The sequence below is a fragment of the Chryseobacterium hagamense genome (assembly GCF_007991455.1).
Taxonomy (GTDB): Bacteria; Bacteroidota; Bacteroidia; order Flavobacteriales; family Weeksellaceae; genus Chryseobacterium; species Chryseobacterium hagamense.
In genome coordinates this window covers 286,922-344,592 of record NZ_BJYJ01000002.1, presented here as the reverse complement: position 1 = coordinate 344,592, position 57,671 = coordinate 286,922, and the positions used below count along the sequence as shown (strand labels likewise).

The following is a 57,671-nucleotide window of genomic DNA, read 5'->3' as shown; positions in this document are numbered from 1 at the left end:
TTGTCACAATGATTTTCAATCAGGATGAAACGGCAAAGGCCTACTGCAGGAGAATGTACCGCTATTTTGTGGGAAGGCAGATTACCTCCGATATAGAAAATGACATCGTTACCCCTCTGGCCGCTTCGCTGAAGGCCGATAACTACAACATCCTTCCCGCACTGATGACCCTTCTCAAAAGCAGGCATTTTTATGATGAAGAAGACAGCATTACCGGAGACCAGACCATTGGCAATATCGTAAGAAATCCTGTAGAACTTTATCTCCATTTATTTTCCCTGCTTAACCTGCCACTACCTTCTTATACCACCAATCCGTCGGCCATCCACAGCCTGATGGGGGTTGTAGCCAATTATTCTTCCAATATGGGAATGCCGGTATTCAGCCCGCAGTCGGTGAACGGATATGCCGCCTATTCCAGCAGCCCGAATTATGATAAAAACTGGATCACGACGTCCTCGCTCAGAATCCGGTACAACAACACCATTGATTTCTTTATCAACGGACTTACCTATAACGGATTTACTTTTAAGCTGAACAATGCCGCATTCGTAAAAGACAGCGGTTATTTTTCAAACCCGGGAAATGCGGACACCTTAGTAACGGAATTTCTCCAGATGATGTTTGTAGAAGTTCCGGACGGCACCCGTTATGATGAATTCAAAACCATTTTCCTTAATAATTTAAGCCCGGTTAACTGGCTGAATGAATGGAACACCTATGTCAGTTCCGGAAATGCGACCAGTGTAAAAATCCCGATCGACCGGCTGGTAAAAGCCATCATTAAATCTCCTGAATTCCAAATACTCTAAGATCATGAACAGAAAAGACTTTTTAAAATTAGTTTCTATGGCAGGGGTGGGCGCTCCTTTCTACCTCAATGGAATGCCGTCCCGGTTTATGAATCAGTTTTTGGATTTTCAGCTCAGCTGCGATGCGGTGAATGACCGTGCCTTGGTGATCCTCAGGCTGGCCGGTGCCAACGACGGGCTTAATACGGTAATCCCCGTAAGCCAATACAGCACTTATGCTGCGCTGCGCCCGAACATCAGGATCAACAGTTCGGGAACCGGAAGCTATATCCCGCTGGACAGTACCGTCGCCTCCGGAAAGCTTGTCGGCCTGAATCCTGCAATGACCGGATTTAAGAACCTGTATGATTCCGGGAAGCTGCTGCTGATGAACGGTGTGGGTTATCCGAATCCGAACTACTCGCATTTCCGTTCGGAAAATTTAATGTTTTCAGGAAAAGACGGCTCTACAAGCGCAGATTTACTGGACGGTATTTTCGGACGCTACCTGGGAGCTTTGCATCCGGGATTGGCCGGAAACCCGACTACCCTTAACCCGGATCCTCTGGCCATACAAATGGGAAACCTCAATCCGTGCCTGTTTTACGAGCATACGACGGAAAAAAATATCGAGTATAACATGACGGGATTCCAATCCAGTGTTTTCAGCAATTTAAACCTGATGAATTCCGAGTATAATGATCTTTTAAGCTATATCAAAGGGGTCGCTTCAAGTATGGATGCTTATTACAACCGCGTCATGCAGGTTTTTAATGCGGGAAACAACTCTGCCACTACCTATCCCAATTCTTCGCTGGGCAAGCAGCTGAAGACTGTAGCCCGGATGATCAAAGGAGGCAGCAAGACGAAGATCTTCCAGGTTAACCTGAGCGGATTCGATACGCACGTGAACCAGGTACAGGCCGGAAGCACCCATCTGGGAGCCCATGCCAATCTTCTGGGGGATATTGCCAATTCGGTAGCCGCATTCCAGGCAGATATCCAGCAACTGGGCATTGCCAATAAGATCATGACCGTTACCTTCAGCGAATTCGGACGGCAGGTCCGTGAAAACGGAAGCACAGGAACCGACCATGGTGACCTAGCACCGTTCTTTGTGATCGGAAATGCAGCGGCGGCGGGAATCTTAGGGGATCATCCGGTATTTACGAACCAGACCAGCTTTTATTACAACCAGAACCAGCGGCGATACGATTACCGCCAGATTTTTGCGTCCCTGCTGCAGGACTGGCTGGGTGCAGGTACGAGCCTGATGGTGACTTCCGAGCTGGATTATTACGTAACCGGAAACCAGAAAGTAGACGTGATCTCCAATGCGCAAAAGGCCGGAACGGTCTGTGCATCCACTTTAGGCACTTCCAATATAGTTTCGGAAAAGGGAATTAAAGTCTATCCGGTACCTGCAAGCCAGTATATTTATGCAGATGTGGAAAACAGGAAAAATACGGAAATAAAATACCAGCTGCTGGATATGAGCGGAAGAATGATCCTTCAGCATACGGAAAAACCGGTTTCCGGCCGTATTGAAATCAACGTTTCATCCGTACCGCAGGGAACTTATATTCTGAAACTGACGATAGATGCGGAGGAAATCAGTAAAAAAGTGGTGGTTTCGCATTACTGATTCAAATTAAATCCTATAATTAACGTAAACTCGAAGTAGAATTCAGACAAAAGGCTGGAAGAGAGATGCCGGATGCGGGAAGTTTCTTTTGCCAAAAATACGTCAGAGGTCTTAATGATCAGACGAAACATTTATCATTCAATTAAAGAGAATTACATCTAAAATCCCGAATAAAATCGCTTTAATTTTGCTTTTGAATTAAACATTTGAATATAAGTTGAATTCACGTTATCATTAAAATAAAAACAGCCTGACCGAAATGGTCAGGCTGTTTTTATAACAAGATTAAAATTAATTAAGAAGCTACTACCGTTCCTTTAAAAGAAAGGGTTTTAGGGGTTTTGCTGTCACTTGTGGTAACGTTTACCGTTTTCATGAACGGTCCTGCATTGGCCGCATTATAGCTTGCTTCCACAAATCCTACTTTTCCGGGAAGGATCGGTGTTTTTGTATAGTTGGCCGTTGTACATCCGCATGAAGGAGCAACGTTTTCAATGATGATCGGCTTATTTGAAGTGTTGGTAAATTCAAATTTGATCAGTTTCGGTTTTCCCTGCGGGATATTTCCTACTTCAATAGATTCTGATTTCCATTTGATGGCATCTGCCAATACTTTTACAACAGGCGTGCCTTCTGCAGGGAATACGTTAGCATAGAAAGGAGCACATGCCAAAACCGCAAGAAGCGCCGTAACTTTTAAATTTTTCATGATATACAATTTTTAATGATTAACCGATATTTTTATTTAACAGAACAAATGTAAGCGGAAATAATGAATAGAACCTGTTAATCGTTCTCAAACATTTGTTAATAAGTTGTTAACGATAAAAAATTAATAAATATTTTTGGATAATATTGTCCGGTAAATGGAAATCAAGAAACTCAATATTATCATCACCCTCGGCTTTGTGGCCATTATCGGCATTCTGATTGCCCAGCTGCTATGGACACGCCAGGCCTATAATCTTGAGGACGAAAAATTCAACCAGAAGGTAAATGTCGCTTTACTGGAAGTCGTGGAAAAACTGTCCGGCGGAAAAACCTCCTTTACCGAAAGCCCGGTACAGAATATGTCCAACGATTATTATGTGGTGAATATCAATAATGAATTTCATCCCGACGTTCTGGAACATTACCTGAAAACGGAATTTACAAGATTCCAGATCAATACCGATTATGTATACGCCGTTTATAATTGCCACAGCGATAAAATGCTTTACGGAAAATACATTTCAAAAGACCAGGATGAGTCCAATAACAAAGTGATTAAATTTCCGAAGCATAAAAACCTGGTGTATTATTTTTCCATCCGTTTTCCGGATAAAACGGCTTACCTCATCAGTTCATTGAGATTCTGGTACGTGCTTACTTTCGCCCTGATCATTATCCTTCTGGTATACGTATACTCCATTTACACCATCATTCAGCAAAAAAAATTCTCGGAACTGCAGCGGGACTTCATCAACAATATGACCCATGAGTTCAAGACTCCCCTTTCTTCCATCCTTCTCGCTTCTGAGGCACTGACCAAGCAGGATGCAGTAAAGGAAAATCCTAAGCTAAAGACCTACACCTCCATTATTACGGACCAAGGCAACAAGCTCAATCATCATATCGAAAAAATACTGAATATTGCCAAAAACGATGCTTCGGGATTATCGCTGAAACCGCAGCGGATTGTTCTGCTGCCATTCATCCGGGAGATTGCAGAAACGGTCAGGTATAAAAACGAACATATTTCCCTGGAACTCCACATCGGCGAAAACCTTTCGGTGATTGCCGACGAATTCCATTTTGCCAATATCATTTACAATATCCTGGACAATTCCATCAAGTATTGCGAAAAAGAGCCGGTAATCATTATTTCTTCCCATACCGGACAAAAAGGCTTATCTTTAACGTTTAAAGACAACGGAATGGGAATCCCTGTTAAAGACATGCCTCATATTTTTGATAAATTTTACCGGGTACATACTCCAAAAAGTGAGGAAGTTACCGGTTTCGGACTGGGTTTGTTTTATGTGAAAAAAGTCGTCGGGCAGCATGGCTGGAAAATTACGGTGGCAAACAATACCGGCAAAGGTATTACCACCACCCTGTTTATTCCCTTTTAGAGTCCTGAAATATCATGGAAAAATTTAAAATTCTATATGCCGAAGATGATCAGACGATCGCTTTCCTGATTCAGGACAGCCTGGAAAGCCATTACGATATTTCCTGCTTCTCCGATGGGAAATCTGCCCTGGAAGCTTTCCGACAACAGGACTTCGACATCTGCCTGCTGGACATCATGATGCCTGAGATGAACGGCTTTGAACTGGCGGAACAGATCCGCAGCAGGAATTCTGAAATCCCCATCATTTTCATTTCCGCAAAAGCTTTAAAGGAAGACCGGATCAGGGGCCTGAAAATCGGTGCGGACGATTACCTGGTGAAGCCTTTCAGCATTGAAGAACTGATCCTGAAGATTGAAGTGTTCCTTCGGCGGTCTAAAAAAACAAATACTTCCCCACAAAAATACAAGGTCGGAAAATTTGATTTCGATCCTAAAAATTATACACTGCAGGATTCACATGGCACCATAACCCTTACCCAAAGGGAATCCGAGCTGCTTTTTTATTTTATCCGGAACAAAAATACGGTCCTGAAAAGACAGGATATCCTGAAAGCCATCTGGGGTGATGATGATTATTTCATGGGCCGTAGCCTGGATGTCTTCATTTCAAGACTGCGCAAAGTGCTTGCCCGCGAAGAAAACATCGTGATTGAAAACCTCCACGGGATCGGCTTCCGCTTTTCTGAGAAACAGTTGCTTTAACGAATGTAAACCTGAAGAAAAACCGGATTAACGGGCTGGAAAGGAAACCGGATGCCTGGAAGTTTCTCTGGTCGACATTAATTCCAAAGGGATTAATTGTCAAATCAAATCGATGGTAACTATATCGATGGAAAATCTATTTAAATATACTTTGTCAGCAAACCGAATTCCAATCTTTCATTTCGTTAATCATCTAAAAATAAATCAAATACAACCGAATTCATGTTAATTTAATTTGAATTCGAGGTACAGACTTTAAATAAAGGCTGGAAGAGGGAAGCCGGATGCCGGAAGTTTCTCTTGTCAGAAATAGGATCAAAGATCCTGATTATCAAACTGAATAGGTTACGCTTTATAAGAAAAATTCTTATTTTAAAGTCCTGAAAGGACGGCTTAGTATAGGATAGGATAAAATCCTGTCAGAAGCATAAACCGTCTATTTATTCCGGCAAGATGAGTGATATTTAAAATCCCAGCTGAATCAGTCTCATTTTTATTTTTGAATTAAATAAAATTAAGACTCATCAAAAATCCTGTTGCCAGCCGAATGAATAAGCGATTCGTCCTTCTCATAGGATTCAAAGCTATTTGAGCAACGATATAAACAAGAACGCGCTTTCAAATGGAATAAAAAAAGATTCAGTTTAATTATATTTTGGCAACAGAAAATATCATTTGACAGCCAGTCCTATCGGCTCAGATACGGACCGGCAAAACTTCCGGCATCCCTCTTCCAGCCAATTCTTCTTAAATTTTAAATAACAAAACAATAAACCATTATCTTTTAATTTTTATAAATTTACCCTTCACAAAATTGTTGTTTTATGAAAAGGTCAGGGACTGCTGTTTTTATCCTTCTTTTATTTTCCGGTTTTTATCTGAAAGCCCAGGATTTTGAAAAACTTTACCGGTATGTTAACCCGCTTATCGGAACAGAAAAAATGGGCCACACCTATCCCGGAGCCACCGCACCGTTCGGAGCCGTACAGCTGAGTCCCGAAACCGATACCATTGCCTATGAACTGAATGGCAAATACAATGGCGAAGTGTATAAATACTGCGCCGGATACCGGTATGAAGATCCAACCATTGTGGGTTTCAGTTCTACGCATTTCAGCGGGACCGGCCATTCCGACCTCGGGGATTTCCTGATCATGCCGACTGTAGGAAAGCTGCAGCTGAATCCAGGCACGGTTTCCCATCCTGAAACCGGCTACCGGAGCCGGTTTTCACATCAGAACGAAACCGCAGAGGCCGGGTATTATAAAGTGAGATTAGACGATCACGATATTCTCGCAGAACTTACCGCCACAACAAGGGTCGGCGTACACCGGTATACATTTCCGAAATCCGACCAGGCCCATCTTATTCTGGACCTGATGGCCGGAATTTACAATTACGACGGCAAAAATGTATGGACTTATGTGCGCGTGGAAAACGGAACAACCGTTACCGGCTACCGGCAGACCAATGGCTGGGCCAGGACAAGAACCGTTTATTTCGCCATGAAATTCTCAAAGCCTTTTGAATCATACGGCCAGAAGAATTACGATGGAAAGCAGGTGTACAACGGATTCTGGAGAAAATTCGACCAGACCCGGAATTTCCCGGAAATCGCTGGAAAAAACCTGAAAATGTATTTTGATTTCAATACGGATGAAAACGAAGCCATCGAAGTAAAGCTTGCCATCTCACCGGTGAGCCAGGCCAATGCCCTGGAAAATCTTGAAGCGGAAACCGGAAACCTTTCGTTTGACCAGGTAAAAGCGCAAACCCAGGACCGCTGGAACCGGGAACTGAATAAAATCGTCATTAAAGGTTCAGAGGCGGAAAAAACAAATTTTTATACGGCTATGTACCATACGTTCATTAATCCTACCGTTTATACTGATGTGAACGGAGCGTATAAAGGTTTGGACCAAAACATCCATCAGGCGGAAGGTTTTACCAACTATACCACGTTTTCCATCTGGGATACTTACCGGGCGCTTCACCCTTTTTTTAACATCATTCAGCCCAAACGGAATGGCGATATGGTGAAATCGATGATGATGCACTACAGCCAGTTCTCCATGAAAATGCTGCCGATCTGGTCGCATTACGCCAATGATAACTGGTGCATGAGCGGTTATCACAGCGTCAGTGTAGTGGCCGATGCGATTATTAAAGGAAATTATAAAGGCGACGCCAAAGAAGCTTTGAAAGCCTGCGTGGAAACCGCCAATAAGAGAAACTACGAAGGCATCGGGCAATATATTGACCTCGGCTATATCCCTGCCGAGAAAAACGGAACTTCCGTTTCCAACACACTGGAATATGCCTATGACGACTGGGCCATTGCCCAACTGGCCAGACATCTGGGAGAAACAGAGATTTACAATACATTTATCAAACGCTCCGAAAACTGGAAAAACAATTTCGACAATACCACCGGATTTATGCGTCCCCGGCTGGCAGACGGGAGCTTTAAAAAAGACTTTAATGCCCTGAGTACACACGGGCAAGGGTTTATTGAAGGGAATTCCTGGAATTACAGTTTCTTTGTCCCTCAGAATCCCGATGAGCTGATCCGCATGATGGGCGGAAAGAAAAAGTTCGCTTCCAAACTGGATGAACTGTTTACCATGCACCTGCCGGACGAATTTTTTGCTGATACGGAGGATATTACCCGCGAGGGAATCATCGGTGGCTACGTCCACGGAAACGAGCCGGCCCACCACGTGGCCTACCTTTACAATTGGGCGGGACAACCCTGGAAAACCCAGGCGCAGGTAAGACGTATCCTGGAAATGCAGTATAAACCGACCCCGGACGGGCTGGGCGGGAACGATGATACCGGACAGATGAGTGCCTGGTACATCCTGAGCTCCTTAGGTTTTTATCCGGTGGCTCCGGGCTCTGATGAATACGCCATTGGCAGCCCGTCAGTAGACGGAGCCGTATTGCATCTGGAAAACGGAAAAACTTTTGACATTGAAGCTTTTAACCAAAGCCAGAAGAATATATATGTGCAAAAAATCCTGTTAAACGGAAAGGAGATTAAAAACTTTACCCTGAAGCATCCGGAGATTATGAATGGCGGAAAGCTGAGTTTTTATATGGGATCCAAAGCGAAAAAGTAACCGCTGCTTTATTTTTCACAGAGAGACCGATTGGAGGTCTGCGCTTATTTCATATTGCTTTAATACATGCATCAGGCCATCCTGTATATTCGTTCCGGATGAAAATAAGGAATAGCTATGTTTTGATTTAAGAAACGGTTCAGAATAGACAGAATATTCATCAGCATCCGTGATCTACAAAGTCTTTGGAAACCGGTTTATATGAACCCGAGATGTAAGACTTTTATGAATCAGGACATTTCTTCTTTTATTTTTATCTTGTGCGTCTTTCCCCATTCGGCAAGGGCACCGATTACCGGTTTCAGGGTACGGCTGTAATCCGTGGAAACATATTCTACAACAACGGGCGTTTGTTCCGCATGCACGACCCTTTTTACAAAGCCGTTCAGCTCCAGGTCTTTTAATTCGTTGGAGAGTACCCTGGCCGAAATTCCCTCAACCTTTCTCTGCAGTTCATTGAACCGGATATTCCCGCTTTCCTGTAAAACGATAATAATTTTCAGCTTCCATTTTCCACCGATTACATAGATGGCATCTTCAACGGAGGCCAGATGCCCCGAACATGCCTGCGCCGTCATACGCTCCTCAGGAACCATTCTATTTTCCATAAAATTTAATTTTAACTAACCTGAAGGTTATTGCTAACCTTTTGTTTACTACTAACTTTCGATAAGCAAATGTAACTAATTTTGCTAAAGAAATTTTAAATAAAAATTCATGAAAAATATCCTTCATATTATTTCAAGCCCAAGAGGCGAAATATCCGCAAGCAGAAAATTAGGGAAAGCCGTTATAGAAAAAATCCTGGAAAAGTATCCGGATGCCGTTGTAAAAGAACGTGATCTTACGAAAAATGCCGTTCCGGTACTGGGAGAAGTCCATATCAGTACTTTTTTCACGCCGCCACAGGATCACTCTCCGGAACAGCAGTTAATCAACCGGTATTCGGAAGAACTGATCGCCGAACTGAAAGAGGCCCACATGATCGTGATCGACTCCCCGATGTATAATTTTTCGGTGCCGACCAGTCTGAAAGCTTATTTTGATTTTACTTCCCGGGCAGGATATACTTTTAAATACAGCGAAGACGGACCGAAAGGCTTACTGGATGATGATAAAAAGTTATACATCGCTTTTACTTCCGGCAATATTTATTCAACAGGGCCTTATCAGGTATTTGATTCGAATGTTCCTTATATCAGACACATCTTTGGATTCTACGGAATTTCAGACGTCAGTGTTTTCCGCGCAGAAGGCTTAGCCATTCCGGGAATTATGGAAACTTCACTGGAAAAAGCCATCGGAACGATTACCATTGATTAACCGGTTGTAAATAACATGAACCAGAATTAGAAACCGGGAGGGGACGAAGAAAGCCGGATGCCGGAAGTTCCCTGTACCGATATCACAATTAAATTATTGATTATCAAAAGGTTATTTATCACCTGAACAGAGAAAGACTTTGTATTAATCTTATCGGGATCCTACTTTAATGTATTTTTTGGCAAATAACTAAAATCAAATATAACCTAATTCGCGTTGAATAAAAATTAAGAAAAAGCCTTCTCAAAAATGAAAAGGCTTTTTTTATTTCTAAGCTTCAAAAAGCAACCGCTCCCCGGATTTGTCTTCGCTGACCGTTCCGTTTTCGTACGCCAGGTGTCCGTTAACAAAAGTATGGGTGATCTTAGAATGGAAATCCATCCCTTCCAGCGGGCTCCAGCCGCATTTGTACAGAATGTTTTCCTTTGCTACCGTCCAGCTTTCATTAAGATCCACCAGCACCAGATCCGCTTTATAACCTTCCCTGACGAAGCCTCTTTTTTCAATCCTGAATAAGATCGCCGGGTTATGGGCCATTTTCTCAACGATTTTCTCCAGTGAAATTTTACCGTTTTTATAATTTTCCAGCATCACCGTTAAAGAATGCTGTACCAGGGGCGCTCCGGAAGGGCATTTGGTATAAACGTTCTGTTTTTCCTCCCAGGTGTGGGGTGCGTGGTCGGTGGCAATAACGTCGATCCGGTCGTCGAGCAATGCTTCCCAAAGCCCGTCCTTATCCTTTTGGGTTTTTACGGCAGGATTCCATTTGATCAGTCCGCCTTTGGTTTCATAGTCTTCGTTGGTAAACGTCAGGTGATGGACGCAGACTTCCGCTGTTATTTTTTTATCTTTTAAAGGGATATCATTGCTGAAAAGTTCCATTTCCTTTGCCGTGGACAAATGGAAAACATGCAGCCTGGCACCGGTTTTTTTTGCCAGCTCGACCGCTTTTGAGGAAGACTTGTAACAGGCTTCCTCGCTCCGGATCAGATGATGGAATTTCATGGGAATGTCTTCTCCGTATTCCTCGGTAAATTTCCGGGTATTGGCCTTGATGGTGGCTTCATCTTCACAGTGAACAGCGATCAGCATCTTAGTATTGCTGAAAATATTTTCCAGGGTTTCCGGATTGTCGACCAGCATATTCCCGGTAGAAGAACCTAAGAACAGTTTGATTCCCGGAACGGTTCTCGGATCCGTTTTCAGCACTTCTTCCAGATTGTCGTTGGTGCCGCCCATCATAAAACCGTAGTTGGCATAAGCTTTTTGTGAGGCCGTTCCGTATTTATCGGCCAGCAGTTCCTGCGTTACGGCATTCGGAACGGTATTGGGCTGATCGATAAAGCTGGTTGTTCCGCCGGCAACGGCTGCTCTGGATTCGGATTCGATATCGCCTTTGTGGGTAAGTCCGGGTTCCCGGAAATGCACCTGATCGTCAATCACACCCGGCAAAAGGTATTTTCCGCTGCCGTCAATGATCCGGTCTGCATCTTCATCAATCCGGGTTCCGATTCTGGAAATCAAATCATTTTCAATTAAAATATCGCTTTCAACGATTTTTCCTTCGTTAACGATCTTTACGTTTTTAATTAGGGTCTTCATTTTTACTTTTTTACTATTCAACTTTGCCAGAATTGTGAATCTTGACAAAGTTTTACGTTTTCCAAAATTAAGTCAAATGAATGAATTTTAACCCTACGGATAAAAAATCAATTTCTAAATATTTACATTTGCATAAAATTTCAGATTTTGAAGAAACTTCTCAACGAGACAATTATTTATGGAATCGGGGCGATTATGCCGAGGATTATTGTCGTGCTGCTGAATTATTTATTTATTAAAAATATTGACAACAGTGCATTTGCTATTTTCACCAATCTCTATGCCCTGATCTCATTTGTTAACATTGTCCTTTCTTTTGGTTTTGAAACCGCGTATTTCAGATTTTCATCCGATAAAGACAATGAACAGAAAGTTTTCAATACTTCTTTCTGGTTTTTAACAGGATTATCCTCTGTTTTTCTGATCACAGTTTTGCTGTTCAGTCAGCCTATTGCTGATGTTTTCGGATATTCGGCAACGCCGGAATATATTAAATGGTTTGCCTGGATTGCATTTTTTGATAATCTTCTGGTTATTCCGCTGGCCTGGTTCAGATTTCATAACAAGCCCGTTAAATATACAGCAATACGGGTGATACAGGCAGTTTTCCAGAGCGCCTTTGCCATTGCATTATTTCTTTACATCCCTCAGGAATTCAGTTTGAAATTAGGTTTAAAAGAAAAAGTATCCTATCCGTTTTACAGTAATTTAGCTGCCAGCTTTTTGGGAATACTGCTCGTTTTACCGGTAATTTTAAAGGTAAAACTTCAGTTTTCGAAAAACCTTTTTCTTCAGATGATCAAATATTCGTGGCCGATTATGATTGCCGGACTTGCATTCATGGTTAATGAAAACTTCGATAAATTTGTTCAAAAATTCATGATCGACAATGGAGATGCCGGTGCGTATGGGGGCTGCTATAAAATGGCCGTGTTGATGACGCTTTTTGTAACTGCCTACCGGATGGGAATCGAACCGTTTTTCTTTAAACAGATGAACAATGACAGTGCTAAAAACACTTATGCAAAAGTAACGGAATATTTTTCGTTCTTCGCATCGGTAGTTGCTTTGGGCATTATTGCCAATGTTTCCTGGCTTAAACTCCTGCTGGTTCCGAACAGTTCTTATTGGACCGCCCTCAACATTATTCCGATTATCGTCATTGCGAATTTGTTTTTCGGAATTTATTATAACCTTTCCACCTGGTATAAAGTGACGGACCGCACCAGAGTAGGAACCTACATCTCCTGGACCGGGGCTGTCATTACAATTATTTTGAATCTTACACTTCTGAGAAAATATGGATTTATGGTGTCGGCCTGGGTAACCTTGGGCGCTTATTTTACCATGATGGTTCTGTCTTATTTTTTAGGTCAGAAATATTATCCGATTCCGTACAGAATGAAAAAAATCTCTTTTTTCGTCATTCTCCTGGCATTTTTCAGCTACATCATTGTTCAGCTTTTCGATTATAATCTATGGATCGGGAATCTCTTATTTATGATATACACCGGAATCCTGCTTTATTCCGAACGAAATATGCTGCGGTCTAAAATTAGGAAGTAAACTTTGATCCGCATTTGCTGCTTTCCGGTTCTCGATCAAATTAAACAAATATTTAAAAGACCGGGCAATAAATCCGCACACAGCGCTTTTATTGCTATCTTTATCAAAAATTAAACGTACTAACAAAAAAACATACTTATATCATTCTATGAAAATTATTGTTCCTATGGCCGGACGCGGATCAAGACTGCGTCCGCATACCCTGACCGTTCCGAAACCGCTTATCCCGATTGCCGGAAAGCCGATTGTACAGCGGTTGGTGGAAGATATTGCTAAAGTGGCAGGAGAAGAAATTGACGAAGTTGCCTTTATTATCGGGGATTTCGGTCAGGAAATTGAAAAATCGCTTATTCAGATTGCTGAAAAACTGGGAGCAAAAGGAAGCATTTATTACCAGCACGACCCGCTGGGGACTGCTCACGCCATCAAATGTGCAGAACAATCCATGAGCGGAGACGTCGTTATTGCTTTTGCAGACACGCTTTTCCGTGCGGACTTTGTACTGGACAAGAACTCAGATGGGGTGATCTGGGTAAAAAGCGTGGAAGACCCTTCCGCATTCGGAGTGGTGAAACTGGACAATTATGGATTCATTACGGATTTTGTTGAGAAGCCGGAGACTTTCGTTTCCGATCTTGCCATTATCGGGATCTACTATTTCAACAGTGCCGAAAAACTGATGGAAGAGATCAATTACATTATGGACAACAACATCAAGAACGGCGGCGAATACCAGCTGACCACGGCATTGGAAAACCTCCGGGCCAAAGGGGCCAAATTTACACTGGGCAAAGTAAACGACTGGATGGACTGCGGAAATAAGAATGCGACCGTGGAAACCAACAGCAAAATCCTCGAATACGAAAGAGAAGCGATGAACATCCATCCGGCCTCTGCGCAGATCGAAAATTCCCTGATCATTCCGCCTTGCTTTATCGGTGAAAACGTAAAGATCTCCAATTCCAAAGTAGGTCCCGGCGTTTCTCTGGGCAACAATACCACTGTTGTGAATTCAAACATCGAAAACTCATTGATTCAGGAGAATACAAAAATCAACCACGGGAACCTTTCCAACTCCATGATCGGAAATTCAGCCCAGTATTTCGGGGTAGCGAGAGAAATCTCTTTAGGGGATTATTCTGTTTTGGATTTTTTATCCAAATAATTTCCCCAACCGGAAAATATTTAATTTAAATAAAGTATATTCAGACCACACAAAATGTTTTGTGTGGTTTGGCGTTAATATTGCAACAATTTATCAAATTTCTTTCATGAAAAAGTGGATCCCGTTACTTATCCTTACCCTGCTGATTTATAGCTGTAAAGCCCGCAAGACGGCTGTAGAGACCGGTCAGCGTCCAGACAGCACCGCTGTAGCCGGCACTGATGCCGACCCTATATCCACCGACGGGAAAAATGTGGCCGACCGCCTTGACTTTTATCAGAAGATCTATCTGCATCCTCAGTTTGACCATCTGAAAATCACCAGTAAGATTACGGCGGATAATATTAAAGTAAGTCCTCTGGATGCCATCATCTATATCGAAACCGATAAAAAAATATGGGCCCGTATCGATTTTCTTTTCTTCAATGCCGCACGTGCGCTGATTACTCCGGAAGGCATAAAGGCCATGGACAAATACAATAAAAATTACATCGATTCCGATTTTGATTACTTAAACAATCTTCTGAACGTAAATTTTATCGATTATAAAAATCTTGAAAAACTGCTTTTAGGGAGAACATTTTTTACCCTCAGCAACAGAAATGCCAGGATTGTGAAAAACAATGACGGCTATCTGGTAGAATCGCTTTCGAATATTAAAATTGAAACGAAAGAAGGTGAGCGGGAATATAAAATCATGATGCAGTATTCGGATGATTTCGATCTTGCTACGGTTAACCTAAGGGATGCTGGTTCTAATGATGCCATGCAAATTGATTACAGCAACTGGGAATTACAGCCCAATAATGTGAAGCTCCCTAAAAATGTTAAAATAATTATAAAAGGAAGCAAAAACAGCCAGATTTTAATAGAAAATACGAAATTTGATTTTTCTAGGATGGATACACCCTATTCTGTACCGTCCAGTTATAAGAAAATCGAGATTCAATGATTAAAAAATTTAGCTTTTTAATAGGTATTTTACTGTTCGGATTCCATAATGGGCAGAATCAGAAAAAAGAACAGTTGCAGAAACAAAATGCTGAACTTAAAAAACAAATTGCACAGATAAACACCGATTTGGCAAAGACGAGAACAGAATCGAAGCTATCCGTAGCTTATCTCGAAAATGTTAATAAAAAGCTGATACTCAGGGAAAAGGTTTTTACCAATACCCAGAAAGAGAAGAGGTTTATTGAAGACGACATTTATCTTCGTCAATTGGAAATCAACCGCCAGAACAGGGATCTTAAGGTATTGCGTGACAATTATGCTAAAGTTCTCGTAAATGCTTATAAGAATAAGGGTGTACAGAATAAAGTTACTTTCATTCTCTCAGCAAAGAATATGGGAGAAGCGATAAGAAGGGTTCAGTACCTTAAACAGTATTCCGATTATCAGGATAAAAAAGCGGCGGAAATTACCAATGCTGCCGAAAAAATAAAACGGACCATTGCCCAGAAACAGAATTCGGTAAAAGAAAAAGCCAATCTTCTTGTAAACCAACAGAAAGATTTAACCACAATTAATGCTGAAAGAGCACAAAAAGAGCAGCTGGTTTCAGAATTTAAGAAAAACGAATCCAAGCTTACGGCTGAGCTGAGACAAAAACAGACCCAGTCTAAAGCATTGGAAGGACAGATCCGAAGCATTATTGCAGAGGAAATAAGAATAGCCAAAGCAGAAGAAGAAGCAAGAAAAAAAGCAGAGGCGGAAAAGATCAGACTGGCAAAAATTGCTGCTGAAAGAGAGAAGGCAAGAATTGAAGCAGAAGCAAAAGCCCGTGCGGAAGCTCTTGAAAAAGAAAGACTGGCAGCGGAGGTAGAAGCCAGAAAGGCCAGGGAACTGGCAGATAAACGTGCAGAGGAAGAGAGAAAACGTAATGAGGAGGCAGCCAGATCTGCAGCGACTGCAAGAGATGAGGCCAGGAAAGTGGCTGCAAAAAAGGCATCCGATGAAGCTGAGGTAAAAGCAAAGGAAGCTTCGGATAAATTAATTGCCGCACGAGCCGCAGAAGCAGCTTTGGCGAGGAAAAAGGAGGATGACAAGAAAGCTGCGGAAAGCAAAGCGATGACCAACTATGGAGTAACCACCGTAGCCGGAAGCAACTTCGCTGATAATAAGGGACGACTGGGCTATCCGGCAGATAAGATCGGACAGATTACCCACCGTTTCGGAAGACACCCCCATCCTGTTTTTAAAAACATCGACGAGGAGAATAACGGAATTAAGATTTCCGTACCGGCAGGGACACGGGCCAAGTCCGTTTTTCCTGGAACCGTATCTTCTGTTCTGGCAAACAGTGACGGAACGAAGACGGTAATGCTGAGACACGGCAGCTACTTTACCATTTACTCGAACCTGGGAAGCGTAAGTGTTTCCAAAGGCCAGCAGGTCTCCGCAGGGACACCGGTCGGAGTGATCGGACAGGATTTCGACGGTACTTATACCCTTGATTTCCAGGTATGGAACGGAAGCACACCAGTAGATCCATTAGGTTGGGTTTCTTATTAAAAAAAGACTAACTTTGTAAAAATTTACAGAAATGAATACATTAGCAATATTGTCATTATCTTGGCAACACATCCTGATCGTAGCGATCCTTCTTCTTTTACTTTTCGGAGGTAAAAAGATTCCTGAATTGATGAGAGGAGTAGGTTCCGGTATCAAAGAATTTAAAGACGCCGTAAAGGAAGAAGACAAGCCGGGTGCTGATAACAAAACGACTAACAATCCCCCTTCCGGAAACTAAAAGTCTTTTTACCCGATGAATTTTACCGAGACTGCATGGAAAGTCTTCAATACATCTATTGAAGATTATCATGTTTTTGATGATGTCAATGCCTTAATTAACAACCCGTTCGAAAAAGATACTTTGGAACGGATTTTGTATGCAAAGAACTGGATTGATACCGTTCAATGGCATTTGGAAGATATAATAAGAGATGAAAATATTGACCCGGCTGAAGCATTGTCCCTTAAGAGGACAATTGATGCATCCAACCAGAAAAGAACTGATCTGGTGGAATTTATAGACAGCTGGTTTCTTAAAAAATACGAAAATATAACTCCTAAACCCGATGCAAAAATCAATACTGAAACTGTCGCATGGGCAGTAGACCGATTATCTATTCTTGCATTAAAGGTTTATCACATGTCGTTGGAAGCCAACAGGGAATCTGCTTCAGAAGAACACCGGGCCAATTGCCAGGCGAAACTGGATGTTCTTCTTACCCAGCAGGAAGATCTTTCGACTTCTATTAATCAGTTGCTTGCTGATATTGAGAACGGTGACGTTAAGATGAAAGTGTACAAACAAATGAAAATGTACAACGATGAAAGTCTTAACCCAATCCTTTATCAAAAGGGGCAGCAAAAATGAAACGACTAATTTTTTTTGGAGTACTGATTATCACCACCTCTTCCTGCACAACGGAAAAGCCGAACTTCTCTCCGCTGTCAAATAGTTTTTACAGCGAGACCAAGGATCCGGATCCTGATAACGGAGCAAAAAACAGTATTGAGCTGAATATAAAGGAAAATGTAAATGCTTCCGAAATTTCAAATCTTACCGCTACCTTTCCACAATTTAAAAGCACCACTTTAAATACAGAGATTACCACTTTGAAGTACAGCCTTCAGAATTATCTGTATGCCATTGATGCCCGCAATATACCCGGAAAAAATAAAGCTCTGAAAGACTTCGAAAAATCATACAAAAAGATTCAGAAATTAAGACAAAGCCTGAACAGCGACGACAATGAAGTCCTCAACAGGTATCTGGTAAGGCTGAAAAGTAATGTTTCAGCCATTGAAGATTCTATAGACAGAAATTAAACCCAAAGGAAATCAATGATTAAAATTCAGGCGGAATCCAATGTTCCTACGGAATACGGAACTTTCCGAATGATCGCCCTCTCCGAAAATGAAAACGATTGGATGCCGCATATGGCTATTATCGCCGAAAATACGGATTTTTCAAAACCGGTGAATGTTCGTTTTCATTCAGAATGTATTACCGGAGAAGTTTTCCATTCAAAAAAATGTGAATGCGGGCAGCAGTTAGATGCTGCGATGAAGTACATCCACGAAAACGGAGGCATTATCATCTATCTTCGCCAGGAGGGAAGAAATATCGGCATCATCAATAAATTAAAGGCTTATGCCTTACAGGAGCAGGGCTTCGATACGGTAGAAGCTAACCTGAAACTTGGGCTTCCTGCAGATGACAGAAATTTTGGGGTCGCCATCGAAATTCTGACTTTGTTGAATGTGAAAGATATTAATCTTCTTACCAATAATCCGGAAAAGGTAAAATATGTAGTAGAAAGCAATATCCACCTCAATGCCAGGCTTCCTTTGCAGATCCCGGCGAATGAAATCAGCAGGGGATATCTGAAGACCAAAAAAGATTATTTCGGCCATCTTCTTGATGATAATGAAAGTTAATACCTTAAGCCATATATAGCAAAAGCTCCGGAATTAATTCCGGAGCTTTTTTTGTAATTATAAAAACTGAAAAGATATATTCTTATTTGGTAACAGTGGTTTTAATTACTTTGGATTCATCGAGATTATAATATTTCACAACTGCATTGTAATCGCTGTAATCTATCTTTGTTTTACCTGAACTTGCAGGAACCAGAACAATTCTGAAAGTTTGGTTTGTTAAGTAATTAGCTGCTTCTGTAGACGACATGGAAGAAAGATTGAAGTTTGCATTGTCAATTCTGATTTGTACGTTCTGAGAATCGAAAACAAAATTATAATCAAATTTTCTTGCTGAAGTAGAAGTTGCTGCATCCAGGTACCATGTATACGGAATCTGTTGCCATGCATTACCCGCTTTTCTGTATACCAGTACAACATCTGTACTTTGAATGTTAATCCCCTGTGTAAAAGCATAGCTGTTTCCGCTATTGAATGATCCGGTAACATCCCTCATCTGCGAATAAGTATCGTTATCCTGATACGGGGCATTATTGTCATCATTGTTATCACAACTGAATATAAACAGGCTCACAAAAGCCAGTAATAAAATCGGAAGAATTTTTTTCATTTTATAAAAGTTTAGTTGTTTATTATTTATGAAGCGTATCCAAATCATATACCAAAAAATTCAAAAATATGGTTTTCATCGTTTTTTTAATTGTATTTTTGTTCTTATTCAATCATTATGAAGAAACTGGGTTTTACATCACTCTTTATTTTCCTTTTTTTAAGCACCCCCGCTACGGCTCAGTACGTACCTGAAAACATTTCCAGACAGGAGATGAAAAAAGCAGAACAATGGGTGGACAAGACCTATAAAAAGCTTTCCCAGGATGAAAAGCTGGGCCAGCTTTTTATTGTAGCCCTTTATACCAACCGGGGTGAGGCGGAAATTGAAAAAGTGAGAAACATGGTTTCCAGCGATAAGATCGGAGGGCTGATCCTCATGCAGGATGATGCAGCCAGGGAAATCAATCTCGTCAATGAATTCCAGCAGAAATCCGGAGTTCCCCTGATGATCGGGATGGATGCCGAATGGGGCCTGTTCCAGAGAATCCCTGCTGCTCATAAATATCCATGGGCCATGACGCTGGGTGCCATTCAGGATAAAGAACTGATTAAGCAGATGGCTGCCAAAATCGCGGAAGACTGTCACCGAATGGGCATCAACTGGGATTTCGCACCGGTAGTTGACGTCAATACCAATCCGAACAATCCCATCATCGGAAATCGGAGTTTCGGATCAGAAGTAAATAATGTGGTAAATTCTGCCTTATCCTATGCCCAAGGACTTCAAAACGGTAACATATTGGCTGCCATCAAGCATTTTCCGGGGCACGGTGATACCAGTACCGATTCCCATCTGGATCTGCCGGTTGTTTCCCATAATCCGGAAAGACTGAACTCAGTAGAGCTTGCTCCTTTTAAAGCTTTAATGGACAAAGGGATCGGCGGAGTAATGGTGGCCCACCTGTACGTTCCGGCCCTTGAACCGGCCAAAGGAATTCCGGCCTCAGTCTCCAAAAATATCATTACCGGATTATTGAAAAACAAATTGGGCTATAAAGGCCTGATCATTACCGACGCATTGAACATGGGCGCTGTAGCTAACAAATACAAACCGGGAGAACTGGACGCCATGGCCTTTAAGGCAGGCAACGACATCATGCTGTTCTCACAGGGCGTTGCAGAAGGAAAAAAGCTGATCCAGAAATCAATCGATAACGGGGAGATTCCCCAATCCAGAGTGGAAGAAAGCGTGAGGAAAATCCTTCTGACCAAATATTTCCTGGGCCTTGATCGATATGAACCTAAAAATCCGGAAAACATCAGCTCCGACTTAAATAACGACACCCATGAAACGTTGGTCCGGAATTTATATTCCAACGCCGTCACTTTGCTTAAAAACGACAGAAATCTGCTTCCTTTAGGCCGCAGCACAATATATTATGTGCCTTTGGAAGAAGGCCCTTATCAGACGTTTGCCAACCGGTTGGGCAATAACATTATCATCAAAAAAGCAGGTGAAATCAATACGATCCCTGCAAATTCCACGGTGATTGCCGGTTTTCATAAAGATAATTCAACGGCTTACAAACCTTATAAAATTTCCGATGCCGCAAAAAAAACCCTCGCTGATTTAACAAAAAATCAGAATGTGATCCTTACCGTCTTCGGAAGTCCTTATGCGCTAAAGGATATCGACATTTCCAAAGTACCCACGGTATTGGTTGCTTATGAAAATAACGACGATTCGATGACCGCTACGGCAGATGCGCTGAACGGAAAAACAGTGATCCACGGCAGGCTTCCTGTTGTGGTAAATGATTCCTTAAAACCGGGAATGGGAATTGATTTAAAATAATTCACAAAACAAATGATGTTAAAAATCAGTAAACTTTTAACGGTTTTGGTGGTTACCGTTTCTTTAAATATAAAGGCGCAGGAATTTGATGCTGTCCTGTATTTTCTGGATGGGAGCAAAAAAACAGGAAAGGCGGATATGGTGTCCAACGAAGAGACCAAATTGGCATTCATAGAAAATGGCTCTAAAAAGAAAGAAAAAATTAAGATTAATTTACTGGATAAAGTTGAATATATTCATCTGAATAACAACCAGTCCGTGACTGCGGAACTTAGGGAATTCATCTATTATTTTTTATCTGACAAACCTAAATCAAATTATGGATGGATCAGAAAAATATCAACCTCAGGAGACATTTCAACGTATGTAGGATACAGTTATGATGCCGGAGTGAGAAACGCTTATCATTACACGGTAAAACCCTCTGAATTATATAACTTTTTTTTCCAGTATAAAAATGAAAAACCACATCTAATATATTTTGACAATAGTATGTGGACCCCCAATAAAAAACAGATTGTAAGACGACAGGTTAAAAATTTTTTTACAGATATCTGCCCCCAGCTGGTAAGTGATTTTAATGATGGAAAAATTGAGATCAAAAATAATGATGTTAAAGTTCTCATCGATTATTATGAAAAAAACTGCAGCACTACAAACAATTAAAAAATACCCACAAAATACATGAAAATAGGCATACTTTGCTATCCGACCTACGGAGGAAGCGGAATCGTGGCAACAGAGCTCGGAATGTCTCTCGCCAACAAAGGCTATGAGGTCCATTTCATCAGCAACGCGCTTCCCGCCAGACTCGACATTACCAACCCGAATATTTTCTTTCACCGGGTAAATGTTCAGACCTATCCGCTGTTCCAGTATCAGCCTTATGATATTGCGCTGAGCTCGATGATTTACCGCGTTGTAAATCTTTACAAGCTTGATCTTCTTCACGCGCATTACGCAATCCCTTATGCGTATGCCGCTTTTACCGCCAAGCAGATGCTGAAGGAAGACAACAACGATATTCCTCTGGTCACCACCCTTCACGGAACAGATATTACTTTAGTAGGACAGCACCCAAGCTATAAACATGCGGTGGAATTCTCCATCAACCAGTCGGATGCCATCACCTCGGTTTCCGAAAGCCTGAAACGGGATACGCTGCAGTTTTTTAAAATTAAAAAGGAAATCCAGGTCATTACCAACTTCATCGACAATTCCGAGTTTCAGGAACGCAACGAATGCCAGCGGACGCAATTTGCCAATCCGGATGAAAAAATCCTGATCCATGTTTCCAATCTGCGTCCGGTAAAAAGGGTGGATGAAGTGCTGCAGATCTTCAAAAATGTGCAGAAAAAGGTAAAATCGAAGCTGATCATCATCGGCGAGGGACCGGATATGGAAAAAGTAAACCAGTTCCTGGAAGAAAACCCGGACCTGATTTCCAAGATCCGCCTGTTGGGGAAAGTAAACGATCTCTATAAAATCCTCCAGCTTTCGGATGTATTTTTACTGCCTTCGGAGCAGGAAAGCTTTGGGCTGGCGGCGTTGGAAGCGATGGCGGCCCATACGCCGGTCATCAGTTCCAACGCAGGAGGAATTCCTGAAGTAAACATCCAGGGCGAAACCGGTTTCCTTGCCGAAATCGGAAATGTAGAAGCCATGAGCAACTATACCATCAAGCTGCTGAGCAACGAAGAACTTCTGGCCACCATGAAGGAGAACGCCAAGGAACAGGCCATCAAATTCGATCTGAAAAACATCCTTCCGATCTACGAGGAAATGTACCGGACCACGATTGAAAATTTTAAAAGTGAGCTGACGAAGGCTTAGGCTTTTTTACTCAGACTATACAAAAGCAGTATTCCTAAAGGATGCTGCTTTTTTTTATGGATGAAAATACGGTGGTTAATTATAAATATTTATTAAATTAGCCCAACACAAAGAAACACCTATGACGGAAAAATTACTCCAATACCTTTGGAACTATAAAGTATTCACCCATTTCGACTTTAAAAACACGGCGGGCGATCCTGTGGAAATCCTGGATTTCGGTAAATGGAATACTGATGCGGGACCGGACTTTTTAGCAGGGAAAATTAAAATGAATGGGGTGGTTTTCGCAGGAAACATCGAGCTTCACGTTAAATCTTCCGACTGGATTTTCCACAATCATTCCATTGACCCCAATTACCGGAACATCATTCTCCACGTCGTTTTCCAGCACGATCTTGAAATTGAGGAACTGGTGGAGCAGAATATTCCGACGCTTGAGCTGAAGGAGCATATTGATACTACCGTGCTCCGGAAATACGAAAAGCTGATCGGCGAAACCCGGTTTATTCCCTGTGAACAAATTTTCAGACCTGACCAGATTCCGGTTCATTTTCATGAATCAAACATCCTGAAAAAACTGGAAGATAAATCTGCTGAACTGGAACAAAACCTGAGCCAGTTTAAGAATAATTTTGAAGCCGTCCTGTTTCACAGCCTGGCCTACTCTTTCGGATTAAAGGTAAACGCTTTCATTTTCCGTCAGATAGCCGAAAGCATTGATTTCGTTATCATTAATAAGGTCCGGCAAAACCGGTTCCAGCTGGAAGCCTTGTTTTTCGGAATCGCAGGCTGGCTGGAGAATCCGGAAGATGAACAGATGGGAATGTGGAAACGTGAATTCGATTTCCTGAGCACCAAATTTCAAATTCCAAAACTTAAATTCCGGCCGAAATTCTCAAGGCTCCGTCCTCCGAATTTCCCGACCATCCGGCTGTCACAGCTCGCCGGTCTCTATCACCAGCACCAGAATCTATTCTCAAAAGTTATTCAGATAGAAAAACCGGAAGAATTATACGGGTTGCTGCGGGAGGTGAAAGCTTCGGAATACTGGGATCACCGTTTTAATTTCGGCAAAATATCTTCCGTTGATCAGCCGAAAAACCTCACCAGGGATTTTATGGAACTGCTTATCCTGAATACCCTGCTGCCGCTGAAGTATACTTACCATAAATACCGTCGTGAAAATATTGCGGATGAGATCATTAATTTTTACAATGCCATGACGGCAGAAAAAAATTCGGTGACGGACGGCTGGAAAATCCTTGGAATGAAGTGCAGCACTGCCTTGGAAAGCCAGAGCCTGATTTATCATTTTAATCATTTCTGTGAACAAAAAAATTGCCTAAATTGCAGCATTGGATTTAAACTTTTAAAAGAACCTTCACATGCTAGATAATATCCGCCACAAGATGGAAAGGGAATGGTTTGGAGCCCTCACCAGAACCGGTACAAAGTTGGGCATCCCTGTGTCGAAACTGCGTGTATTTTTCATTTATTCCACGTTTGCAACGGCAGGTTTTTTCTTTTTGATTTACCTGGGACTGGCCTTTACCCTTTGGGTAAAAGATATTTTCATTACCAGAAGGCCCAATGTTTTTGATTTATAACTATGGAATTTATACAGATTACTTCTGCTGAAGACTACCGGGTCCGGGAGATTTTCGATGCTTACTGCAAAACGTTTCCTGAAAATGAAAGACGGGACTGGAACAAACTGCATCCGCTTTTCTCACACCCTAAAGTAAAGATCGTTTCGGTACTGCATGATGCTAAAAATATCGGCTACCTGATAATCTGGGAGCTGAGCAGCTTTGCTTTTGTGGAACATTTTGAAGTATTCGAGGACTTCAGAAACCAAAAACTGGGATCAGCGATTACCGGATATCTTTTTGAGAATTATCCGCGGATCATTCTGGAAATCGAACATGGCCATTTAAATGAAAACACTCAGCGGCGGTATTCTTTTTACCGCAAAAACGGATTTACCCTGATTGACGAAATGTACGTTCAGCCCAGTTACGGCGAGGGCAAGGACCCTATGGAACTGTGGCTGCTGGCCAATTATATTCCTGAAAACCTGAAGGAGGTGAAAGACGAAATATACGATATCGTATACCATTAATATATAACCGGAATTTATTGTTCCGGTTTTATTTTTCTGTCTGCGATTCTTTCAGCCTTGCGAGGAAAACAGGAAACGCGTCTTCCATTCTCGACAGCACGCCCGTTAAATTTTTAGCCCTTACAAAAGTTCTGGATTGTGGACGGTTGACAAAAGCAAATTCAATAAATTCGGAAATTCTTTCAGCCGGGATGCCTTCTTTGGTAAAATATTCATCTTCCACCCGGGCTCTGATCCATGCTATATCTTCCTGGAGATCATCATACCGGTACTTCCGCTTCATCCTTCGCGCGTCTCCGCTTACAAGGTCATACATGCCCTGCACATTCAGATTTCCCAGAAGAATCGGGATCAGTACCTGCTTGACATCAGCCGGAGTTTCACGCATTTTGCCCACCGGTTGCGGAAGGCCTACCGCATCTTCCACGACCTGCGACCGGTCGATTCGGGCCACTGCTTTTGAGTCTCTGGTAAGATCTCCGGTCAGCTTAGCGACCTGCACTTCCTGAATTTCCCGGGCCACTCTTATAAGACGAATGTCCAGCACCTTATTGATCCTGTCCGAAGCTTTCATGGAGGATCTTTCAAAGCCGCTTCTCACGAATCTGATCTCGTCACCGGGAGAAGATACATCGATGGAAAAACTGCCGTCATCCGCGGTGTATACTTTTTGTTCCGTAGCCATATTCATTACGGTGACCGCCGGTAAAACAATGCCGTCTTCATCCGAAACTTTTCCCGATATTTTCTGTTGTGAAAACAGGAATATATAAGTAAAAAGCAGTATCAATGACAATCCGGGCTTCATCAGAACTTATTTTTGGGTTTGCGGTGCCCGGTATGATGAAATCCTTACCAATACGGCGCGCTGAAACCTCATGAGGTCGGCATCGCTGCAGAAACCGTATTTCAGGATATTTCTCCGCTCAAAACCACCGGCCAGAACATAGTAGATGAAATGCTGGATAAAGGTCTTATCAATTTTCAGATCGGTAAAATACTTTTCGCCCAAAGCGTAAATCAGGTAATTGGCTAAATCCAGATCGTCCCATTTGTCTTTCACTTTACCGATGGCAAAGCCCTGACCTTTCGGCTGAACAAATTCTCCCGGCCTTGCCGCCATAATCCTTGGATCGGATTTCTGAGACATGTAAACTGCCAGGTCGCTTTTCAGCTTTTCTACTTTTCTAGGAGCATTCAGGTTTTTGGAATCGATTTTAAGGTCGCCCGTCAGATTTTTCTTAATTTCCACTTCAGCGATCAGCTCTGCTGCCCTGATCAGCGTAATATTGATGGACGAACTGATATTTTCCCGGGTGACTTTCTTATTAATCCTTTCATAGCCGGTCTTTACCAGACGAAGCTCATCCCCTGCCCTGCCGGAAATCATAAAATGGCCGTCCCGGTTGCTTAAAACCCTTTCATCCGTTCTGATGTTGATCACCGTAACATCGGGCAGTTCATTGTTATCTTCAGAAGTAATTTTCCCGAAGATATACTCCTGGGCACTGAGGTTAATGAAAAAAACAGTAAATAAAATAAAGAATAGTTTAATTTTCACGGACAGTTTTTTTATTGAACAAAACTAAAGTTATTTTCAGACTAAACCATAAGTTTAACCACAGTTAACGCGTTTTGGCATTTCTTTTAGAATTTTATATTTAAAACTGTTAAATACAGATGTAAAATTGTTAAAATTTGATCTGAAAATTAGCTAACTTGCAGTTTGAATTCCACTAGTTTATGCAAAATTCATATACGGTAATTAATGCTTCGGCAGGTTCCGGAAAAACCTATGCCTTGGTTCAGAGGCTCCTGATGATCTGCCTCCGGTACCCCAATCAGCAGCAGTCGATCAGGAATATTCTGGCATTGACTTTCACCAACAAGGCAGCCAATGAGATGAAGGAAAGAATCCTGACCTGGCTCGGGAATTTCTCTGCCGGTAATTTTGCAGAAAACGGGGATTTAAAAAACATCCAGAAAGCTTTTGAAGAAGAAGGCATAAAAATAACCATTGATGATCTTCATCAGAGGGCAAAAAAAATGCTGGATTATGTGCTCCACAACTATTCTACTCTGAATATCGGAACGATTGACCGTTTCAATTCGCGGTTGGTCAGGAGCTTTTCCTATGAATTGGGACTGGCCAAGAATTTCAACCTTGAGATCGAAGCGGAGCCTTACCTGATCGAAGCCGTTGATAAAATGCTCGACCAGATCGGGGAAAATGAGGTGATCTCCAATTCTTTTATGGATTATGTGGATTACAGCCTTGAAAATAATGAAAGGATCAATTTAAATAAGAGCCTGTACGGATCGGCGAAAGAGTTTGTAAAGGACATCCACTACGAACATCTGAAAAATAACAAGGATTTTGATACGGAGAATTATGAAAACATAAAAAATACGCTTCGTAAAGAAATTGTATTCAATAAAAAACAGGCTGCCGAACTTGCTGCGAAATCCATTGAACTGTTCAGATCCAGAAATATTGAAGTCGAAGATTTCGCACAGGGAAAAAACGGGATCGGAGGATTTTTCATGAAGGTGCAGGATTTCTATCAGCAAAAAAGACCAGGCTTTCCTTTTCCGACTACCGCCGAAGAATCGGTGGTAAATAATTACCGGAAAGGAGCATCCTCGAAATCCAAAGGAAAGGAACCGGAGATCTTTGAAGTACTGGACCAGCTGCTGGAAAACCGGATGCAACTGATTCGTCTCTATATTGAAACCCAGAAAAAGGAGAAGATTTTATCAGCCCTGCTTCCTCTGAAAGTAAACAAAGACATTCAGGATGAATTAAAAAAAATAGAGGAAGAGAATGACCTCGTCTTACTTTCAAAATTCAATATTCTCATCAATGAAAATCTTAAAAATGAACCTTCGGCATTTATTTACGAGAAAGTAGGTTCACAGTTCCAGCATTATTTCTTTGATGAATTTCAGGATACTTCAGAACTGCAGTGGCAGAATTTCCTTCCTTTGAGGGACCATTCCATTTCTACGGAAAATACCTCTTTCACGCTGGTTGGTGATCCTAAGCAGAGCATCTACCGGTTCCGGGGCGGCGAGAGCAAGCTGATGCTGGATATCATCAACAAAAAGGAAAGAACGCCAAAACAGGCCGATCTGCTGGTCCTGAAGGACAACTGGCGGAGCGCTAAAAATATTGTCCGGTTTAATAATGAACTTTACAAATACCATTCGGAATACCTGACGGAGGAACATAAAAACATTTTCGGAACCGACGGCGAGCAGAACCCGAAATCTTCAATGGATGGCCGGGTGAAGGTCAACCTTATTGAAAATCTCACAAATGAAGATTTCTATACCGATACTTCCGAAAGAATGCGGAAAGACATTCAGGAAATATTGGATAACGGCTTCCGGTTTTCCGACATTACGATTCTCTGCCGCGGCAATTTTGATATTTTCAGCTATTCGCAGAAACTGGGAAATCTAAAAGTCGTTTACCGTGGGGAAGAAACCAATATCAAAACGATCTCCGACAAAGGCCTGACCCTGGAACTTTCCAATACCTTAAAGGCAGTGGTCGAATTCCTGAGATGGGAAACCAACCCCAAGAATAAGCCGAATCTGATTATGATGATGTACTACCTCAATAAGCTGGGAAGGATTCACATGAAGGATTTCACGCTGGAAATGAAAAAAATCCTGGAGATTGAGGGCCATGAGGAAGTCCTGCAGTTTATCCGGGAGAATTATTCGGTAAAGGTAAGGCAGGATAATTTTCCGAGGTTCAATCTGTATAACTTTATCGAATACTACATCAATGAATTTTCAGTGGGGCATAAAGAAACCGACTTCCTGCTGAACTTCCTGGAAATGCTTTTCAACTTTACCCAGAATTCCGGTGCCAGCATCAAGGAATTCCTGAAGTACTGGGATGAGGAGGCTTCTACCTACACGATACAGGCTTCTGAGAATATTGATGCCATTCAGATCATGACCATCCATAAGGCAAAAGGACTGGAGTTTCCGGTTGTCTTTATCCCGATGATGAATAAAAACCGGGATGCGGAATTTACCAATTGGTTTGAAACGGCTACCGACAGCGCTCTAAGATCCGTGAATATTAACCAGTTCAGTAAAAATCTTGAAGTATACGACGAAGAGATTGAAATTTTCAACAAACAGAATGCTTATAAAAATATGGTGGACCGGCTTTGCCTGCAGTATGTGGCAACCACACGTCCTGTAGAGCAGCTGTTTTTTTATGTTCAGAAAGCCAACAAGACGTCAAACAATCTGGAACTGCTGGAATTCCTACAGTCTAAGAATCCTGAAGGCCTTGATGAGTTCGATATCTATGAAACCCATCATGCAATGCTGAAAAAGTATTCGAAAGATAAAACCTCTCATTTTGAGACCAAAGACATTCCGGCTTTAAAGAACGTCAGCGAAAAAAATACTTCGATCAGGATTGCCACTCCTTCAAAGAACTACCAGGTGCGGGTGGAAAAAGTGAGGATCGGCCTTTTTGTCCATGAATTGCTGTCACAGATCAACACAGCAAAAGACATCCGCAAAGTCCTGGGATGTTATGTGCTGGAAGGACACATTACCATTGAAGAAAGCAAAGAAATCCACAGCAGCCTGGAAACGATTGTCCGCGATAACGCCGAATTCTTCGATGAACAATGGGAAGTCATCAATGAAAAAGACATCATGATTACGGAAAACGGGGAAAGCCGCGTGTACCGTCCCGACCGTATCCTCAGGAACCACGAAGGTTATATCATTGTCGATTTTAAAACCGGTGACCCATCTGCCAAGGATGAAAGGCAGATTGAAAATTATAAAAACATCCTGGAAAAGCTGGGGAGGAACGTTCTGAAAACCCAGCTGATTTATCTGTAACCGTAATGGCTCCTTTTAAAAAGTATACCAATTACCTGTCAGCCGCTTTAATTACCGGACTTTTGATTTATCACTATCTGTTCATAAATAAATACAAGACCTCTTACGAAGCGGAGGGGCTGTATGCAACAGGCAAAATCCATGAAGTAAAACCTTATGGAAGAGGAACGGGGTATGATTTTATCTATACTTTTCAGACCGGAGGGAAAACCTATTCATCGGAGACGGGTATTAATCCCTTACATTTTTATGAAGCACAGGCTTTCACAGGAAAAAATTTCCTGGTGGTTTATCTAAAAAGCAACCCGCATATCAACCGGCTTTACATTTCCGTTCCTATTATAAAAGATACCGATCCTGAAGAACTGAAAAAACAGGTAGATTCCGATCCGTCGGTCAGGCAAAAACTCAAAACCATTCCTTCTTCGGGATGGTTCTGGAATAATTATTTTTAAAGAAGCAGGCATAAGTTTCCGGCGGCACCTTTGGTGCCGCCGGAAACTGTTATAATAAAACCAATTTAAACTAAGCTGTCGCATCAGGAGTGAAAACCCGCTGGGCGAGTTCCTGATCGAAAAGATACAATGCGGAAGGATTATCGCTTACCATTTTGATCTTGGTTACCAATTGCGAAGCACTGGCTTCCTCTTCCACCTGCTCGTTAATGAACCACTGCAGGAAAGAAGTTGTGGCAAAATCGCCTTCGTCGTTGGCATTTTTTACAATATTAAAAATACTTCTGGTCACCACTTTTTCGTGGGCTAATGCTTTTTCAAAGATGTCGATGGCATTGGCAAATTCATGCGGAGGTTTTGGGATTTCACCGATAATGATTTGTCCGCCTACGTCATTTAAATAGTCGAACATCTTATCCGCATGCATCAGCTCCTCTTTACTCTGTACCCTGAAATAATTGGCAATTCCGTCAAGATCTTTTGCGGAAAACCATGCCGACATCGAAAGATAATATTGTGCCGCATACTGTTCGTGGGCGATCTGTTCATTGATCAATCCTGCAATTTTTTCGCTTACCATAAGTCGTAAATTTACGTCCAAAATTAGGGAATAAAACCCCGAAATCAAAAGTTTTAGCTAAAATTAATAAAAAGAGCGGAATTACCTTCCGCTCTTAAACACATTAAAAAAACACAAATTATAAACTACTTAGTTTGCCTGTGGAGCCGTATTCATCGGCTTATGCATTCTCGGGCCTTTCATCCCTTTCTCTTTCATCGCCATTCTTCTCTGCTCCATTTTTGCTTTCCGGTCAGCCTGCCATTTATCATACTGCTGAGGCGTAAGGATCTGCTTCATTTCCGCATCCATCTGTGCCCTCTTGGCTTTCATCTGTTCCATCTTTGCCTGTCTTTCACCTTTATTTTTCTCAAATTCAGACTTCATTTCTGCCTTCTTCCTGTCCTGAAGCGCTTTGATCTTATCGACCTGGCTTTGGTTCAGGTTTAAATCCTTCTGCATCTGCGCCAGGTGTTCCTGTTCTCTCTGCTGGAATTTTTCTTTCATCTCCGCTCTTTTTGCCTGTCTCTCCTGAGGAGTCGGAGTGGTTTGCTGAGCCATTGCAAAACTTCCCATTCCGATAAACGCTATTGCTAAAACTAACTTTTTCATATTCTTAAATCTTTAATTAATTGTTTTATATCTTTTTGATTATCTGTTAAATTAAAAGTTAAAACCAAATATTCATAATAAATGTTAAATTTAAATATTAATTATTTAAGCATAAAAAACAAAAAGAGCAGATCCTAAGATCTGCCCTCACACCACTTAAATATAATATATGAAAATTAATTTTTTGCAAATCCGTTGCGGAAACCACCGTTTCCTCTGTTTTCCCCACCTCCTCTGTTCTGCTCTCTCTGGGGCTGGCTTTCGCTTCTTCTGAAACCACCGTCATTTCGGAAACCTCCTCCATTATTTTCTCTTCGAGGAGCTTCTTCCCTTCGGACCTCACCTCCTCCGAAACCATCGCCACGATTGCCGTTGTTTTCAGTTCTTTCGGCACGTTCCGTACGGAATCCGCCATTTTCTCTTGTACCTTCAGGCTTCATTCCTCCGCTGCCATTGCTTCCCCTGAAGCCGCCGCTATTATTGCGGATTCCCGGATTATCGTTTCTGAAAACCGGATTCCTGTTTTCATTCTTGCTACGGAATCCACCGTTGCCTTCCCTTACTCCCCCTCTGAAACCGTTATTAGGTCTGTCATTTCCCCTTACAATATTGAATGTCGGGTTATCTGCTCTTCGGAACCTGGCCCGGTCTACCCTGTAAATGTTGATGTTTACATTCCGGTAACGTGGCATCGGCCTGCAGATTGCTCCGTAATGGGTCCTTCTGTAATTCTGGAAATAGACTACCGGGCTGTATCCTCTGTAGTAATTGTTCTGGAAAACCACAAATACTCTCGGTCCCATAATTCGCTGCAATGCATAGAAACGGTCATAATACCAGCGGTCCGGATTGTAGCGGTAGAAATTATTCCAGGTAGTGAAATTCACATACAGGTTGTTCAATCTCATGATCTGGTCTACCTGCCAGCGGTTGAGCCTGTTCTGGGCAAAGAAGACGTTCCAGTCGATATTGATGATGCTGCTTCTGTAATCATTATAATTGGTCATGTAATAATCCTGAGGATAATAGTCCTGCGGATAATCGTAATAATAATCATCAGGGAAATAATTCTGATCATCCTGATCGCTGTAATATCCTCCGTCATTTTCATAATAGCCGTTATTATTATCATTCCAGCTTCCGTTTGGGTACTGTTGAGCAAACGACAATGTCGCAATACCCAAAGCAAAACCGATCAATATTTTTTTCATTTCTAAAGTCGTTAATTGGTTAATAAAGCAGAATTCTTGATTCTACCTTTTTGATGTAAATAAAAAAAAGAAGTTAAATCTTATGATAAAACTTCTTTTAATTTATTATTAACTATTTGATAATCAAATATTAAATTTACAATCTCCCGCTATCTTTCACCCAATAAGCTATTTTCGCATTAAAATCGGACTGTTCTTTCAGTTCTTCGAGATTAAGATGCATCCTGTATCTCCAGTAGTGCGGAAACACAGCAGGGTTGTTAATCCGCTCGTTATCCGTTTTCGGATTCATCAGTTGCTGATCGGTGGCCAGGAATTCCTGGATCGGAAAGACAGCCAGCATGGCATTATTGTAAAGATGCTGCTTCATGATGATTTCGGCCAGGTGAGTATCCAGTTCTTCAGGGGCTTTCCCGTACTGTCCCAGCTGCTGGTTGAAATATTGCTGGGTCAGGTCAGGGTTTTCCTTCCACCACTGTCTTAAGGTAGAACTGTCATGGGAAGAAGCCGTCACCACATTCAGGTATCCCGCATTTTTCGGATTATAGAAAGGAATGTTGTCGGAAGGCATCCGCTGGACTTTTAAGGCAACAATCGCCAGTTCATCCATCACTTCAGGAACACAGTCCGGCACAAGGCCAAGATCTTCTCCGCAGATCAGCATTTTGGTGGCATTCAGGATGACGGGAAGTTTCTCCATGGCTTTCTCCTTCCACAGATGATCCTGTCTTTTGAAGAAATAATCGTTGTACAGATCATAGATTGCTTTCTTTTCCCAATCCGACAGATGATGGTAAGAATCAGTATGGAATACGTTGAATCTCGGATGATAAACCACCTGCCCGTTTCGCTCTTCCACCAAAAAAAGAACATTGGCACAAAGCGAAATCAGCTGTTCACCGATCGGATTTCCCGGGTTTCTTTTAAAGAAATCGGATAATTTCCTTTGGGTATCGAATTCTTCTTTAAAGGAATAGGTCCCGTCATGATTATTGCTGACAAATTCCAGAGCCTTTTCTTTATTTTCGCCAAAGTAATTCCACAGGATCTGATCATTGATAAACGGTTTGCAGTAGCGGTCGAAACTGAACGGAATATGGCGTGCGTTAAATTCGTCCAGCGTTACCGGAACGGCAGGATAAAAATAGCCCAGAATTCCCTGGGTAGCCGAAACCGGCATTCTCCAGATCCTGAAAAAGCCAAGAATATGATCGATCCTCATGGCATCAAAATATTGTTCCAGAGCCTTAAACCTGTTTTTCCACCACTGGTAATCATCTGCTTTCATGGCTTCCCAATTGTACGTCGGGAATTCCCAGTTCTGCCCGAGTTCCGTAAACTGATCCGGCGGTGCCCCGGCCTGAAAATCCATCCCGAAGAGTTCGGGTTCCGTCCAGGCTTCTACGGAATGCCTGTAAATCCCGATCGGCAAATCCCCCTTTACGGAAATTCCCAAACCATGGGTGTAATCAATCGCCTCTTTCAATTGCTTATGAAGCTGGTACTGCACCCAGGCATGCAGCATGGAAGCATCGTAATCCTTACTTTTTGCCGTAAAGAAAACAGATACCTTCCCTGCGATATATTTTTTATGGGTTTTCCACTCGTTGAAATTCGGTGTTCTGTATTTATCCCTCAATACGCAGAAAGCAGCATAAGGAACCAGCCAGCTTTCGTTGTCTTTGATGAATTTTTTGAAATTCCGGTCTTTATAGATCTTTTCTTTATCCTGATGGAAAACGGCTTTCAGGTATTTCCATTTTCCGGAAATCATTTTTTCGTAATCGATAAGCTCCAGCGCATTCAGCTCAGCTTTTTCCGTCCGGTATTCTTCCAAAAGGCTTTCCGGCAGCTTAAAATCCAGGTTTTCCAGCGAAATATACTGCGGATGCAGGGCATACACTGAAACGGCAGCATAAGGATAAGAATCCGTCCAGGAATAATTGGCTGTCGTATCATTGATCGGAAGGATCTGGATGATCCCGAGTCCTGTTTCGTTTGACCAGTCTGCCAGTTTCCTCAGATCTGAAAATTCCCCTACTCCGAAGCCGTCTTCCGTCCTGAGAGAAAAAATAGGAACCGCTACCCCAGCATCATGATACATCTGGTAAAGCTTAAATTTAAAATAATGATCGGAAACAATATGCAGAACATCTTTCTGCTGATTCGGTACGGCAAACCGGTTTTCACCGCTCTCCACTTCCATCACTTTTCCTTCCGTGCTGTTGTACAGTGCATATTTGTACTGAATGGATTCGTTCTCCGGAATTTCAAGCGATGTTTCCCACACCCCGAAGCCGGTCTGTGCAAGATGGATCACTTTACCGTAATCCCAATTCCCCAGCGAAGCCGTACTGCCGAACAGAACGACCTTCCAGTCCGGATGGTATACCGGTGCCTCTATCCTGAACAGATGGGTATGCCGTTTCAGTACTGAAATTTTTTCGGGCCTGAAAGTATTGAGTTTATTGTGAAGAATTTTATTGTTTAAATAATTTTCCGGAAAATTTTTATTGTTCCATTCGTCGGAAATGACAAATTCTTTGTAGTTGTGCGGAAAGTTCAGCCGATGCGGCACAAACTCTTCCCGGAGAACCTTTCCCCTGTCGTCCACCAGGCGGTACTGATAGGCAATTGATCTGGAGAAATAATCCACTTCACATTTCCATGATCCGCTTTCCCCGTAAACCATTGTATGGATCTGCTCTACGCCTCCTTCATCATTGATCACCAACTGCAGCTGCTCTCCTATTTTCGTGTTGTAACCTACATTAAAATATAGCTTCATTTACATTTTTTTATAAAAATACGTTATAATACTGAAAAAGAAAACTTAATGAATATCAAATATTCATTAAAAAAACCTTTCCAAAAGTCTGAAAAGGTTTTCAAGTTTTACCTGTATGCAAAGATTATTCCGAAACCAGGATCTTTTTATTCAGCAGTATTTTTCCTGCTTCATCGGCAATGGTCACCAGATAGGCCCCGCTTACCAGATTTTTAAGATACACCTGCTGGGTCAGCGAGCCGTCTTTTACTGCCAGGTTCTGCTTCAATACATTTTTACCGGAAAGATCAAATACATTCAGCCTTAAGTTTCCTTTTACGGATTTATCATGTACATTTACGTTGATCAGCTGATCATCCACTCTTGTCGGATAGATATCAAGATTGGCTGAAACGGTATTGGAAACGGCTCTGTCGTTGGCAAAATATTTACTTGCCAGATCATAAATATGCAGGTTCTGTTCGCCTCCGAGAGGTTTTGCCTGCAAAGTATGAATATCCACTTCATATAAAGGGGCGCCCTTGGCACTGGCAATCACAACTTTTCCTTTTGAATTCACTGCCGATCCGTTCACGGAATAATTATCGGGAATCCCGGAGATTTTTCCGACAAACTTCGCCTTCAGTTCCTTTGTTGAAACTTTGAATACATTGCCGGAAGCTGAAAAGATGTAGAAATTGTTATCCGCATCAGCAATCATATCCCCTCCGAATCCGGTTTCAATGGTGGTGAAAGAATTTTTGCCGTTAGCAGCATCATCCTTGATAATGCCCAGATCGTTCACAACGTACTGATTTCCTTTTCTGCTGATCTGAAGAAACTGGGTTCCCGCATTGTTGACTGCATAAATATTTCCGTCATACCCGGTGGCCATCCTCGTGATATGGGAATTGATATCGCAGGATGTTACTCTTGTGATGCTGTTTTCCACCAGGGTAATTTCTTTAGTCCCGGCATTTAAGACATAGATATTTGAAGAAAACATCGGCATGTAAACCAGGTTGTTGTTATAAGGATCATACGCCAGCGTTGCCATACTGACAGCCTGAGCGTTGTTGGGCGCATTCTTATCTTCAGTAACGGCGCCATTCCTGCTTTGTGAAAAGACCCTTGACTGAGCCTCCGATGTAAAAATTTTCTCTCCTGAAGTTCCGCTCGCCCCGTCGAGTGCACGGAAGTCACTGAAAACAATATTCGGGGTATCTTTTCCGACCAGTGCAAAGAAGTCCTGCTGTGCGAAAGCATTGGCGCCAGTAAGCAAAAGGAATAAAGGAAGTAAATGTTTTTTCATAGTTTCTGAATTTTAATGTTTAATGATTTTATTATGACTAAGTTACATAATTTTAGGATTGATCCGAAAAAAAATTAAGATAAAGATAAAGGCTGAAATCAAAGGGATTAGATCAACATGAACCTAAAATAGAAATCGGATCAACAGGCCGGAAGAGGAAACCCGGATGCAGGAAGTTTCTCTTGTCAGCATCCTAAAAAAAACCTATCCAAGAGACTCACTTAAAAAATTGATTTCAATATTCAACAACCAAATAAATCGATTTCACATGATAAGAATATATCCGGATAATAGGCATAAAAAAGCTCCCACAATACCTGTGAGAGCTCTTATATCTGAATATTTTAAAATTCTAATTCAATACGTAGGAGGTTCCTTCCCTCCCGTCTTTCAGTTCAATGCCTTCGGCAAGGAGCTTATCACGGATCTGGTCGGAAAGCTCGAAGTTTTTGGATTTCCTGGCCTGGTTCCTTAATTCAATCAATACTTTTAAGGTCTGGTCCAGCTTTTCGTTGTTGTTTTCCTCGATGGTCTGAAGTCCCAAAACATCAAAAACAAGTGCATTCATTATTGTTTTCAGTTCTTCCAGATCTTTTGCCGAGATGGTTTCTTTGCCGTCATTCAATGCAAAGATATATTTTACCGCTTCAAATAAATGGGCAATCAGGACCGGAGAATTGAAGTCGTCCGTTAAAGCATCATAGGCTTTGCTTTTCCATTCTTCCAGACTGAATCCCGATGGTTTCTCATCATTTGCAGCAACTGAATTTAATGTCTTAAGGGCTTCGATCAACCGTATGAATCCTTTCTCACTGGCCAGCATCGCGTCATTGGAAATATCCAGCACGCTCCGGTAATGGGCCTGCAGAAAACAGAAACGCACAATCGACGGATGAAACGGTTTTTCAAAGAAATCGTTTTCACCGGTGACCAGCTGCATCGGCAGGATATAGTTTCCGGTAGATTTGCTCATCCGCTGGGAATTCATGGTCAGCATATTGGCATGCATCCAGTAGTTCACCGGAGCGGTGTCATTGCAGGCTTTTCCCTGTGCGATTTCACATTCGTGGTGCGGGAATTTCAGATCCATTCCGCCTCCGTGGATATCAAAGGTTTCGCCTAGGTATTTCGTGCTCATCGCCGTACATTCCAGATGCCATCCCGGGAACCCTTCGCCCCAGGGCGAGTTCCACCGCATGATGTGTGCCGGAGAAGCTTTTTTCCAGAGGGCAAAATCCTGCGGGTTTTTCTTTTCGCCCTGTCCGTCGAGATCGCGGGTGTTGGCAAAAAGCTCTTCGATATTTCTTTTGGAGAGTTCACCGTAGTTCAGGCCTCTGTTGTTGTACTCCAGTACATCGAAATAAACGGATCCGTTGCTTTCATAGGCAAATCCCCTTTCGATTAATTTCTGGGTTAATTCGATCTGCTCTACAATGTGACCGGTCGCGGTAGGTTCGATGTTCGGCGGCAGGAGATTGAAAAGCTCAAGAACCTTGTGAAAATCAACGGTGTATTTCTGTACGATCTCCATCGGCTCCAGTTTTTCCAGGCGGGTCTGCTTGACGAAACGGTCGTTGTTAACGTCACCGTCATCGGTAAGGTGCCCGGCATCGGTGATGTTTCTTACGTACCGTACTTTATAGCCGAGATGCATCAGGCTCCTGTAAATAAAGTCGAAGGAAAGGAAAGTCCTTACATTTCCTAGATGCACATTGCTGTAAACGGTAGGTCCGCAAACGTACATTCCGACATTTCCTTCTAAAATGGGTTTAAATATTTCTTTTTCGCCTGCAAGCGAATTGTATATTTTTAATTGCATGATTGTATTCAAAGTTCTAAGTTTAAAATTTAAGGTTGTTTAACAGGTTACCGGTTACAACAGATAATGGTCGTAATAAAAATTTTGTGTGAAACTTTTTTAAATTTTATCATGATTAACTTTAATGTTTTTACTTTTGAAAGACTGTTCTTCCGAAGCCAGTTCGCCTGTTCCTTTGCTTCTTCTAAAGTAACCGGCGACTGCGTTGATAATATTTTCATATCCAACCCCGCCCTTTTCTGAAAAGATATTTTGGAGTTCATGTTTAATATTGTTAAAACACTCCAATTTCATTTAATCCAGCTTCGCGTGGCTTCCTACATAATGAAGGAATTCCTGTCTGGTAATCGGGTTGGTCCTGAAAATCCCGCTAAGCTCCGCTGTAATGGTAGAGCTTGCCGTATCTTTTATTCCCCTGCAGTTTACGCAAAGGTGCTTGGCATCGATAATACAGGCGACATCTTTCGTTCCCAGGGCTTCTTTCAGGGCATCCACGATCTGCATCGTCAGCCTTTCCTGAACCTGCGGCCTCTTTGCATAATAATCCACAATCCTGTTGATCTTTGAAAGTCCGATCACGTCACCGTTGGAAATATAGGCAACATGGGCTCTTCCGATAATCGGCAGAAAGTGGTGTTCGCAGAACGAATATACGGTAATATCTTTTTCCACCAGCATCTGGCGGTATTTATATTTGTTGGAAAAGGTTGAAATTCCCGGTTTGTTTTCCGGCAGCAGTCCCCCGAAAATCTCATTTACATACATCTTGGCCACCCGCCTCGGCGAGTCTTTCAGAGAATCGTCGGTCATATCCATGCCCAGGGTCTGCATAATCTCTCCGAAAAGTTCCGTGATTTTTTCGATTTTTTCTTCCGGCGATTTATCAAAAGCATCTTCTCGTATGGGGGTATGTTCTTTTCCCGTGAAAATATCATCATCGTTATCCGTAAAATCAACCATTTTTATTTAATTTGCACAAAAATACGGATAAAATTTATTCGTCATATTTAATTTGGCTGAAAAACATTATCTTTCGCCTCCACTATCATTTTTACCCCATGATTATTGCTGAAGAAGTACAAAACGACTCCCAGAAAAAGGAATTCTTAGAGTTTCCGGCAAGACTTTACAAAGACGACAAAAACTACATCAGACCGCGGAATGTTGATATTGAAGAGGTCTTTAATCCTGAAAGAAATAAGTTTTTCAAAAACGGAGCATGTACCCGGTTTTTATTTAAAAACGGAAAAAATGAAACGGTAGGAAAAGTAGCGGTTTTTATCAACAGAATCTATCAGCAGGACCAGCCGACCGGAGGAATCGGATTTTTCGACTGTATCAACAGCCAGGAAACAGCGGATTTTATTTTTGATCATTGCAAAAGCTGGCTCCGGGACAGGGGCATGGAAGCCATGGACGGACCGATCAATTTCGGTGAACGGGACAAATTCTGGGGACTGGTAATCGAAGGATTTATCGAGCCCTTGTATGGGATGAATTATAATTTTCCTTATTATAAAGAACTTTTTGAAAATTACGGCTTTAAGATTTACTTTGAGCAGCTCTGTTTCTCCAGACCCATCTTTGCCGAAGTATCGAGGGTTTTTACCTTGATGCATGCCAGACACAGCAAGAATCCTGATATTTCCGCGAGGCCGATGACAAAGGCCCATCTTGAGAAATTCGCTAAAGATTTTACCGAAATTTATAATAAAGCCTGGGCAGCCCACGGTGAAGGCAAACGCATGGAAGAATCCAAAGTGCTGAAAATGTTTAAGACGATGAAACCCATCATCAACGAGCATATCTCCTGGTTTGTCTATGAAAAAGATAAGCCTGTGGCCATGTGGATGAACCTGCCGGATACGAACCAGTGGTTCAAATACCTCAACGGGAAATTCGGATTGTGGGAAAAGCTGAAATTCCTCTGGATTAAAAAATTCAGGAAAAACGAGAAAATGATTGGTCTTGTTTTTGGTGTGGTTCCGGAGTGGCAAAGAAAAGGCCTTGAAGGGTATATGATCTGGGAAGGAACCCAGCATCTGAGAAAGCATACCGATTTTAAAGTTACGGAGATGCAGTGGATCGGCGATTTTAATCCCAAAATGATAAAAATCGCAGAAAATCTCGATACGACGGTGACGAGAAAACTGGCCACTTACCGGTATCTTTTCGACCGGAACAAGACTTTTGAGAGGCACCCTGAATTGTAATGTAAAACTTAAACTCTACACTAATGACCTCAATCATTATTTTAATTATTATTTTACTGCTCTTCCTTTTATCGATTCCGGCGATTATTTTTCTGATCGCTTACCTCGCGGCAAAAAGCCGGAGAAAAAAACAGAATCTGCTCCTGCAGGAAATCGGGACTCCGGAATATTATGCCTTCGTACGCTACAACATGGGAAATGCCCAGAACGAATTTTTTAAAATTAAGGCTTTCCAGGGCAGCGGGATGATTTATATCGAAGGCGATAACATCCATTTTGTAGACACTTTGCATCAGCACCCCCATACGTTTCCTTTACACGAGAGTTCCATTAAATGGGAAGACATCAATATCGTTAACGGCCTTTTAAAATGGTTTTCGGTACAGGATGAGAAAGCCAAATATTATTTCAACATTGAAAGCGGGATGTTTATTTTTAATCTGAATTCTTCAAAGCCAACTACGCGCAGTGTCTTTGAAACGCTTCTGAAGTATCAGACGGAAATCCGTTAGTCCAAACAAAAAAGAAAGTCCTGCTTTCCGGCAGGACTTTCAGAAGATTCACATTACTTTATCAGAACAGCGCACCGGCTACTTTCTTTATATTATCGCTTTTCCCCATGGAATAAAAGTGCAGCACCGGAACACCGAAATCAAGAAGCTCCCTGCATTGGGCAATGGCCCATTCGATACCGATCTGCTTTACGGCTTCGTTATTTTTGGCGTGCTCCACCTCATTGATCAGGTCTTCCGGCAAATCGATTTTAAAGATCTGCGGTAGTATTTTCAGGTGCTTTTTGGTGGCAATCGGTTTGATCCCCGGGATAATCGGCACGGTGATGCCCATATCACGGGCTTTCTGTACAAATTCTATGAATTTCTTATTGTCGAAAAACATCTGGGTAACGATGTAATCTGCTCCGGCGTCTACTTTCTGTTTCAGCCATTTCAAATCGTAGTTCATCGAAGGGGCTTCCATATGCTTTTCGGGATAGCCCGCTACACCGATGCAGAATTTGTTAAGTTCTTCACATTCCTTTTCTTCGTTGTGCAGGTATTTGCCTCTTCCCAGGTTATTGATCTGGTAGACCAGGTCCATGGCGCTGGTATGGCCGCCGGCGGTCGGCTCAAAATACTGGTGTCCTTTCATCGCATCGCCTCTCAGTGCCATCACATTGTCAATGCCCAGATACATACAGTCGACCAGAAGATACTCGGTTTCTTCTTTGGTAAAGCCTCCGCACAGCAGATGCGGAACCGTATCCACATTGTATTTATGCTGGATAGCGGCGCAGATCCCCAAAGTTCCCGGGCGCATCCTGGTGATCCGGCGTTCCATCAGCCCGTTTCCTTTGTCGATGTAGATGTATTCTTCTCTTGAGGTCGTCACATCAATAAAAGGCGGTTTGAATTCCATCAGCGGATCGATGTTTCTGTAAAGGTCTTCGATTCCGATTCCCTTTTGTGGTGGAACAACCTCGAGAGAAAATAAGGTTTTTCCATTTGCGTTTTTTATATGGTCGGTGATTTTCATTTTAATTTTTATAGTCTGAATATTTGTAAAATAGTATATTTCAATACCAAAAAAAACTGGTATTAATTAATCCGCTAAATTCGGCGACAACCATTTTCTCGCTTCCTGCAAAGAAATTCCTTTCCTTACGGAGTAATCCTTCAGCTGGTCTTCTGCTATTTTTCCCAGACCGAAATATTTGACATGCGGGCTTCCGAAATAATATCCGGAAACTGAAGCCGTCGGGAACATGGCCAGGCTTTCGGTAAGGTAGACCCCGATCTGTTCTTCTACTTTTAAAAGATCCCAGATGGCATGTTTTTCCAGATGGTCGGGACAGGCCGGATAGCCCGGTGCCGGGCGGATTCCTTTGTATTTTTCGGCAATCAGTTCTTCATTGGTCAGGCTTTCCTGATTGGCGTAGCCCCAATATTCGGTTCTGACTTTCTTGTGTAAAAATTCGGCGTAAGCTTCCGCAAAACGATCGGCCAGGGCTTTTACCATGATGGCGTTGTAATCGTCGTTGGCTTTTTCATATTCTGCAGCCAGTTCATCCGTTCCGAAACCGGTAGTTACACAGAAAGCTCCCATATAATCGGTTTTCCCGGAATTTTGAGGAGCGATGAAATCACTTAAGGCCAGGTAATCTTTTCCTTTGGAACGCTGCGCCTGCTGTCTCAGTGTAATAAATTTTACCTGCTGCTCATGATTTTCATTGAAGATCAGGATATCATCCGTCTCATTGGAATTGGCCTTAAAAATTCCGAAAACCGCTTTGGCCGTCAGTAATTTCTCGTCTAAAATCCTTTTTAAAATCACCTGGGCATCTTTGAACAGTTCTTTTGCCTGTGCGCCTACTACCTCATCTTCCAGAATGTTCGGGTATTTTCCATGGAGATCCCAGCTCCTGAAAAACGGAGACCAGTCGATGAACGGCAGCAATTCCCGTAAATCCTGGTTTTCAAAAACCTGAATTCCTAACTGATTCGGGGTAAAGATTTGTTCGTTTTCCCAATCGATTTTAAATTTATTCTCTCTTGCTTCCCCGATAGATACATAATCTTTTTCCACCTGCCTGTTCAGGAATTTTTCACGGAATTCGGAGTAGTCGTTTTTCAAATCTTCAACATATTCTTTGTTCCGGTCGCCCAGTAATGAACTGACCACATTTACCGCTCTTGAAGCATCATTGACATGAACGACGGCATTTTTATATTTTAAATCGATCTTTACGGCGGTGTGGGCTTTTGACGTAGTTGCCCCTCCGATCAGCAGAGGGAAATTGAGGTTCTGCCTCTCCAGTTCGGAAGCGATGTATACCATTTCGTCAAGGCTTGGCGTAATCAGCCCGCTCAATCCGATCACATCCACCTGATGATCAATGGCTGCCTGGATAATTTTTTCAGCCGGCACCATGACCCCAAGATCGACAATTTCATAATTGTTACAGCCCAGCACGACACTCACAATATTTTTTCCGATATCGTGAACATCCCCTTTTACGGTGGCCATCAGGATTTTTCCGTTCGCCGGCTTGGACCCGTCTTTTTCCGCTTCGATGAACGGCTGCAGGTAAGCAACGGCCTTTTTCATCACCCTTGCGGATTTTACCACCTGTGGCAGGAACATTTTCCCGCTGCCGAAGAGATCACCCACAACGCCCATGCCCGTCATCAGGTTTACTTCGATCACATGTAATGGTTTTGCCGCCTGTTGCCTGGCTTCTTCCACATCTTCTTCGATGAAACGGTCGATTCCTTTTACCAGGGAGTGGGTGATCCTTTCCTGTAAAGGCTTGGTACGCCATTCCAGTTCTTCAACTTTTTCTTTTTTTACGGATTTGTGCTTTTCGGAATAATCCAGAAGACGCTCGGTTGCATCTTCTCTTTTATCAAGAATCACATCTTCTACCAACTCCAGAAGTTCTTTATTGATTTCATCATACACTTCCAGCATCGCAGGATTTACGATTCCCATATTCATTCCCGCCTGAATCGCGTGGTACAGAAATACCGAGTGCATGGCTTCCCTTACGGTATCATTTCCCCTGAAAGAAAAAGAGACATTGGAAACGCCACCGCTCACGGATGCATACGGAAGGTTTTGGCGGACCCACCTTGTTGCTTCTATAAAATCGATGGCGTTCCGGCGGTGTTCATCCATTCCCGTTGCTACCGGGAAAATATTCAAATCGAAAATAATATCTTCCGCCGGGAAATTTAACCGATTGACCAGAATATCATAAGAACGTTTTGAAATTTCAATTCTCCGTTCATATGTATCGGCCTGCCCTGTTTCATCGAAGGCCATAACAATGACTGCTGCACCATATCTTTTGATGGCTTTGGCCTGTTTGATGAATTCTTCCTCCCCGCCTTTTAGGCTGATGGAATTCACCACACATTTCCCCTGCGCCACCTGCAATCCGGCTTCAAGAATCTCCCATTTCGACGAATCGATCATCAGGGGAATCCGGGCAATATCCGGTTCTGAAGCAATTAAATTCAGAAATTTCACCATGGAAGCTTTTCCGTCGATCAGTCCGTCATCGAAATTAACGTCCAGAATCTGTGCCCCGCCTTCCACCTGGTGGCGTGCAATATCGAGTGCTTCCCCGAATTTTTCTTCTTTTATTAACCTTAAAAACTTTTTAGAACCGGCAACATTGGTTCTTTCCCCAACGTTGATAAAATTACTTTCCGGTGTAATAATCAAAGGCTCCAGCCCCGATAATCTTAAATATTTCATCAATTTATTATTCTTCTAAAATGTAGTATGCGTTGTTCGCATTCTGCTTCAGCAAATCCACATGCTTGCCCAAAGCCGTAAAAATCGGAAACCGTTTATACCCCAGGTTATGTTCTCTGGAAAATGCTTCGATCTCCTCGGTAATTTCATTATAATAAGCGTAACTGTAATTCGGGAACAGGTGATGAGCCACATGAAAGTTAAAATTTCCCAGCACATTCCGTACGAACCAGTTGTTTTCCTTTAAATCGTTGGTAACCTCCAGCTGATGACGGATCCAGCTGAACGGCAGTCCGTTTTTCTCATCCAGTTTCGGAAAAGCATTGTCCGGAAGCGGATGCAGCGGCAACAGCACAAACAGGGCAAAAATACTGGCTGCAATCACCTGTAAAAACCAGGCACCTAAAGCCAATCCGATTGAAACTTTAAAGAACAGTACAGGTACGGCGATCTGGTAGAAAAAATAAAAGAGTTTATAAGCCACCATTTTCACTTTTTCTTTTACCGGAATGGCACCCTGGGTTTTAAGGATTACCCTTTCATTATCAAAGAAGTCCCTGAAATCCCTGATAAACATCCAATTGAACAAGTACAAGGGATAAACCAGGAAGAAAAACCGGTGCTGGTACTTCTGAATACCTTTCGCTTTAATCCACGGAACGATCAGGAGCAACCCGCTTTGCTCAATATCCGTATCCCAGCCGTCTACATTGGGATACGCATGGTGGCTGGCAATATGCCTTTTTTTCCAGATGTAAGAATTAGCGCCTACAAAATCAAAAATCTGCAACACGATGCTGTTGAGCCTTTTGCTTTTAAAAATATTATTGTGTGCCGCTTCATGAATGAGATTCAGATAAATCAGAACCAAGGAAATTCCCATCAGCACAAAACCTGAAATATATGCCCATGGCTTATCCCCATTGAAAATGGCAAATACATATAAACCGAAATAGACCAAAGGCAGAATGACTGCTTTGATCTGAATATAAATATCGCGGTTTTCAGGAATGGCTTCTACTCTACGGTTCACTTTCTTCCTTAGTTCATTAAACAATTTTGCATCTTCCGAATCTTTTAAGTAAATAGGTTTTTCCATTATATCTAATTTTGTGTAACTGAATAAAATATAACAGTAAAAATTGTTCCCTTCTGCTTCTCAATTCATCAAAAAATCAATTAAACTCAAACAAATTCTTTTACTTTTCTCGGCGGATATCCTGCCACCAGATCGGCGATTGCTCTGATGTGCTCGGGTGTAGTCCCGCAACAGCCTCCAATGATGTTGATCAGGCCCTTTTCAGCATATTCCCTGATCTGGCCGGCCATGTCTTCCGGGGTCTCGTCATATTTCCCGAAAGCATTCGGTAATCCCGCATTCGGGTAAGCGGAAACATGGAATTCCGAATTGTGCGCCAGCGTTTCCAGATAAGGTGTTAACTGATTTGCTCCCAACGCACAATTAAACCCTACACTCAGCAGGTTCAGATGGGACACGGAAATCAGAAAGGCTTCTGCCGTCTGTCCGCTTAAAGTTCTTCCGGACGCGTCGGTAATGGTTCCGGATACCATGATCGGGATTTTAATGCCCCTTTCATCCTGGATTTCATCAATGGCAAATAAAGCTGCTTTGGCATTCAGCGTATCGAAGATGGTTTCTACCAGTAAAATATCAGAACCGCCATCCAGCAATGCTTCACACTGCTGCTTGTATGCTATTCTCAATTCTTCAAAGGTAATCGCCCGGTATCCGGGATCGTTTACGTCCGGGCTTAAGCTTGCCGTTCTGTTGGTAGGCCCGATGGACCCGGCCACAAATCTCGGTTTGTCAGGATTTTTAGCCGTGTATTCGTCACAGGCCTTCCTTGCGATTTTTGCCGATTCATAATTTAAATCATACACCAGATCTTCCATGTGATAGTCGGCCATCGCAATCGTGGTTCCCGAGAAGGTATTGGTCTCGATGATATCGGCTCCTGCTTCCAGGTATTTTTTATGAACCTCTTCAATCGCATGAGGCTGGGTAAGAGACAACAGGTCATTGTTTCCTTTTACCGGATGTTCCCAGTTTTTAAAACGCTCGCCGCGGTAGTCTTCTTCTTCAAATTTATACCGCTGAAGCATGGTTCCCATGGCCCCGTCGAGAATTAAAATTCTTTCTGATAGCGCCTTGTATAGTTGTTGTGTATTTTTCATTTCTTTATTTTTTGCCCTGAAGGGGCTTTATCATAAGCATTGGGGTAAAAACTGTTCTTATTGGGTTAATCCAACGCCTGTTTCAGATCCGCAATGATATCATCCACATGTTCCAGACCGACTGAACAGCGAACCAATCCTGCGGTAATGCCGACCTCGTTTCTTTCGTCATCCGTCAATTTGGAATGGGTGGTCGAAGCCGGATGCGTAACGATGGTTCTCGTGTCTCCAAGATTCGCAGAGAGGGAACACATTTTAATTTTGTTTAAAAAATTCCTTCCGCCTTCAATACCGCCCTTGATTTCGAAGGCAACGATGTTTCCGCCGAGCTTCATCTGTTTTTTAGCAGTTTCATAACCCGGATGGGATTTCAGGAACGGGTATTTTACCAGTTCCACATTCGGATGACCTTCTAAAAATTCAGCAACCTTCAGGGCGTTTTCGCAGTGTTTTTCAACACGGACAGCCAAAGTTTCCAAGCTTTTGGATAATACCCAGGCATTGAACGGCGACATGGCCGGTCCGGTATTTCTTGCAAAAAGGTAAATTTCACGGATCAGGTCCTCCCTGCCGACCGTTACTCCTCCTAAAACACGGCCCTGACCGTCGATTAACTTGGTGGCAGAATGAACCACGAGGTCTGCGCCGTATTTGATGGGCTGCTGCAGATAAGGTGTTGCGAAACAGTTATCCACAATAAAAATCAGATTGTGTTTTTTCGCAATCTGTCCGAAAAATTCCAGGTCCAGTACTTCAATCGCAGGATTGGTAGGGGTTTCCAGATATAAAATTTTGGTATTCGGCTGAATGTAGTTTTCAACGTTTTCCGCATCTTCCGCCTTGAAATAGGTGGTTTCGATATTCCATTTCGGAAAATATTTGGTGAATAAGGTGTGCGTGGAACCGAAAACCGACTGGCAGCTGACGATATGGTCACCGGCATTCAGAAGGGTTGCGAAAGTGGAATAAATCGCAGCCATTCCCGTAGCAAAAGCATAGCCGGCTTCCGCACCTTCCATTTTGGTTATTTTATCGGTAAATTCCGTTACATTCGGGTTGGAGAAACGGCTGTATAAATTCTTTGGCTTTTCTTCGGCAAAGCTTGCCCGCATATCTTCCGCATCCTCAAATACAAAACTTGAAGTAAGGAAAAGCGGCGTCGAATGTTCATCAAACTGGGTTCTCTCCGTCTGGGTTCTTATGGCAAAGGTTTCAAAATTTTCCATATAAATAAAATTTACCAATGGAACAGTGTATCAATGAAACAATGGAATACCAGGAAAAGTCCGGCACTACAATTAAATCATCGGTAAACTGCTGCATGGTTATATTGTTACATTATTATTATTTCGTTTCACTTACTCTTAAAATATCTCCGAAGACTCCTCTTGCGGTTACTTTGGCTCCTGCACCGGCGCCCATGATCACGATCGGGTTTTCACCGTAGCTTTCGGTATAAATTTCAAAGATGGAATCCGAGCCTTTCAGCTGGCCTAAAGCGGAACCTGCAGGAACAGAGATGAGGTTCACATCCAGTTCGCCTTTATCTTTCTGCAAATCTCCGTGAAGATCACCGACATATCTCAGTACATGTCCCGGCTTCTGGTTTTCTTTAATTTTCTGATATTCTTCATCCAGCTCGTCCAGCCTGGAAAGGAATTCCGGTTTTGAAATATCCAGCAGGCTCTCAGGAACGAGATTCTGGATTTTGATGTCACTGAATTCGTTAATAAGGTCGAGTTCCCTTGCCAGGATCAGCAGCTTTCTGGCTACATCGTTTCCGGAAAGGTCTTCTCTCGGATCCGGTTCGGTATATCCTTTTTCCAATGCTTCATTGATGATGGCTGAAAATTTTTCGTCCCGTAAAGAAAAATTATTGAATACATAGCTCAGTGTCCCTGAAAAAACCCCTTTGATCCTGGTGATATTTTCTCCTGAAAGATGCAGCAGCTTTATGGTATCGATCAGAGGTAAACCGGCGCCTACGTTGGTCTCGTATAGATAGCGCCTGTTGTTTTTGTTCAACGTATATCTTAGTTTTCGGTATTCTTCGATCGGAAGGGTGTTGAATATTTTGTTTGATGACACCAGGTCGAAACCGTTTTCTGCCAGGGCGTGATAGTTATGGACAAAGTCTTTGCTGGCAGTGTTATCGACAACGATTAAATTTTCCAGCTGGTTTTCTTTTGAAAATCTGATCAGCTCCTGAACATTTGACGGATGTTCTGCCGTTTCCACTTCATCGGTCCAGCGATCGTCGAAACCTTTTTTATTGAAGGCCATTTTTTTTGAATTGGCCACTGCTACCACTTTCAGATCAATTTTTTTCCGTCTCCTGATTTCTTCCGAAGACTCCAGGACCTGCTGTATCAGGGTCTTGCCTACGTTTCCATGACCGATGATGGCCAGATGGACCGTTTTCGGCTTCTTGGATATTTCAGATTCGATGATATTTTTTGCTTTTTCATCCTGCGAAGAGGTAACGACAATATTCACCCGTTTTTCCGCTGCAATCTGGTTCAGAAGCAATGGAAAAACATTGTTCCGTGCCAGCTCAGCCAGCACTTTATTGAAATCTTCAGCCACAAAGCCAATGACCGATACATTATTGATGCTGTAGATCTGGGATACCTTCCCCGATTTTCTTTCGGCCTCGAATTCATCGATCAGGCAGTTCACCGCTTTTTCAGAATCGCTTTCCTGCACCAGGATGGAAAGTCCGTTTTCAATGGCCTGCTGGGAAATCACCCCAACGCTGATCCGGGCCAGGGTCAGTGCTTTAAAAATCCGTCCGTCAATCCCGATTTCTCCCAAAAAATCTTCGCCTTCAAATTTGATGATGGACCTGTTTTTCAAAAATTTTATTTCGTTTTCGTTATTCTTCATCTTACAAAATGTTTTTTATGATCGTATTCAATTGTTCGTATTCCATTAAAAAGGCATCATGCCCGTGAATTGACTGTATTTCGTGACAGAAAACCCTCTTTTTATTTTCTTTCAGCTTCCGGTAGCACATCCGCATCTCCGAAGCCGGAAAGAAGAGATCGGTGTCTACCGAGATCAGGTGTATTCCGGACGTTATATCTTTTAGCTTTGTTTCATCAGCATTAATATTCATCAGCAGATGGTTCATCAGCTTGTAGGACTTTAAACTAAATCTTTCGTTTAATGCATCCCCATGATAGGTCAACCAGTCTTCCGATTCCAGCCGGTGCTTTTCGGCATTGTATCTGTTTCTGAATCTTTCATTCAGTGATTCCGGAGTCCGGTAGCACAGCATTGCGTGGATTCGCGCTTTCTGTAGTGGTTCCTCTTCCTGATTCAGCAAGAATTTCTGCACCAGGCATTGGGCATGAAGCCAGTCGTGAGTCCTGAAATCGCAGGCAATCGGAATGAAAATTTCAGACAGTACAGGATTTTTAACCAGCATTTCCCAGCCGATCCCGCCGCCCAGGGAACCGCCGATAAGTGCATGCAACTTTTTAATATTTAACAGTTCAAGACCTTTAAGGAAAATACCGGCAATGTCTGCCGCCGTAAAATCTTCGTATGCATCAATAAAAAAATCATCATAGCCGTTTCCGGGGATATTAAAGCACAATACCGTATAACGGTTCGTATCGATCGCCTGGTTTTCACCGATTAACCTTTTCCACCATCCGTTTTCGCCGGCAACTTCCGAATTTCCCGTCAGCGCATGGTTCACCAGAATGATTGGGGCAGAAAACAGGTCTTTTCCGAAGAGCTGACAGCTCAACGGAATGCGGTATTCTTTACCGGAACCGGTACGGTACGAAAAAGGAATGGTTTTAAGTTCTGCTTTCAATTTTATTATTTTAATATCATTGAAAATGCCACAGGAAATGGCTGAAAAGAACTTCAGTAAGTTATCTGTCCAAAAATAATTCTGGTAGAACGTAGCACCTTCATTGCTTGCGCAAAGGGTTGCTAAGGTTTCACAGGGTCTAATCCCTCAACCTTTCTTGATAACATTTTCAATATTTGAATGAACGAATGGTGCAAAGATAGAACTTTTCTTTTACATTTTTATAAAAATTTAATTTAACATTCAAAGACGCATCAACAGAAGGCTCTCCGGGAAATATTAAAGATAATTTAAATGATAAGGGTTGGAATTTTTTTCAAAAAAAGCTAACTTCGTAAGGAAACTGTTGAAAACATGATTGTAGAAAAACAAAGATTACAGGACAGCAACTGGAAAAACTGGGGACCTTATGTAAGCAACCGGCAGTGGGGAAATGTGCGTGAAGACTACAGTCCCAATGGCGATGCGTGGAATTTCGCCAATCATAACAATGCAGAAAGCTATGCCTACCGGTGGGGTGAAGAGGGTATTGCCGGAATCTCCGATGCCAAGCAGATTTTCTGTTTCGCCCTCTCCTTCTGGAACAAAAAAGATAAAATCGTAAAAGAGCGTTTCTTTGGCCTCAGCAACCCCCAGGGCAATCATGGGGAAGACATCAAGGAAATCTTTTACTACCTGGATAACACACCGACCCACAGTTACATGAAAATGGTGTATAAATATCCCATCAATGAATTTCCTTATGATGAAATCCGCTCCGAAAATGCAAGACGGAGCAAAAAGCAGCCGGAATATGAGATTTTCGATACCGGAATTTTCGATAAGGATGAATATTTCGATATTTTTATTGAATATGCAAAGGCAGACCATAATGATTTTTTAGTCCGTGTTACGGTATGCAACCGCAGCCAGGCCGATGCCCCGATCGTGGTGGCCCCGACCGTGTGGTTCAGGAACAACTGGACCTGGGGTTACAATACCTATAAAGGGCAGACGAACGCTTCGCATGAAGGCTGCATCAATATTAACCATGACAGTATCGAGATCAAAAAATTCTACTCGAGAAACATGCGTGCAGAAAGTGTTTTCTGCGAAAACGAAACCAATCATCCCAAACTGTACGGAGCCCCTTACCCGGGAAGTACCTATTTTAAAGACGGAATCAACGACTATATTATTTACGGGAGCAATACGGTAAATCCTGAAAAAAGAGGATCAAAAGCTTCTTTTCTGATTAATGAAACCATTGCGGCCGGATCTTCAAAAGTATTTGATTTCAGATTGTCGCCTAATGATCTGGATGAGCCTTTTGAAGATTTTGATAAAATTTTTGAGACCAGAATTGCTGAAGCCCGGGAATTTTATGATGAAATTCAGAGCGATATCACAGATGCTGACGAAAGAAATGTACAGCGCCAGTCATTTGCAGGACTTCTCTGGAATAAGCAGTTTTACCATTACAATGTAGGAAAATGGCTGAAAGGCGATCCCAATTTTGCGGCGCCACGCGATTTCAACCATTATGTAAGAAATACGGAGTGGAATCACCTTCACAATAAAGACATTATTTCGATGCCGGACAAATGGGAGTATCCCTGGTACGCTACCTGGGACCTTGCTTTCCATTGTGTACCGTTTGCCCTTATCGATGCGGAATTTGCAAAGGGACAGCTTCTTCTGTTGACGAAAGAATGGTATATGCACCCTAACGGGCAGCTGCCTGCCTATGAATGGAACCTCAGCGATGTCAATCCGCCGGTACACGCCTGGTCGTGCTTCCGGGTTTTCAAAATTGATGAGAAGCAGAACGGCAAACCCGACCTTCTGTTTCTGGAAAAAGTTTTCCAGAAACTGCTTCTGAATTTTACATGGTGGGTAAACCGGAAAGATAAGAACGGTAAGAATATCTTCGGAGGAGGCTTCCTTGGGCTTGATAACATCGGGGCTTTTGACCGGAATATGGTCCTGAAGGACGGCCAGCATCTGGAACAGGCCGACGGTACCAGCTGGATGGCAATGTACGCCCTGAATATGATGCGGATCGCCATGGAACTTGCCCAGTATTATCAGGTGTATGAAGATATGGCCATTAAATTTTTCGAGCATTACCTTTATATTGCGGAAGCTATGGAAAACCTGGGTGACGGTACCGAGGGACTATGGAATGAAGAAGATGGCTTTTTCTACGATGTGCTCCAGCTGGGTAACGGCGAAAGTGCATCGCTCCGCCTAAGGAGTATTGTCGGGCTGATTCCGATGTTTGCCGTGGAAATCATTGATCATCACCTGCTCGATAAGATGCCGAATTTTGTGGAGCGGATGGACTGGGTACTGAAAAACAAACCGGAACTTACCAAACTGGTCTCCCACTGGGAAGAGGAAGGCCATGGCCGGAAGCACCTGATGAGCATTCTGCGTAAGACCCGGCTGACCAAAGTTTTATCACGGATGCTGGACGAAAAGGAATTCCTGAGCCGGTACGGAATCCGCGCCATGTCGAAAGTCTACGAAGAAAACCCGTTTAAATTTTCGGTGCACGGCGTAGAAAATGTCGTGTATTACACCCCGGCGGAAAGCGACAGCCGGATGTTCGGCGGAAACAGCAACTGGAGGGGACCGATCTGGTTTCCTATCAATTTCCTGATCGTGGAAAGCCTGCAAAGATTCCATTTTTACTACGGGAACAGCTTGAAGGTCGAATTACCTACCGGAAGCGGGGAAATGAAAAATCTTGATGAAGTAGCTCAGGATGTCAGCAACAGACTCTGCTCCATTTTTCTGAAAGATGAAGTAGGCCAGAGGCCTTTCAATGGTGGCAATGCCAAATTCAATTACGATGAAAACTTCAAAGATTATATCACTTTCTTCGAATATTTTCATGGGGATAACGGCCGGGGCGTCGGCGCATCCCACCAAACCGGCTGGACGGCTACTGTAGCCAAGCTTTTAAAGCCGAGACAAAACTAAATAAAACATCTTAATCCATATCTGAAGCCTTCCGTTTGCGGGAGGCTTTTTTAAGGACTTATCATATTATTTATACAAATTGATTATAAGGATTCCATAGCCAAAATCTATTTAAAATAAATAATTCAATAGATATCACACCCATTCTTAGAAAATTTAATACAAAACAGGGACATCAACTGAATTTTTAACATCAAATTCCCTATATTAGCACTATAAAAAATAAAAAAATTTATGAAAAGAAAACTACTCATTTCTGCCGGCCTGATGGCTGCCGGCCTTTTTACGAATTGCCTGTATGCACAGGATTATCAACCCTTTACCGTTCAAAGCGGGTTTAATGCAGATGTAATTGCCAATGGGGTTGGTCCTTCTGCTTCATCCACCACCAATGATGTGGATGGCGTAAACTATGCATTTGTTTCCCAGGATTTCAAACTCACGGCAACCAGTGCAGCACTTACCTATGGCCTTCCGACTAATGGCATGATCAGTTCTGCCGTTACCTCTACTCCCGGACTGACTTATCAAATGGGATCTTACAGCGCCAATAACTCTTTAAGGCTGCAGAATGCCAATGACAGCGGAACTTTACAGTTTTCAAACCCTCTTGCTGCAAGTGTGGTGTATATGCTGGCCACCGGTGGAAGCGGAGACTGTACGGTAGATGCGACTGTGAATTTTACGGACAATACCACACAAACCTTTACCGGCATTGCTATTTCCGACTGGTACGGAGGAAGCAGCTATGCGATCCAGGGAATCGGAAGGATCAACAAGACCAATGACAATCTTGAGTCCGGTTCCGGAACCAATCCGAGACTGTATCAACTTCCTTTAGCCATCTCTGCTGCCAACCAATCCAAAAGCGTAAAGAGCGTAACCGTAACCAAAACAGGAACTGGAGGAATTCCTAATATCTTCGGGTTCTCGGCCAATGCCTACAACCCTTGCGGAACCCCTGACAATATCATGGCAACCACCACCATGACCGGTGCTACCCTGAGCTGGACCGCTCCGGCAAGCGGTGCTCCGGCTTCAGGATACCAATATTACTTAACCACTTCTTCTACTGCTCCTACAGCGACCACAACGCCTACGGGCACGGTACCTTCCGGAACTTCGGTAAATCTGGGAACTTCCCTGACCACAGGACAGACGTATTATTTCTGGGTACGCTCCAACTGCGGCGGCTCTTCACAAAGTTTCTGGAGACTGAAGCAGTTTGTACCGGGACAGCTTTCAGCTACATATACGGCAGGCGACATCAGTACCTTATATGATGATTCCGGTGTTACAACAGCATCTGCAACTTCATGTCCAGGAGCATTAAGTATTGTTATCCCTGCAGGTTATAAAGTACAGAACACTTCAGTTTCTTATACTATGACTGCTGCGGGCGGCGGATGGATGTCTGAACAGCGAAGTCTGCTGGCCTGTACGAATAATAGTAATACTGAAGCTTCCATATCTTCAGGAACCGGTAGTAACGGCGGAACGTTTTCTTATAACAGAACGGGACTTACTTTGGCGAATAACCTTACCGGAACAGTAAATTTTGAAATTAGAGCATGGAGAGAATACGGAGGTTCAGGATGTGGAACTAATTATAACAAAGTAGATAACGGAACTTTTACGGTAACCGTGACGCTGCAGCCTGTTTCCGCATTAGCAACCAATGAAGTAAGCGCCAAAGGAAATGAAAAAATCGCATATCCGAATCCATTTGCCGATACCCTGTATCTGGAGAAAGCGGAAAACGTGAAAAAAGCGGTGATAACCGATCCTTCGGGAGTGGTGGTAAAAACCATTGACAATCCGTCTTCTGAGTTATTCCTGGGCGGAGTAAAATCGGGAATGTATATTCTGACCTTAACCATGAAAGACGGTTCGGTAAAGAGTATGAAAACAATTAAAAAATAAATAGTTTACACATTCATACGAAAACCCCGGTCGGAATAGTTTCTGACCGGGGTTTTGATTTTGGTAAAGGTAATTTCAGCTCTCTGCTATTGTTCCGTTCACGAATACTTCGTAGCCAATTTCTACATTCGGCTCCAGCGTCTTGGAAACCGAGCAGTACTTTTCGAAGGACAGCTGTGCCGCTTTGTACGCTTTTTTAGGATCGATGTTTCCTTCCAGCAGAAATTTCACCTTGATGGACCTGAAAGGCTTTGCATCTTCCACAGGAATTCTTTCACCTTCCACTTCAGCCTGAAAACCCGTAATTTCCTGACGCTGCTTCTTCAGGATTGCTACCACATCGATTCCGCTGCATCCGGCGACTGCCATCAATACGCTTTCCATCGGGGAGACTCCTTTTGCGCCAGGCTGTGTCGTATTATCCAATAAAATGGAATTTCCCTGGGCATTGGTACATTCAAATAAAAAATCGTCGTTGATTCGGTTGAGTGTTATTTTCATTGCTTATTGCTTATTGCTTATTGCTTATTGCTTATTGCTTATTCAAATTTACAAAATCCCCCGGGCTTTGATCTCCAGGTATTTATTAATGACATCTACATTCAGGTTTTCGGGAAGGGTATACACTGAGTAGATCCCGTATTTTCTGAGCTCCTGGATAATCAGTTTTTTCTCAAACTCAAATTTTTCAGCAATAATTTCATCGTAGATTTCCTGGGTGCTTTCAGGATTTTTATGAATAAGGGTCTGCAGTTCTGAGTTTTTAAAAAAGATGACGACCAGCAAATGGTTTTTTGCGATTCCGCGCAGATATTTGAGCTGGCGGTTGAGGCCATCCAGGGTTTCAAAATTGGTAAAAAGCAAAACCAGGCTTCTTTGGTTCAGAGAATATTTCACATCCTGGTATAGCCTGTTGAAATCGCTTTCAAAAAAATCCGTTTTGATGTTATACAGGGCTTCCGAAATTTTCCTCAGCTGTCCCGATTTGTTTTCTGCAGCCACTTTATTTTCCGTTTTTTTGGAAAAGGTCATCATCCCGGCACGGTCGCCTTTTTTAAGAATGATATGGGACAAAGCCATCGCCGCATTGATTGAGTAGTCCAGCAGGCTTAACCCTTTAAACGGCATTTTCATGGTTCGTCCTTTATCAATCAGCATGAAAATACGCTGGGATTTTTCATCCTGGAACTGGTTAACCATCAGACGGTTTGTTTTGGACGTCGCCTTCCAGTTGATCGTCCGGATATCATCGCCCGGCACATAGTCTTTGATCTGCTCAAATTCCATGGTGTGGCCGAGCTTTCTGATCCTTTTAATTCCCCCTAAAAGAAATTCGCTCTGCAAGGCCATCAGCTCATATTTCCTCAGATGGATAAATGACGGATAAGCCGGTAAATTCGCATCTTTCTGAAAGCTGAACCTTTTAGAGACCAAACCCAGAGGCGACGAAACGTAAATATTCAGGCTTCCGAAGTTGTATTCTCCTCTCTCCTTCGGCTCAAGGATATACTGAAAAAAATTGTTTTTTCCGGCTTCAATTTTCTTTTTGATTAAAAAATCCCTTTTCTGAAACTGGAACGGAATTTCATCAATGACGTTGGCATGGATCGTAAATCCGTAATTATTTCTGATATCGATTTTCACCGGGTTTTCATCGCCGTTCGACAGTTTTTCAGGCAGGATTCTCTGGGCTGAAATTCCGTTTTTTTGATTGAAGATGAGAAGCCCGTCGACCATTGCCGCCAGAAAACAGAGCAGCAGAACCATATGGGCAACGATCATCATCCACGGAAAAAAGAAGGCAAAAACATACAGTATCCC

The 57,671-nt window shown here is 42.5% G+C and carries 48 protein-coding genes and 1 riboswitch (2 of these 49 running past the window's edge); of the genes, 26 read left to right on the top strand and 22 right to left on the bottom strand.

The features are described 5' to 3' along the window. Positions 1-812, top strand: the 3' end of a protein-coding gene (locus tag CHA01nite_RS04495; protein WP_146940019.1) for a DUF1800 family protein. The gene continues 823 nt to the left of window position 1, outside the view; only the last 812 of its 1,635 coding nucleotides appear in the window; its start codon lies beyond the left edge, outside the window; it ends in the stop codon at positions 810-812. A 4-nt stretch (positions 813-816) separates the two neighbouring features. Continuing rightward, complete coding sequence (locus tag CHA01nite_RS04490; protein WP_146940018.1) at positions 817-2,436, top strand: DUF1501 domain-containing protein; 1,620 nt, start codon at positions 817-819, stop codon at positions 2,434-2,436. 295 nt (positions 2,437-2,731) lie between these two features. Here CHA01nite_RS04490 and CHA01nite_RS04485 read toward each other — a convergent pair whose 3' ends face one another. Further along, the gene (locus CHA01nite_RS04485) at positions 2,732-3,145 is read right to left on the bottom strand and encodes a DUF1573 domain-containing protein (protein WP_146940017.1); all 414 of its coding nucleotides are present in this window, start codon (positions 3,143-3,145) and stop codon (positions 2,732-2,734) included. A 157-nt stretch (positions 3,146-3,302) separates the two neighbouring features. Between CHA01nite_RS04485 and CHA01nite_RS04480 the strand changes: the two genes are divergently transcribed. From CHA01nite_RS04480 to CHA01nite_RS04470, 3 genes are all read left to right on the top strand, one after another. Then, positions 3,303-4,550 carry a sensor histidine kinase gene (locus CHA01nite_RS04480; RefSeq protein WP_146940016.1) on the top strand — a complete coding sequence of 416 codons (1,248 nt, stop codon included), beginning with the start codon at positions 3,303-3,305 and terminating at the stop codon, positions 4,548-4,550. Positions 4,551-4,564: 14 nt separating this feature from the next. Next, on the top strand, positions 4,565-5,254 hold the full coding sequence (locus CHA01nite_RS04475) for a response regulator transcription factor (protein WP_146940015.1): 690 nt from the start codon (positions 4,565-4,567) through the stop codon (positions 5,252-5,254). A gap of 824 nt (positions 5,255-6,078) precedes the next feature. Beyond that, a complete protein-coding gene (locus CHA01nite_RS04470) occupies positions 6,079-8,376 on the top strand; it encodes a GH92 family glycosyl hydrolase (RefSeq protein WP_146940014.1) in 2,298 nt (765 codons plus the stop codon). 230 nt (positions 8,377-8,606) lie between these two features. Here CHA01nite_RS04470 and CHA01nite_RS04465 read toward each other — a convergent pair whose 3' ends face one another. Further along, positions 8,607-8,984 (bottom strand): winged helix-turn-helix transcriptional regulator, encoded by a 378-nt coding sequence (locus CHA01nite_RS04465; protein ID WP_146940013.1) that lies wholly within the window; start codon positions 8,982-8,984, stop codon positions 8,607-8,609. 109 nt (positions 8,985-9,093) lie between these two features. Between CHA01nite_RS04465 and CHA01nite_RS04460 the strand changes: the two genes are divergently transcribed. After that, positions 9,094-9,699, top strand: coding sequence for an FMN-dependent NADH-azoreductase (locus tag CHA01nite_RS04460; RefSeq protein WP_146940012.1), 606 nt, complete (start codon positions 9,094-9,096; stop codon positions 9,697-9,699). A gap of 270 nt (positions 9,700-9,969) precedes the next feature. Here the strand turns inward: CHA01nite_RS04460 and CHA01nite_RS04455 are convergent, their stop codons facing one another. Beyond that, entirely contained in the window at positions 9,970-11,301 is a 1,332-nt protein-coding gene (locus CHA01nite_RS04455) for a dihydroorotase (RefSeq protein WP_146940011.1), read from the bottom strand. Between the two features lie 147 nt (positions 11,302-11,448). Between CHA01nite_RS04455 and CHA01nite_RS04450 the strand changes: the two genes are divergently transcribed. The 8 genes from CHA01nite_RS04450 (at position 11,449) to ribA (ending at position 18,481) form a co-directional block, all read left to right on the top strand. Further along, positions 11,449-12,867 carry a lipopolysaccharide biosynthesis protein gene (locus tag CHA01nite_RS04450; RefSeq protein WP_146940010.1) on the top strand — a complete coding sequence of 473 codons (1,419 nt, stop codon included), beginning with the start codon at positions 11,449-11,451 and terminating at the stop codon, positions 12,865-12,867. Between the two features lie 148 nt (positions 12,868-13,015). After that, positions 13,016-14,032: a sugar phosphate nucleotidyltransferase gene (locus CHA01nite_RS04445; protein WP_146940009.1), complete on the top strand. Its 1,017-nt coding sequence runs from the start codon at positions 13,016-13,018 to the stop codon at positions 14,030-14,032. A 106-nt stretch (positions 14,033-14,138) separates the two neighbouring features. Then, entirely contained in the window at positions 14,139-14,984 is an 846-nt protein-coding gene (gene lolB1, locus CHA01nite_RS04440) for a lipoprotein insertase outer membrane protein LolB1 (RefSeq protein ID WP_146940008.1), read from the top strand. Beyond that, positions 14,981-16,546 (top strand): peptidoglycan DD-metalloendopeptidase family protein, encoded by a 1,566-nt coding sequence (locus CHA01nite_RS04435; RefSeq protein WP_146940007.1) that lies wholly within the window; start codon positions 14,981-14,983, stop codon positions 16,544-16,546. Before lolB1 ends, CHA01nite_RS04435 begins: the two co-directional genes overlap by 4 nt. Before the next feature lie 31 nt (positions 16,547-16,577). After that, positions 16,578-16,784, top strand: coding sequence for a twin-arginine translocase TatA/TatE family subunit (locus CHA01nite_RS04430; protein ID WP_146940006.1), 207 nt, complete (start codon positions 16,578-16,580; stop codon positions 16,782-16,784). Positions 16,785-16,799: 15 nt separating this feature from the next. After that, a complete protein-coding gene (locus CHA01nite_RS04425; RefSeq protein WP_146940005.1) occupies positions 16,800-17,414 on the top strand; it encodes a DUF4254 domain-containing protein in 615 nt (204 codons plus the stop codon). Further along, positions 17,411-17,869 carry a hypothetical protein gene (locus CHA01nite_RS04420; RefSeq protein ID WP_146940004.1) on the top strand — a complete coding sequence of 153 codons (459 nt, stop codon included), beginning with the start codon at positions 17,411-17,413 and terminating at the stop codon, positions 17,867-17,869. Before CHA01nite_RS04425 ends, CHA01nite_RS04420 begins: the two co-directional genes overlap by 4 nt. A 15-nt stretch (positions 17,870-17,884) precedes the next feature. Beyond that, entirely contained in the window at positions 17,885-18,481 is a 597-nt protein-coding gene (gene ribA, locus CHA01nite_RS04415) for a GTP cyclohydrolase II (protein WP_146940003.1), read from the top strand. 82 nt (positions 18,482-18,563) lie between these two features. On the opposite strand, the gene CHA01nite_RS04410 is transcribed toward ribA, so the two are convergent. After that, the gene (locus tag CHA01nite_RS04410) at positions 18,564-19,091 is read right to left on the bottom strand and encodes a hypothetical protein (RefSeq protein ID WP_146940002.1); all 528 of its coding nucleotides are present in this window, start codon (positions 19,089-19,091) and stop codon (positions 18,564-18,566) included. 117 nt (positions 19,092-19,208) lie between these two features. Here CHA01nite_RS04410 and CHA01nite_RS04405 point away from each other — a divergent pair, with 117 nt between their 5' ends. From CHA01nite_RS04405 to CHA01nite_RS04380, 6 genes are all read left to right on the top strand, one after another. Continuing rightward, the gene (locus CHA01nite_RS04405; RefSeq protein ID WP_146940001.1) at positions 19,209-20,888 is read left to right on the top strand and encodes a glycoside hydrolase family 3 protein; all 1,680 of its coding nucleotides are present in this window, start codon (positions 19,209-19,211) and stop codon (positions 20,886-20,888) included. 45 nt (positions 20,889-20,933) lie between these two features. Then, positions 20,934-21,554 (top strand): hypothetical protein, encoded by a 621-nt coding sequence (locus CHA01nite_RS04400; RefSeq protein ID WP_146940000.1) that lies wholly within the window; start codon positions 20,934-20,936, stop codon positions 21,552-21,554. Positions 21,555-21,572: 18 nt separating this feature from the next. Continuing rightward, a complete protein-coding gene (bshA, locus tag CHA01nite_RS04395; RefSeq protein ID WP_146939999.1) occupies positions 21,573-22,721 on the top strand; it encodes an N-acetyl-alpha-D-glucosaminyl L-malate synthase BshA in 1,149 nt (382 codons plus the stop codon). A 121-nt stretch (positions 22,722-22,842) separates the two neighbouring features. Next, a complete protein-coding gene (locus tag CHA01nite_RS04390; protein WP_146939998.1) occupies positions 22,843-24,120 on the top strand; it encodes a DUF2851 family protein in 1,278 nt (425 codons plus the stop codon). Further along, positions 24,110-24,331, top strand: a complete 222-nt coding sequence (locus CHA01nite_RS04385) for a PspC family transcriptional regulator (protein WP_146939997.1) — start codon at positions 24,110-24,112, stop codon at positions 24,329-24,331. The genes CHA01nite_RS04390 and CHA01nite_RS04385 overlap by 11 nt, the downstream gene beginning before the upstream one ends. A 2-nt stretch (positions 24,332-24,333) precedes the next feature. Continuing rightward, entirely contained in the window at positions 24,334-24,846 is a 513-nt protein-coding gene (locus tag CHA01nite_RS04380; protein ID WP_146939996.1) for a GNAT family N-acetyltransferase, read from the top strand. Positions 24,847-24,874: 28 nt separating this feature from the next. Here the strand turns inward: CHA01nite_RS04380 and CHA01nite_RS04375 are convergent, their stop codons facing one another. Both CHA01nite_RS04375 and CHA01nite_RS04370 read right to left on the bottom strand, forming a co-directional pair. Continuing rightward, positions 24,875-25,654, bottom strand: coding sequence for a carboxypeptidase-like regulatory domain-containing protein (locus CHA01nite_RS04375; protein WP_146939995.1), 780 nt, complete (start codon positions 25,652-25,654; stop codon positions 24,875-24,877). A gap of 6 nt (positions 25,655-25,660) precedes the next feature. Next, on the bottom strand, positions 25,661-26,407 hold the full coding sequence (locus CHA01nite_RS04370) for a carboxypeptidase-like regulatory domain-containing protein (RefSeq protein ID WP_146939994.1): 747 nt from the start codon (positions 26,405-26,407) through the stop codon (positions 25,661-25,663). A 182-nt stretch (positions 26,408-26,589) separates the two neighbouring features. Here CHA01nite_RS04370 and CHA01nite_RS04365 point away from each other — a divergent pair, with 182 nt between their 5' ends. Together CHA01nite_RS04365 and CHA01nite_RS04360 are read left to right on the top strand one after the other, a co-directional pair. After that, positions 26,590-29,730, top strand: a complete 3,141-nt coding sequence (locus tag CHA01nite_RS04365; RefSeq protein WP_146939993.1) for a UvrD-helicase domain-containing protein — start codon at positions 26,590-26,592, stop codon at positions 29,728-29,730. A 5-nt stretch (positions 29,731-29,735) separates the two neighbouring features. Further along, the gene (locus CHA01nite_RS04360; protein WP_146939992.1) at positions 29,736-30,185 is read left to right on the top strand and encodes a hypothetical protein; all 450 of its coding nucleotides are present in this window, start codon (positions 29,736-29,738) and stop codon (positions 30,183-30,185) included. A gap of 70 nt (positions 30,186-30,255) precedes the next feature. On the opposite strand, the gene CHA01nite_RS04355 is transcribed toward CHA01nite_RS04360, so the two are convergent. The 7 genes from CHA01nite_RS04355 to folE all read right to left on the bottom strand — a co-directional run bounded on the left by CHA01nite_RS04355 (position 30,256) and on the right by folE (position 39,425). Further along, positions 30,256-30,765, bottom strand: a complete 510-nt coding sequence (locus CHA01nite_RS04355; RefSeq protein WP_146939991.1) for a ferritin — start codon at positions 30,763-30,765, stop codon at positions 30,256-30,258. A 129-nt stretch (positions 30,766-30,894) separates the two neighbouring features. Beyond that, the gene (locus CHA01nite_RS04350) at positions 30,895-31,356 is read right to left on the bottom strand and encodes a DUF4890 domain-containing protein (protein WP_146939990.1); all 462 of its coding nucleotides are present in this window, start codon (positions 31,354-31,356) and stop codon (positions 30,895-30,897) included. 176 nt (positions 31,357-31,532) lie between these two features. Next, the gene (locus CHA01nite_RS04345) at positions 31,533-32,567 is read right to left on the bottom strand and encodes a hypothetical protein (protein ID WP_146939989.1); all 1,035 of its coding nucleotides are present in this window, start codon (positions 32,565-32,567) and stop codon (positions 31,533-31,535) included. Between the two features lie 136 nt (positions 32,568-32,703). Further along, positions 32,704-35,355 (bottom strand): 4-alpha-glucanotransferase, encoded by a 2,652-nt coding sequence (locus CHA01nite_RS04340; protein ID WP_146939988.1) that lies wholly within the window; start codon positions 35,353-35,355, stop codon positions 32,704-32,706. Between the two features lie 124 nt (positions 35,356-35,479). Continuing rightward, positions 35,480-36,646, bottom strand: coding sequence for a T9SS type A sorting domain-containing protein (locus CHA01nite_RS04335; protein ID WP_146939987.1), 1,167 nt, complete (start codon positions 36,644-36,646; stop codon positions 35,480-35,482). Positions 36,647-36,998: 352 nt separating this feature from the next. Further along, positions 36,999-38,465, bottom strand: a complete 1,467-nt coding sequence (gene cysS, locus CHA01nite_RS04330; RefSeq protein ID WP_146939986.1) for a cysteine--tRNA ligase — start codon at positions 38,463-38,465, stop codon at positions 36,999-37,001. A 294-nt stretch (positions 38,466-38,759) separates the two neighbouring features. Then, complete coding sequence (gene folE, locus CHA01nite_RS04325) at positions 38,760-39,425, bottom strand: GTP cyclohydrolase I FolE (protein WP_146939985.1); 666 nt, start codon at positions 39,423-39,425, stop codon at positions 38,760-38,762. Between the two features lie 98 nt (positions 39,426-39,523). On the opposite strand from folE, the gene CHA01nite_RS04320 reads away from it, so the two are divergent. Both CHA01nite_RS04320 and CHA01nite_RS04315 read left to right on the top strand, forming a co-directional pair. Next, positions 39,524-40,678 (top strand): hypothetical protein, encoded by a 1,155-nt coding sequence (locus tag CHA01nite_RS04320; RefSeq protein ID WP_146939984.1) that lies wholly within the window; start codon positions 39,524-39,526, stop codon positions 40,676-40,678. A gap of 23 nt (positions 40,679-40,701) precedes the next feature. After that, positions 40,702-41,190 (top strand): hypothetical protein, encoded by a 489-nt coding sequence (locus tag CHA01nite_RS04315; protein WP_146939983.1) that lies wholly within the window; start codon positions 40,702-40,704, stop codon positions 41,188-41,190. Positions 41,191-41,251: 61 nt separating this feature from the next. Here the strand turns inward: CHA01nite_RS04315 and metF are convergent, their stop codons facing one another. From metF to CHA01nite_RS04280, 7 genes are all read right to left on the bottom strand, one after another. Further along, entirely contained in the window at positions 41,252-42,211 is a 960-nt protein-coding gene (metF, locus tag CHA01nite_RS04310; protein WP_146939982.1) for a methylenetetrahydrofolate reductase [NAD(P)H], read from the bottom strand. A 66-nt stretch (positions 42,212-42,277) separates the two neighbouring features. After that, entirely contained in the window at positions 42,278-44,938 is a 2,661-nt protein-coding gene (gene metH / locus CHA01nite_RS04305) for a methionine synthase (protein WP_146939981.1), read from the bottom strand. A gap of 7 nt (positions 44,939-44,945) precedes the next feature. Then, a complete protein-coding gene (locus tag CHA01nite_RS04300) occupies positions 44,946-46,037 on the bottom strand; it encodes a fatty acid desaturase family protein (RefSeq protein WP_146939980.1) in 1,092 nt (363 codons plus the stop codon). A gap of 86 nt (positions 46,038-46,123) precedes the next feature. Continuing rightward, on the bottom strand, positions 46,124-47,134 hold the full coding sequence (locus CHA01nite_RS04295) for a homocysteine S-methyltransferase family protein (protein WP_146939979.1): 1,011 nt from the start codon (positions 47,132-47,134) through the stop codon (positions 46,124-46,126). 65 nt (positions 47,135-47,199) lie between these two features. Further along, on the bottom strand, positions 47,200-48,360 hold the full coding sequence (locus tag CHA01nite_RS04290; RefSeq protein WP_146939978.1) for an O-succinylhomoserine sulfhydrylase: 1,161 nt from the start codon (positions 48,358-48,360) through the stop codon (positions 47,200-47,202). Positions 48,361-48,478: 118 nt separating this feature from the next. Next, entirely contained in the window at positions 48,479-50,020 is a 1,542-nt protein-coding gene (locus CHA01nite_RS04285; protein WP_146939977.1) for an ACT domain-containing protein, read from the bottom strand. A 1-nt stretch (position 50,021) separates the two neighbouring features. Beyond that, positions 50,022-50,960: an alpha/beta fold hydrolase gene (locus tag CHA01nite_RS04280; protein ID WP_146939976.1), complete on the bottom strand. Its 939-nt coding sequence runs from the start codon at positions 50,958-50,960 to the stop codon at positions 50,022-50,024. 58 nt (positions 50,961-51,018) lie between these two features. Further along, a riboswitch (SAM riboswitch) is annotated at positions 51,019-51,127 on the bottom strand. 187 nt (positions 51,128-51,314) lie between these two features. Here CHA01nite_RS04280 and CHA01nite_RS04275 point away from each other — a divergent pair. Next, on the top strand, positions 51,315-53,927 hold the full coding sequence (locus tag CHA01nite_RS04275) for an MGH1-like glycoside hydrolase domain-containing protein (RefSeq protein ID WP_146939975.1): 2,613 nt from the start codon (positions 51,315-51,317) through the stop codon (positions 53,925-53,927). A gap of 234 nt (positions 53,928-54,161) precedes the next feature. Next, on the top strand, positions 54,162-55,850 hold the full coding sequence (locus tag CHA01nite_RS04270; protein ID WP_146939974.1) for a T9SS type A sorting domain-containing protein: 1,689 nt from the start codon (positions 54,162-54,164) through the stop codon (positions 55,848-55,850). A gap of 75 nt (positions 55,851-55,925) precedes the next feature. Here CHA01nite_RS04270 and CHA01nite_RS04265 read toward each other — a convergent pair whose 3' ends face one another. Both CHA01nite_RS04265 and CHA01nite_RS04260 read right to left on the bottom strand, forming a co-directional pair. Next, positions 55,926-56,351: an OsmC family protein gene (locus CHA01nite_RS04265; RefSeq protein WP_146939973.1), complete on the bottom strand. Its 426-nt coding sequence runs from the start codon at positions 56,349-56,351 to the stop codon at positions 55,926-55,928. Positions 56,352-56,399: 48 nt separating this feature from the next. After that, positions 56,400-57,671, bottom strand: partial view of a DUF58 domain-containing protein gene (locus tag CHA01nite_RS04260; protein WP_146939972.1) — the 3' portion only. Its footprint extends 51 nt past the window's final position; only the last 1,272 of its 1,323 coding nucleotides appear in the window; the start codon falls outside the window, past its right edge — the gene reads right to left on this strand; its stop codon occupies positions 56,400-56,402.

Bases quoted from the DNA above. Each gene is read 5' to 3' on its own strand.
- CHA01nite_RS04490 (WP_146940018.1), top strand. From the start codon at position 817: ATGAACAGAAAAGACTTTTTAAAATTAGTTTCTATGGCAGGGGTGGGC.
- CHA01nite_RS04485 (WP_146940017.1), bottom strand. From the start codon at position 3,145: ATGAAAAATTTAAAAGTTACGGCGCTTCTTGCGGTTTTGGCATGTGCT.
- CHA01nite_RS04480 (WP_146940016.1), top strand. From the start codon at position 3,303: ATGGAAATCAAGAAACTCAATATTATCATCACCCTCGGCTTTGTGGCC.
- CHA01nite_RS04475 (WP_146940015.1), top strand. From the start codon at position 4,565: ATGGAAAAATTTAAAATTCTATATGCCGAAGATGATCAGACGATCGCT.
- CHA01nite_RS04470 (WP_146940014.1), top strand. From the start codon at position 6,079: ATGAAAAGGTCAGGGACTGCTGTTTTTATCCTTCTTTTATTTTCCGGT.
- CHA01nite_RS04465 (WP_146940013.1), bottom strand. From the start codon at position 8,984: ATGGAAAATAGAATGGTTCCTGAGGAGCGTATGACGGCGCAGGCATGT.
- CHA01nite_RS04460 (WP_146940012.1), top strand. From the start codon at position 9,094: ATGAAAAATATCCTTCATATTATTTCAAGCCCAAGAGGCGAAATATCC.
- CHA01nite_RS04455 (WP_146940011.1), bottom strand. From the start codon at position 11,301: ATGAAGACCCTAATTAAAAACGTAAAGATCGTTAACGAAGGAAAAATC.
- CHA01nite_RS04445 (WP_146940009.1), top strand. From the start codon at position 13,016: ATGAAAATTATTGTTCCTATGGCCGGACGCGGATCAAGACTGCGTCCG.
- lolB1 (WP_146940008.1), top strand. From the start codon at position 14,139: ATGAAAAAGTGGATCCCGTTACTTATCCTTACCCTGCTGATTTATAGC.
- CHA01nite_RS04435 (WP_146940007.1), top strand. From the start codon at position 14,981: ATGATTAAAAAATTTAGCTTTTTAATAGGTATTTTACTGTTCGGATTC.
- CHA01nite_RS04430 (WP_146940006.1), top strand. From the start codon at position 16,578: ATGAATACATTAGCAATATTGTCATTATCTTGGCAACACATCCTGATC.
- CHA01nite_RS04425 (WP_146940005.1), top strand. From the start codon at position 16,800: ATGAATTTTACCGAGACTGCATGGAAAGTCTTCAATACATCTATTGAA.
- CHA01nite_RS04420 (WP_146940004.1), top strand. From the start codon at position 17,411: ATGAAACGACTAATTTTTTTTGGAGTACTGATTATCACCACCTCTTCC.
- ribA (WP_146940003.1), top strand. From the start codon at position 17,885: ATGATTAAAATTCAGGCGGAATCCAATGTTCCTACGGAATACGGAACT.
- CHA01nite_RS04410 (WP_146940002.1), bottom strand. From the start codon at position 19,091: ATGAAAAAAATTCTTCCGATTTTATTACTGGCTTTTGTGAGCCTGTTT.
- CHA01nite_RS04405 (WP_146940001.1), top strand. From the start codon at position 19,209: ATGAAGAAACTGGGTTTTACATCACTCTTTATTTTCCTTTTTTTAAGC.
- bshA (WP_146939999.1), top strand. From the start codon at position 21,573: ATGAAAATAGGCATACTTTGCTATCCGACCTACGGAGGAAGCGGAATC.
- CHA01nite_RS04390 (WP_146939998.1), top strand. From the start codon at position 22,843: ATGACGGAAAAATTACTCCAATACCTTTGGAACTATAAAGTATTCACC.
- CHA01nite_RS04385 (WP_146939997.1), top strand. From the start codon at position 24,110: ATGCTAGATAATATCCGCCACAAGATGGAAAGGGAATGGTTTGGAGCC.
- CHA01nite_RS04380 (WP_146939996.1), top strand. From the start codon at position 24,334: ATGGAATTTATACAGATTACTTCTGCTGAAGACTACCGGGTCCGGGAG.
- CHA01nite_RS04375 (WP_146939995.1), bottom strand. From the start codon at position 25,654: ATGAAGCCCGGATTGTCATTGATACTGCTTTTTACTTATATATTCCTG.
- CHA01nite_RS04365 (WP_146939993.1), top strand. From the start codon at position 26,590: ATGCAAAATTCATATACGGTAATTAATGCTTCGGCAGGTTCCGGAAAA.
- CHA01nite_RS04360 (WP_146939992.1), top strand. From the start codon at position 29,736: ATGGCTCCTTTTAAAAAGTATACCAATTACCTGTCAGCCGCTTTAATT.
- CHA01nite_RS04355 (WP_146939991.1), bottom strand. From the start codon at position 30,765: ATGGTAAGCGAAAAAATTGCAGGATTGATCAATGAACAGATCGCCCAC.
- CHA01nite_RS04350 (WP_146939990.1), bottom strand. From the start codon at position 31,356: ATGAAAAAGTTAGTTTTAGCAATAGCGTTTATCGGAATGGGAAGTTTT.
- CHA01nite_RS04345 (WP_146939989.1), bottom strand. From the start codon at position 32,567: ATGAAAAAAATATTGATCGGTTTTGCTTTGGGTATTGCGACATTGTCG.
- CHA01nite_RS04340 (WP_146939988.1), bottom strand. From the start codon at position 35,355: ATGAAGCTATATTTTAATGTAGGTTACAACACGAAAATAGGAGAGCAG.
- CHA01nite_RS04335 (WP_146939987.1), bottom strand. From the start codon at position 36,646: ATGAAAAAACATTTACTTCCTTTATTCCTTTTGCTTACTGGCGCCAAT.
- cysS (WP_146939986.1), bottom strand. From the start codon at position 38,465: ATGCAATTAAAAATATACAATTCGCTTGCAGGCGAAAAAGAAATATTT.
- folE (WP_146939985.1), bottom strand. From the start codon at position 39,425: ATGGTTGATTTTACGGATAACGATGATGATATTTTCACGGGAAAAGAA.
- CHA01nite_RS04320 (WP_146939984.1), top strand. From the start codon at position 39,524: ATGATTATTGCTGAAGAAGTACAAAACGACTCCCAGAAAAAGGAATTC.
- CHA01nite_RS04315 (WP_146939983.1), top strand. From the start codon at position 40,702: ATGACCTCAATCATTATTTTAATTATTATTTTACTGCTCTTCCTTTTA.
- metF (WP_146939982.1), bottom strand. From the start codon at position 42,211: ATGAAAATCACCGACCATATAAAAAACGCAAATGGAAAAACCTTATTT.
- metH (WP_146939981.1), bottom strand. From the start codon at position 44,938: ATGAAATATTTAAGATTATCGGGGCTGGAGCCTTTGATTATTACACCG.
- CHA01nite_RS04300 (WP_146939980.1), bottom strand. From the start codon at position 46,037: ATGGAAAAACCTATTTACTTAAAAGATTCGGAAGATGCAAAATTGTTT.
- CHA01nite_RS04295 (WP_146939979.1), bottom strand. From the start codon at position 47,134: ATGAAAAATACACAACAACTATACAAGGCGCTATCAGAAAGAATTTTA.
- CHA01nite_RS04290 (WP_146939978.1), bottom strand. From the start codon at position 48,360: ATGGAAAATTTTGAAACCTTTGCCATAAGAACCCAGACGGAGAGAACC.
- CHA01nite_RS04285 (WP_146939977.1), bottom strand. From the start codon at position 50,020: ATGAAGAATAACGAAAACGAAATAAAATTTTTGAAAAACAGGTCCATC.
- CHA01nite_RS04275 (WP_146939975.1), top strand. From the start codon at position 51,315: ATGATTGTAGAAAAACAAAGATTACAGGACAGCAACTGGAAAAACTGG.
- CHA01nite_RS04270 (WP_146939974.1), top strand. From the start codon at position 54,162: ATGAAAAGAAAACTACTCATTTCTGCCGGCCTGATGGCTGCCGGCCTT.
- CHA01nite_RS04265 (WP_146939973.1), bottom strand. From the start codon at position 56,351: ATGAAAATAACACTCAACCGAATCAACGACGATTTTTTATTTGAATGT.